48 protein-coding genes (1 of these 48 running past the window's edge) are annotated in these 57,671 nt (G+C 53.2%); 28 read left to right on the top strand and 20 right to left on the bottom strand.

All coding sequences use genetic code 11. The features are described 5' to 3' along the window. Together QKW35_RS15575 and QKW35_RS15570 are read right to left on the bottom strand one after the other, a co-directional pair. A protein-coding gene (locus tag QKW35_RS15575) for a putative bifunctional diguanylate cyclase/phosphodiesterase (RefSeq protein ID WP_282354527.1) crosses the window boundary here: on the bottom strand, window positions 1-907 show its beginning. 1,298 nt of this gene lie to the left of the window's left edge; only the first 907 of its 2,205 coding nucleotides appear in the window; its start codon is at window positions 905-907; the stop codon falls past the left edge of the window. A 231-nt stretch (window positions 908-1,138) separates the two neighbouring features. Continuing rightward, window positions 1,139-1,621: a MarR family winged helix-turn-helix transcriptional regulator gene (locus QKW35_RS15570; protein WP_282354526.1), complete on the bottom strand. Its 483-nt coding sequence runs from the start codon at window positions 1,619-1,621 to the stop codon at window positions 1,139-1,141. Between the two features lie 283 nt (window positions 1,622-1,904). On the opposite strand from QKW35_RS15570, the gene ectA reads away from it, so the two are divergent. From ectA to QKW35_RS15540, 6 genes are all read left to right on the top strand, one after another. After that, window positions 1,905-2,396 carry a diaminobutyrate acetyltransferase gene (gene ectA / locus QKW35_RS15565; protein ID WP_282354525.1) on the top strand — a complete coding sequence of 164 codons (492 nt, stop codon included), beginning with the start codon at window positions 1,905-1,907 and terminating at the stop codon, window positions 2,394-2,396. A gap of 35 nt (window positions 2,397-2,431) precedes the next feature. Next, window positions 2,432-3,739 carry a diaminobutyrate--2-oxoglutarate transaminase gene (gene ectB / locus QKW35_RS15560; RefSeq protein ID WP_282354522.1) on the top strand — a complete coding sequence of 436 codons (1,308 nt, stop codon included), beginning with the start codon at window positions 2,432-2,434 and terminating at the stop codon, window positions 3,737-3,739. A 63-nt stretch (window positions 3,740-3,802) separates the two neighbouring features. Next, window positions 3,803-4,207 (top strand): ectoine synthase, encoded by a 405-nt coding sequence (locus QKW35_RS15555; RefSeq protein WP_282354520.1) that lies wholly within the window; start codon window positions 3,803-3,805, stop codon window positions 4,205-4,207. Window positions 4,208-4,231: 24 nt separating this feature from the next. Continuing rightward, a complete protein-coding gene (gene thpD / locus QKW35_RS15550; RefSeq protein ID WP_282354519.1) occupies window positions 4,232-5,146 on the top strand; it encodes an ectoine hydroxylase in 915 nt (304 codons plus the stop codon). Window positions 5,147-5,228: 82 nt separating this feature from the next. After that, a complete protein-coding gene (locus tag QKW35_RS15545) occupies window positions 5,229-6,665 on the top strand; it encodes an aspartate kinase (RefSeq protein WP_282354518.1) in 1,437 nt (478 codons plus the stop codon). Window positions 6,666-6,832: 167 nt separating this feature from the next. Further along, window positions 6,833-7,228 (top strand): DUF2391 family protein, encoded by a 396-nt coding sequence (locus QKW35_RS15540; protein ID WP_282354516.1) that lies wholly within the window; start codon window positions 6,833-6,835, stop codon window positions 7,226-7,228. A gap of 3 nt (window positions 7,229-7,231) precedes the next feature. Here the strand turns inward: QKW35_RS15540 and QKW35_RS15535 are convergent, their stop codons facing one another. The 3 genes from QKW35_RS15535 to QKW35_RS15525 are packed head-to-tail and all read right to left on the bottom strand — an operon-like array spanning window position 7,232 to window position 11,006. Continuing rightward, entirely contained in the window at window positions 7,232-7,948 is a 717-nt protein-coding gene (locus tag QKW35_RS15535) for a 3'-5' exonuclease (protein ID WP_282354514.1), read from the bottom strand. 2 nt (window positions 7,949-7,950) lie between these two features. Beyond that, on the bottom strand, window positions 7,951-9,837 hold the full coding sequence (locus QKW35_RS15530; RefSeq protein WP_282354512.1) for a DUF294 nucleotidyltransferase-like domain-containing protein: 1,887 nt from the start codon (window positions 9,835-9,837) through the stop codon (window positions 7,951-7,953). A gap of 41 nt (window positions 9,838-9,878) precedes the next feature. Next, a complete protein-coding gene (locus QKW35_RS15525; protein ID WP_282354510.1) occupies window positions 9,879-11,006 on the bottom strand; it encodes an FAD-binding oxidoreductase in 1,128 nt (375 codons plus the stop codon). A 300-nt stretch (window positions 11,007-11,306) separates the two neighbouring features. Between QKW35_RS15525 and QKW35_RS15520 the strand changes: the two genes are divergently transcribed. The 3 genes from QKW35_RS15520 (at window position 11,307) to katG (ending at window position 16,780) form a co-directional block, all read left to right on the top strand. Continuing rightward, window positions 11,307-12,578 (top strand): aromatic ring-hydroxylating oxygenase subunit alpha, encoded by a 1,272-nt coding sequence (locus QKW35_RS15520; protein WP_282354508.1) that lies wholly within the window; start codon window positions 11,307-11,309, stop codon window positions 12,576-12,578. 673 nt (window positions 12,579-13,251) lie between these two features. Further along, window positions 13,252-14,211, top strand: coding sequence for a permease (locus QKW35_RS15515; RefSeq protein WP_282354506.1), 960 nt, complete (start codon window positions 13,252-13,254; stop codon window positions 14,209-14,211). Between the two features lie 358 nt (window positions 14,212-14,569). Further along, window positions 14,570-16,780 (top strand): catalase/peroxidase HPI, encoded by a 2,211-nt coding sequence (gene katG, locus QKW35_RS15510; protein WP_282354505.1) that lies wholly within the window; start codon window positions 14,570-14,572, stop codon window positions 16,778-16,780. Window positions 16,781-16,883: 103 nt separating this feature from the next. Here katG and QKW35_RS15505 read toward each other — a convergent pair whose 3' ends face one another. Together QKW35_RS15505 and QKW35_RS15500 are read right to left on the bottom strand one after the other, a co-directional pair. Beyond that, on the bottom strand, window positions 16,884-18,089 hold the full coding sequence (locus QKW35_RS15505; protein ID WP_282354503.1) for an HPP family protein: 1,206 nt from the start codon (window positions 18,087-18,089) through the stop codon (window positions 16,884-16,886). A gap of 449 nt (window positions 18,090-18,538) precedes the next feature. Then, window positions 18,539-19,507 carry a GlxA family transcriptional regulator gene (locus tag QKW35_RS15500; protein WP_282354501.1) on the bottom strand — a complete coding sequence of 323 codons (969 nt, stop codon included), beginning with the start codon at window positions 19,505-19,507 and terminating at the stop codon, window positions 18,539-18,541. Window positions 19,508-19,943: 436 nt separating this feature from the next. Here QKW35_RS15500 and QKW35_RS15495 point away from each other — a divergent pair, with 436 nt between their 5' ends. The 12 genes from QKW35_RS15495 (at window position 19,944) to QKW35_RS15440 (ending at window position 33,133) form a co-directional block, all read left to right on the top strand. Then, window positions 19,944-21,182 (top strand): aromatic ring-hydroxylating oxygenase subunit alpha, encoded by a 1,239-nt coding sequence (locus QKW35_RS15495; RefSeq protein WP_282354499.1) that lies wholly within the window; start codon window positions 19,944-19,946, stop codon window positions 21,180-21,182. 190 nt (window positions 21,183-21,372) lie between these two features. Beyond that, the gene (locus QKW35_RS15490; RefSeq protein ID WP_282354497.1) at window positions 21,373-22,947 is read left to right on the top strand and encodes a BCCT family transporter; all 1,575 of its coding nucleotides are present in this window, start codon (window positions 21,373-21,375) and stop codon (window positions 22,945-22,947) included. A gap of 56 nt (window positions 22,948-23,003) precedes the next feature. Then, on the top strand, window positions 23,004-24,257 hold the full coding sequence (locus QKW35_RS15485) for a M24 family metallopeptidase (protein ID WP_282354496.1): 1,254 nt from the start codon (window positions 23,004-23,006) through the stop codon (window positions 24,255-24,257). A 113-nt stretch (window positions 24,258-24,370) separates the two neighbouring features. Further along, on the top strand, window positions 24,371-24,985 hold the full coding sequence (locus tag QKW35_RS15480; protein ID WP_282354495.1) for a TetR family transcriptional regulator C-terminal domain-containing protein: 615 nt from the start codon (window positions 24,371-24,373) through the stop codon (window positions 24,983-24,985). Window positions 24,986-25,165: 180 nt separating this feature from the next. Further along, window positions 25,166-26,482 carry an NAD(P)/FAD-dependent oxidoreductase gene (locus tag QKW35_RS15475; protein WP_282354494.1) on the top strand — a complete coding sequence of 439 codons (1,317 nt, stop codon included), beginning with the start codon at window positions 25,166-25,168 and terminating at the stop codon, window positions 26,480-26,482. Window positions 26,483-26,549: 67 nt separating this feature from the next. Next, window positions 26,550-27,560, top strand: coding sequence for a TRAP transporter substrate-binding protein DctP (dctP, locus tag QKW35_RS15470; RefSeq protein WP_282354492.1), 1,011 nt, complete (start codon window positions 26,550-26,552; stop codon window positions 27,558-27,560). Window positions 27,561-27,742: 182 nt separating this feature from the next. Then, window positions 27,743-28,246, top strand: coding sequence for a TRAP transporter small permease (locus QKW35_RS15465; RefSeq protein WP_282354491.1), 504 nt, complete (start codon window positions 27,743-27,745; stop codon window positions 28,244-28,246). Beyond that, window positions 28,243-29,541 carry a TRAP transporter large permease gene (locus QKW35_RS15460; RefSeq protein ID WP_282354490.1) on the top strand — a complete coding sequence of 433 codons (1,299 nt, stop codon included), beginning with the start codon at window positions 28,243-28,245 and terminating at the stop codon, window positions 29,539-29,541. Before QKW35_RS15465 ends, QKW35_RS15460 begins: the two co-directional genes overlap by 4 nt. Window positions 29,542-29,565: 24 nt before the next feature. Then, window positions 29,566-30,747 carry a mandelate racemase/muconate lactonizing enzyme family protein gene (locus tag QKW35_RS15455; protein ID WP_282354488.1) on the top strand — a complete coding sequence of 394 codons (1,182 nt, stop codon included), beginning with the start codon at window positions 29,566-29,568 and terminating at the stop codon, window positions 30,745-30,747. Between the two features lie 94 nt (window positions 30,748-30,841). Continuing rightward, on the top strand, window positions 30,842-31,189 hold the full coding sequence (locus QKW35_RS15450) for a RidA family protein (RefSeq protein ID WP_282354487.1): 348 nt from the start codon (window positions 30,842-30,844) through the stop codon (window positions 31,187-31,189). Between the two features lie 145 nt (window positions 31,190-31,334). Then, entirely contained in the window at window positions 31,335-32,258 is a 924-nt protein-coding gene (locus tag QKW35_RS15445; protein ID WP_282354486.1) for a LysR substrate-binding domain-containing protein, read from the top strand. Window positions 32,259-32,359: 101 nt separating this feature from the next. After that, window positions 32,360-33,133 carry an NAD(P)-binding domain-containing protein gene (locus QKW35_RS15440; protein ID WP_282354485.1) on the top strand — a complete coding sequence of 258 codons (774 nt, stop codon included), beginning with the start codon at window positions 32,360-32,362 and terminating at the stop codon, window positions 33,131-33,133. A 9-nt stretch (window positions 33,134-33,142) separates the two neighbouring features. Here QKW35_RS15440 and QKW35_RS15435 read toward each other — a convergent pair whose 3' ends face one another. After that, window positions 33,143-33,985 (bottom strand): LysR family transcriptional regulator, encoded by an 843-nt coding sequence (locus tag QKW35_RS15435; protein WP_282354482.1) that lies wholly within the window; start codon window positions 33,983-33,985, stop codon window positions 33,143-33,145. Between the two features lie 273 nt (window positions 33,986-34,258). On the opposite strand from QKW35_RS15435, the gene QKW35_RS15430 reads away from it, so the two are divergent. The 3 genes from QKW35_RS15430 to QKW35_RS15420 all read left to right on the top strand — a co-directional run bounded on the left by QKW35_RS15430 (window position 34,259) and on the right by QKW35_RS15420 (window position 37,713). After that, entirely contained in the window at window positions 34,259-35,131 is an 873-nt protein-coding gene (locus QKW35_RS15430) for a DMT family transporter (protein ID WP_282354479.1), read from the top strand. 161 nt (window positions 35,132-35,292) lie between these two features. Beyond that, window positions 35,293-36,612, top strand: coding sequence for a sensor domain-containing diguanylate cyclase (locus QKW35_RS15425; RefSeq protein WP_282354476.1), 1,320 nt, complete (start codon window positions 35,293-35,295; stop codon window positions 36,610-36,612). 99 nt (window positions 36,613-36,711) lie between these two features. After that, entirely contained in the window at window positions 36,712-37,713 is a 1,002-nt protein-coding gene (locus tag QKW35_RS15420; protein WP_282354474.1) for an adenosine deaminase, read from the top strand. A gap of 190 nt (window positions 37,714-37,903) precedes the next feature. On the opposite strand, the gene QKW35_RS15415 is transcribed toward QKW35_RS15420, so the two are convergent. Beyond that, window positions 37,904-39,940, bottom strand: coding sequence for an NADH:flavin oxidoreductase (locus tag QKW35_RS15415; RefSeq protein WP_282354473.1), 2,037 nt, complete (start codon window positions 39,938-39,940; stop codon window positions 37,904-37,906). Window positions 39,941-40,134: 194 nt separating this feature from the next. Here QKW35_RS15415 and QKW35_RS15410 point away from each other — a divergent pair, with 194 nt between their 5' ends. The 4 genes from QKW35_RS15410 to speB all read left to right on the top strand — a co-directional run bounded on the left by QKW35_RS15410 (window position 40,135) and on the right by speB (window position 44,182). Then, complete coding sequence (locus tag QKW35_RS15410) at window positions 40,135-40,776, top strand: TetR/AcrR family transcriptional regulator (RefSeq protein ID WP_282354470.1); 642 nt, start codon at window positions 40,135-40,137, stop codon at window positions 40,774-40,776. 251 nt (window positions 40,777-41,027) lie between these two features. Continuing rightward, on the top strand, window positions 41,028-42,035 hold the full coding sequence (locus QKW35_RS15405) for a TRAP transporter substrate-binding protein (protein WP_282354469.1): 1,008 nt from the start codon (window positions 41,028-41,030) through the stop codon (window positions 42,033-42,035). 101 nt (window positions 42,036-42,136) lie between these two features. Beyond that, window positions 42,137-43,078 carry a LysR family transcriptional regulator gene (locus QKW35_RS15400; protein ID WP_282354467.1) on the top strand — a complete coding sequence of 314 codons (942 nt, stop codon included), beginning with the start codon at window positions 42,137-42,139 and terminating at the stop codon, window positions 43,076-43,078. A 126-nt stretch (window positions 43,079-43,204) separates the two neighbouring features. Continuing rightward, on the top strand, window positions 43,205-44,182 hold the full coding sequence (gene speB, locus QKW35_RS15395; RefSeq protein WP_282354466.1) for an agmatinase: 978 nt from the start codon (window positions 43,205-43,207) through the stop codon (window positions 44,180-44,182). Between the two features lie 83 nt (window positions 44,183-44,265). Here the strand turns inward: speB and QKW35_RS15390 are convergent, their stop codons facing one another. The 11 genes from QKW35_RS15390 to QKW35_RS15340 form a co-directional block, all read right to left on the bottom strand. Next, the gene (locus QKW35_RS15390; protein WP_282354465.1) at window positions 44,266-45,840 is read right to left on the bottom strand and encodes a BCCT family transporter; all 1,575 of its coding nucleotides are present in this window, start codon (window positions 45,838-45,840) and stop codon (window positions 44,266-44,268) included. Window positions 45,841-46,775: 935 nt separating this feature from the next. Further along, entirely contained in the window at window positions 46,776-47,018 is a 243-nt protein-coding gene (locus QKW35_RS15385) for a hypothetical protein (RefSeq protein ID WP_282354462.1), read from the bottom strand. 74 nt (window positions 47,019-47,092) lie between these two features. Beyond that, window positions 47,093-47,878 (bottom strand): electron transfer flavoprotein subunit beta, encoded by a 786-nt coding sequence (gene etfB, locus QKW35_RS15380; RefSeq protein WP_282354461.1) that lies wholly within the window; start codon window positions 47,876-47,878, stop codon window positions 47,093-47,095. After that, the gene (etfA, locus tag QKW35_RS15375) at window positions 47,868-49,118 is read right to left on the bottom strand and encodes an electron transfer flavoprotein subunit alpha (RefSeq protein WP_282354459.1); all 1,251 of its coding nucleotides are present in this window, start codon (window positions 49,116-49,118) and stop codon (window positions 47,868-47,870) included. Before etfA ends, etfB begins: the two co-directional genes overlap by 11 nt. Continuing rightward, window positions 49,118-51,043, bottom strand: a complete 1,926-nt coding sequence (locus QKW35_RS15370; RefSeq protein ID WP_282354457.1) for a (Fe-S)-binding protein — start codon at window positions 51,041-51,043, stop codon at window positions 49,118-49,120. Before QKW35_RS15370 ends, etfA begins: the two co-directional genes overlap by 1 nt. A 183-nt stretch (window positions 51,044-51,226) precedes the next feature. After that, on the bottom strand, window positions 51,227-53,290 hold the full coding sequence (gene dgcA, locus QKW35_RS15365; RefSeq protein WP_282354455.1) for a dimethylglycine demethylation protein DgcA: 2,064 nt from the start codon (window positions 53,288-53,290) through the stop codon (window positions 51,227-51,229). A gap of 237 nt (window positions 53,291-53,527) precedes the next feature. Next, entirely contained in the window at window positions 53,528-54,058 is a 531-nt protein-coding gene (locus tag QKW35_RS15360) for a 4-vinyl reductase (RefSeq protein ID WP_282354454.1), read from the bottom strand. 161 nt (window positions 54,059-54,219) lie between these two features. Continuing rightward, window positions 54,220-55,197: a dipeptidase gene (locus tag QKW35_RS15355; RefSeq protein ID WP_282354452.1), complete on the bottom strand. Its 978-nt coding sequence runs from the start codon at window positions 55,195-55,197 to the stop codon at window positions 54,220-54,222. Window positions 55,198-55,753: 556 nt separating this feature from the next. Then, on the bottom strand, window positions 55,754-56,152 hold the full coding sequence (locus tag QKW35_RS15350) for a carboxymuconolactone decarboxylase family protein (RefSeq protein ID WP_282354451.1): 399 nt from the start codon (window positions 56,150-56,152) through the stop codon (window positions 55,754-55,756). Window positions 56,153-56,593: 441 nt separating this feature from the next. Beyond that, window positions 56,594-57,457, bottom strand: a complete 864-nt coding sequence (gene purU / locus QKW35_RS15345; RefSeq protein ID WP_282354450.1) for a formyltetrahydrofolate deformylase — start codon at window positions 57,455-57,457, stop codon at window positions 56,594-56,596. A gap of 101 nt (window positions 57,458-57,558) precedes the next feature. Further along, window positions 57,559-57,671, bottom strand: a 113-nt coding sequence (locus QKW35_RS15340; RefSeq protein ID WP_282354549.1) for a sarcosine oxidase subunit gamma family protein, incomplete at its 5' end; no start/stop codon positions are given.

Here is a 57,671-nt window from a genome sequence, read left to right as displayed (position 1 = left end):
CCTGATAGGCAATAAGCGCCTGAGCCTCTTTCTCCGACGTGATATCGCGATGAATCGCCACGTAACTTTTTACCCGGCCGTGCTCATCGGGAATCCTGCTGATGCAGGTAAACACCGGATAAAGCTCACCCTCTTTATTGCGGTTCCAAAATTCTCCCTGCCAGTAGCCTTTATATGCCAGATCATTCCAGAGTCCTTTGTAGAACAAACGATCCTGCTGGCCCGAGCTCAGAACGCGGGGATCCTGCCCCTCCAGTTCAGACAATGTATAACCAGACATCGCCTCAAGCGAAGCATTGACGTAAACGATCTCGTTATCCGCATTGGTAACGATAATGCCGTCTTTTGAATAGTCATAGACCTGCTGCGCAATCTGAAGCCGGTCATTAGTCGCCTGCAACCCCTGAATCTCATTCTTCAGCATGCGCTCATACTTTATACGCTCTAGCTCGCGCGATGCGCGATTTGCGAACGACATAAAGTAACGGGTGATCGACTCAACTTGATCGCGAGGAATTGGCTTACAGAATAACGCAGAGAGTATACCGATCACTTCGCCCCGCTCATCACTTAGCGTAATGCCGATATATCCTTCGACAGACAGGTCTTTAAGAAACTGATCGGCAGGGTATTGCTCTGCGACGTTATAGAGGATGCAGGATTCTCCACTACAGCGAAGATCCTCACATGGTGTACCTTTCAGATGGTATTTGATGGCGGGATGGAGTGTGCCATTCCCCCAAAGCGACACGGTTTCGGCCGTGCTACTGTCGAGAATACGCGCCACGAAGGTGTAATCAGCATCGATAAGCTGGCTAAGCTTTTTCATCAGCACATTAAAGTAACCCTCGCCACAGAGTTCACTTAGCTCGTCTGCACTGACAACTACGCTCTCATTTATAGACACGCTCTAGTCCTAACTTTCCTAGCACTGGACACAACATCGAGATGCTACAAAACCCATATAGAGCGCATTCAGAACCGCCCCAATGTCCACTTCGGTCACCGGACCGATATTCTGAATACTAAACCCGATCCAGCTTGAATTACCACAAGTTTCTTAAGCCGCATTGAGGCGACTAAAACCCGAAAGTAAAGCATCAGGCACCCCAAATCTCCCTTGAACGGCAAGGCCCATTTATGACTCTTGAGGCCTGTCCAGTTGACCGATATCCAGCAGCGGCGCTGCATCCAAATGCTGCGCGTTCAGCATGTACGAGACACGTTCGAGACTGGCAACCACCATCGACTGCTCCCAAGGCTGCATATCCTCGAAATTGCGGACGAAGATCTCCTGCCGGGTGGCCGGAGCCCCTTTCATCAGCTCTACACCCGACTCAGTTAACGACACCCAAACACGGCGCTTATCTTCCTTGCCACGCTCACGCACAACCAGCTCCTTTTTCTCAAGCCGATCGAGAATACTGGTTACCGTTGCCTGCGTCAGCGCAATCTCTTTTGCAAGCTCGCCCGGTGTTACCTGCCCCAACTCACGCAGCGTTTGCATCACCACTAACTGCGGCAACGTCAGCCCCGTCAGTCGACTGATCTCCTTATCCTGCATATCAGTGGAACGAATAATCTGGCGCATCAGCATCAGCGCTTTCTGACTGTTTTCCATAGTATTTCTAAGCATTCAATCTACGTTGCTCGCTTTATACCGCAAAGGAGAGCCTGGACCAAGCCTATAAAACCCAGCCCGAATAAATTAATTTCGAAATGCGAAGGATACAGAACTTAGAACAACTAAACAAATCTCAATACCGCATCGCACAAACAATACGCACAAACCCCTAGAACCATTCTAATTCAGCCCTTGATACCCAAATAATTATATGTTTTAGAATATAAATACATTTCGAATTTCTAACTATTCGAACACCAAAACTTTAGATATTAAAAACATGGATATTGAAATTCGCCGCCCAAGCACAACGGACGGCCATCACGTAAATCAGCTCGTAACGAGCATCCCCCAACTGGATGACAACTCCACTTACTGTAACCTCCTGCAGTGCAGTCACTTTGCAGATACCTCGGCCATTGCGGTGACCGACGAAGAGGTCCTCGGTTTCATAAGTGGCTACGCCAAACCTGACCAACCCGATACTTTGTTTGTATGGCAGGTCGCTGTCAGTAGTGCGGCACGTGGTCAGGGCCTTGCCAGCAAGCTACTGAAAGATATCTTGCAGCGCACACGCCCCACTCCGTTTCGCTATATCGAAACCACCATCACCGCAGACAATGAAGCGTCCTGGGCGCTGTTCCGCAGTATCGCCCGCACATATGACGCTCCGCTAAATCGAAGCTTGATGTTCGATCGCGCGCAGCACTTCAATGACGAGCACGACTCAGAACTGCTTGCTCGTATCGGCCCACTGCACAAGACCCAATAACCTTTTCAGCGCCCACAATCCAACAGGTAATCAACATGAAAATTTTCGACGAGATCGAATCTGAAGTTCAGTGCTATGCACGCGCGTTTCCCCGCATCTTTAACAAAGCCAAAGGCGAATTTCTGTACGATGAAGAGGGCAACCAGTACCTGGATTTTCTTGCCGGTGCAGGCACCCTGAACTACGGTCACAACAACCCGATCTTCAAAGCAAAACTGCTGGATTACATCCACCAGGATGGCATCACTCACGGCCTGGATCTGCACACCAAGGCCAAAGGCGAATTTCTGGAAGCCTTCAATGAAAAGATCCTGAAACCGCGTGAGTTAGACTACGTGATGCAGTTTACCGGCCCAACCGGCACCAATGCCGTTGAAGCCGCGATGAAGCTGGCACGCAACATCACCGGTCGCGAAAATATCATCTCTTTCACTAATGGCTTCCACGGTGTGAGCCTGGGCTCACTGGCCGCCACCGGCAACTCCCACCACCGTGGCGCTGCAGGTGTAAGCCTGAGCGGCACCAGCCGCATGCCGTACGAGGGCTACCTCGGTGACGATATCGATACCACCGTCTACCTGGATAAGGTTCTGTGCGACTCCTCCAGCGGCATCGACAAACCGGCAGCCGTAATCGTTGAAACCGTACAGGGTGAAGGCGGCATCAACGCCTGTAGCTTTGAGTGGTTGCGTGCGCTGGACGCGGTTTGCAAAAAGCATGAAGTACTGCTGATTGTTGACGACATCCAGGCGGGCTGTGGCCGCACGGGCACCTACTTCAGCTTTGAAAAGGCTGGCATCAAACCGGACATCGTTACTCTATCTAAATCCCTGGGTGGTTACGGCCTGCCGTTTGCGGTCGTATTGTTTAAACCAGAGCTAGACCAGTGGAAACCGGGCGAGCACAACGGCACCTTCCGCGGAAACAACTTCGCCTTTGTCACCGCCAAAGCCGCTATCGATCACTACTGGTCGGATAACAGCTTTGCAAACGACGTCCAGCGCAAAGGCGCATACGTCTCCCAGCGCCTGGAAGAGATCGTTGAGAAATACGGCGAAGGCAACTTCACCACCCGCGGCCGCGGCATGTTCCAGGGTATTAACTGCGTAAACGGCGAGATCGCTGGAAAGATCACCAAGCAGGCATTCAAAAAAGGCCTGATCATCGAAACCAGTGGCGCCGATGACCACGTAGTGAAATTCCTCTGCCCACTGGTGATCAGCGACGAAAACCTGAAGAAAGGGATCGATATCGTTGAGGAAGCAATCCGCGAAGTCTGCTTGAAAGAGGACAGCATTCCGGAACGTAAGCTGTACTTCTCACCGGAACAGATCGCCAGCTAAATCCACCTTCTGCCCGCCCGTGCCATGCGCGGGCAAACCCAATACACAGAGACAGAACCGATCATGATCGTACGCAACCTGAAAACCGCCGAACAATCCGACCGCCGCATTGTATCCCCGGATGGCAACTGGGAAAGCGCCCGCATGCTGCTCAAAGATGACAACATGGGATTCTCTTTCCATATCACCACCATCTACAAAGATGCAGACTTCCAGATGCACTACCAGAATCACCTGGAATCCGTGTACTGCGTATCCGGCAAGGGTGAAGTAGAAACTCTGGCTGACGGCAAAAAATATCCGATCGAACCCGGCACCCTGTACATCCTCGACAAGCACGACAAACACATTCTGCGCGCCTTTGAAGAGATGCAGATGGCCTGTGTATTCAACCCACCGCTGAACGGAAAAGAAGTTCATAACGCCGAAGGGGCGTACGAACTGGAAGCAGAAACAATCTCAGCCTAAGCACTTCCAAGAGAGGGAAATCTGATGCCACATTACTCCCAACGCGAAAACGACGCCTACCCATCCCGCAGTGAACTGCCTGCACAGATGATCGAGCGCCAGGACCCGGTCGTTTATGCGCCGGACCGGTACGCGGGCCCACTGACCGAAAGCCAGATCCGAAGCTATGACGAAAACGGTTTTTTGATCGTTGAGAACCTGTTCAGCGAACAGGAACTGACCGAGCTGCAACAGGAACTCGCCCGCCTGAAAGACAACGCCTCCCAGGACCACCCGCAGGAGACTATCTCAGAGCTGGATAGCGGCGAAATGCGCTCTGTATTCCAGGTCCACCAACTGAGTCGGATCTATAAAAAACTGGCCGCGGATCAGCGCCTGGCTGGCATTGCACGCTTTCTCCTGAACGATGAGGTATACATTCACCAGTCTCGCGTGAATTACAAACCGGGCTTTCGCGGCAAGGAATTCTACTGGCACTCAGATTTCGAAACCTGGCACACCGAAGACGGTATGCCACGTATGCGGGCGCTCAGCATGTCGATCACCCTGACGGACAACTACGAGCAGAACGGCCCATTGATGCTGATTCCTGGTTCACACCGTCAGTATCTGGTCTGCGAAGGGGACACGCCGGAAAACCACCACGAACACTCCCTGAAAAAACAGGAGTACGGCGTACCATCCGACAACATGCTGTCGCAACTGGTTGAGCAGAGCGAGATCGTGACCGGCACCTGCAAAGCGGGCAGCGTGATTATCTTTGATTGCAACGTGATGCACGGCTCCAACGGCAACATCACACCGCATCCACGCTCCAACGTGTTTTTCGTGTACAACGCAATCAGCAACCGGGTCGAAGCACCGTTTGGCAGCCAGCCACCACGCCCGGAACACATCTGTACGCGCCAAACGATTGACCCCCTTCCTTCCGGTGACTGACGACACGTCTAAAGCACCGCGAAACGCCGGCGCCGCCCAAGGCGCCGGCAACTGAATCTAATTAAACCGACAAACTCTTACTATGCATACCGTAGAAAAAATTGGCGGCACCTCCATGTCCGATTATAGCTCGGTCAGGGACAACATCATCTTCAAACCCCAGCACAACGAGTCGCTGTATCACCGTATTTTCGTTGTGTCCGCTTACGGCGGTATCACCGACAAACTCCTGGAACACAAAAAGAGCGGCCAACCCGGCATCTACGGCCTGTTCGCCAGCAGCATTGAAGACAACAGCTGGATCGATGCATTTGATGCTCTGAAAACGGAACTTGCAGCAATCAACAGCACGCTGTTTGGCAGCACACCGCTTCTGGACGAAGCCAATGCATTTATCTTCGAACGCCTGAATGAAGCCCACAACTGCCTATCTGACCTGCACAGCCTGTGTAACCACGGCCACTTTGGCCTGGAAGCCCACCTTGCAACAGTCCGTGAGATGCTGGCCAGTATCGGCGAAGCACACAGCGCCTGGAATATGGCCAAGCTACTGCAGCGCGATGGCGTAAACGCAGTCTTTCTCGACCTGACCGGCTGGAACACCAACCAACACATCACGTTGGATCAACGCATCTCTAATGCACTCGAAAAGATCGACTTGAGCACCCAGCTGCCGATCGCAACCGGTTATGCCCACAGCGAAAGCGGCCTGATGTCCACATTTGATCGCGGCTACAGCGAGATGACTTTCAGCCGCATGACCGTTATCAGCCAGGCAAAGGAAGCAATCATCCACAAAGAGTTTCACCTGAGCAGCGCCGACCCGCGCCTCGTGGGCGAGAACAATGCCGTGCCGATCGGCCGCACCAACTACGATGTAGCCGACCAGCTTGCCAATCTGGGTATGGAAGCGATCCACCCCAAAGCCGCCAAAGGCCTGCGCCAGCACGAAGTACCGCTGCGCGTGAAAAACACCTTTGAACCGGAACACACCGGCACCTTGATCACGGGAGATTACGTGAGTGATACCCCTTGTGTAGAGATCATTGCCGGGCGCAAAGGTGTGTACGCTCTTGAGCTGTTTGACCAGGACATGGCGGGCAACATCGCAAACTACGACCGAGAGATCCTCGCAACCATAAAGCGCTTCAAAGCACAGATCGTTGCCAAGGATATGAATGCCAACACGGTGACCCACTATCTGGCTACCAACCTAAAAACGGTGAAACGCATCCGTGCGGCCCTGGAAGAATTGTATCCTGAAGCAGAGTTGAATCAGAAGAAACTCGCCCTGGTTTCCGCCATCGGCAGCGATATGCAAATCCCGGGCATCCTATCCGATGCGGTTGCTTCCGTTGCGGCCAGTGGCATCAGCGTCCTGGCCATTCACCAATCTATGCGCCAGGTTGATATGCAGCTGGCGATTGAAGAGTCTGATTACGACCAGGCCGTGCAAAGCCTGCACAAAGCCCTGGTAGAGGTTCACGATCATGGCCGTGCTATCTGCCTGGCTTCCTGATTGCACAGTCAATTCAAAGGAGGGCAACGGGGCTGGCGATCCCCCGCCCTCAGACGGAATTGACCTGACCCGACTGGGACCTCTATTCCGGCCCGGCCACCTCTGCCAGGTAGAATGGACATTTGGCAACTACGCTGAATACCCAAGGCAGAAAAATCGGAATCAGGATGAAGATCAGTTTTAATCTGGAAGACGCCAGCCAGGTGATGATCGGTGCATTTGCACTGGCTGTACCAATATCGTTTTCAGAAGAAGCCTGGAAACTGGGTGAAACACTGCCACTAACAAATCTATTGTTACTGTTTCTGTTGTCGGTGTTTTTCCTGGGCTTTTTCGCTTACGAGAGTGTTTTCCAGGGCAATATCCGCTACCGTATCCCCGTCTTTCTCTTCCGTATCGGCATCGCCTATCTGATTGCAGGCATTGTTGTCGCCCTCGTTCTACTGGCGCTCAACAAATTTCCGCTCCTATCTGACCCGCTCACAGCACTGAAAAGACTGATCGTTATCAGCATGCCCGCATCAATGGGCGCCATTATCGTCGACAGCTTCGACAAAGAGTAATCGTCAGATCCAGAGTTCTTTGATCGGCGTGTCATCGCTATAGCGATGACGGATCTGGGCCTGCAATAACTCGGCCGTAGCAATTGCATCAACCAAGGCATCATGGGATGCATAGTGCGGCAGACCATAACGAGCGCGACTATCCGCAAGACGAATTGAAGTCGGTTTTCGCCCCATCAACTTGCTGCAGAATACCGTAAAGCGTTTACGATACAGGGCCGCTTCCAGCTCCATGGTATCGACAATCGGGAACTGAACCCCCTCCCCGATCCGTCGCTGCACATTCGCATCCAGAAACTCACGCTCAATGTAACGGTAATGCGCCACAACGACCCGACCGGACAGCGCTTCCAACAGCGGCCCCAGCACTGCATTCAAGTCTGGCGCATCATCTACATCAGAGTGAGTTATGCCATGAATCACCACCGACTGCTCATGCAACTCCTGCCGGGGTTTCAATAGCCAATGCTTGGCTTCACGCACACGGATACGCTGCAGATCAAACGGCACCAAACCAATGCTGACAATCTCGTCTACATCAGCATTCAAACCGGTCGTTTCGAAGTCCAGTGCCACAAAGGGCACCTCTGATAATGGGGTATCTGCGGCCGGACAACCCGCAGCGTAAAAAAGCTGCAAGCGCTCGTCCTCACAGATTAGCGACTGCTCTCTAAAGAGCGCAGACCAATCGGAAACAGCCAGGGTATTCAAATCCGCCATCACTACTTCCGCGTAAATGGATAACGGAATTTCAGGAAGCGCTGGGCATTGCTCAGCACCATAAAGGCTTCTTTAAGATTGCGGCGCTCGAAGTCAGAGATGTTGTCCGGCTCGATGTTATTGTCCGGCTCATTACCTGCTTCCAGCTCCAAGGCCTGGTGGCGAATTCGCACCATGGAGATAAACTCCAGCGCATCACGCAGGTCTGTACCTCGATCCGCCGGCAAAATGCCAGCCTTGATAATGTCATCCAGACGCTCGAAAGAGTTGCGTGCGGTCGACCCCACTGCTAACGCGTGGACGCGCACCAAATCAGCCAGCGGCGCCGTTCCGCGGCGCTTTAGATTAATGGATTTACGGTGCTTGCCATCCTGTTCCATCACAAAGCCCTTAAAGAAACCTAGCGGCGGTGTGCGATTAAGCGCATTACGCGCAAGGCAGGCAAGGAACCGGGGTGACTGACCGCAACGACGAACAACAAAGGCGTTGAGCTGTTCTGCCCACTCGGTTTTGCCGTATACACCGTCAAGGTCAAAGAAGATGGAACTGTTGAGCAATGCTTCCGGATCAGGATTATCGATCCATTCGGAGAAACATTCTTCCCACTCGCGGCGCGTTTTACGCCAGCGAGGATTGGTGGCCATAATCAGGCCAGTACAGTAGGTGTAACCACACGCATCAAGGCCGTCACTGACAAACTTGGCAAGCCCTTCAAAGTATTCACCGTGTTGTTCCCGATCGTAGCTGTTATCCAGAATCAGCGCGTTGTCCTGGTCGGTTACCACCAACTGTTCGTCACGTGCCATGGAGCCCAGCGCCAGAAAACAGTACGGCACCGGCGGTTTGCCCAGCTGTTCTTCTGCAAGCTCCAACAACCGCTGCTTAAATGCACGCCCAATCACCGACATCGCGCTGCCGATCATGTGGGAGTTAGCATCTTCATGCACCATGCGCACAAAACAGGATTTCACTTCGGTCGCGACCCGCGCCAGCTCTTCAACACTGCTCTGACGTAAAATCGTCCCACCCATATACAGGCTGTTCTGGGATTCGTAACGTACAATGTCGGACGTGGCGAGCACCCCGATAGGACGGCGATTCTCCAGAATAGGCAGGTGATGAAGATTAAAGCGAAGCATCGTGAGCAACGCTTCAAAGGCGTAGGCATCGTCATCCAGTGTCACTGGATTGCGGGTCATTACATCGGTTACTGAACCGTCCAGATCAGCACCGGTTGCAACAACGCGCGTACGCAGATCACGATCAGTCAGAATACCGGCCAGGGCCCGCCGAATATCCCCTGAGTCCTCAACATCAGCTACCTCCTCCATAATCAACAGGGAGGATACCGACTCCTGGGTCATTTTCTGAGCTGCCTGACGAATGGTCGATCCAGCATCAATGGTTACCGGCTCGCGGGAGATGAGCTTGGTAACCTTGGAGCCCAGCAGATCGTTGCTGTCTTTTTTGCTGGAAACCGCGTGACTCAGCCCGCCGTTATCGTCCATCTCTACGAAATAGGCGAACTCGTCAAACTGATCACACAGCTCGGTAAAGACCGTTTCAGGGATGAAGTAGATCAGGGAATCCTCCATGGTGCGCGCAGGCAGGCGCACCCGGTTTCCCATCAACATCCCCAGTTGCCCAAACAGATCCCCTTCACTCAGCCGGTTGTAGAGCTTGCCGTTACGACGGTATATTTCCACCGAACCGCTGCGGACCACACACAGGTCATGAATCTCATCACCAAAGCAATACACATCGGTATCTGCCCGGTAATAGGAGATCTCAATCTGCGTTGCGACATAGTTAACCGTTTGCTCTGGCAACCGACTAAAGGGCGGATACTGCCGAAGAAATCCGGCAATCTCGATCTGTTCTGCTTCCATTCCACCTCACATAAAAGACAGCGGGGCTGCTTTCCTAAAGATTAGTACTCTACGACGACATCGGTCTTCGGCACACTACAGCAAGACAGCACGTAACCCGCTTCGACATCGTCATCAGTGATACCGCCGTTGTGTTCCATGGTGGCTTCACCCTCTTTCACCAACACCTTACAGGTACCGCAGATACCCATACCGCAGGCTTTCGGGATATTCAGATCCAGCTTAGCTGCCGCCGCATGCAGGGTTTCGCCCGGTGCCACCTGAACGCTCTTGCCGTTATTGGTGAATTCTACACGCACCATATCAGCCTGGGTAATTGCATCCGCTTCCGCCTGAGCAGTTTCAGCCTGCTCCAGTGCATCTTCAACTACGCCACTTGGTGCTTCACCGAAGGACTCTTCGTGGTAGCGGGACATATCGAAGCCTTTGCTTTCCAGCAGCTTCTTCACAGCGTTCATATATGGCGTTGGGCCACAGCAGAACACCTCACGCTCCATAAAGTCTGGTGCCATCATCTCCAACTTCGCCGCATCCAGGTAACCACGGTAACCGTGCCACGCCTGACCGTTTTCGATGCGCTCACAGATCAGGTTCAGGCTGAAGTTGTTGATTCGCGACGCCATGTGATCCAGCTCACGTGCGTAAACGATGTCACGCGGCGTACGTGCACTGTGCACAAACACCATATCTACGTCGCCATTGGTGTCGAACCACCAGCGCGCCATCGACATTACCGGGGTAATACCTACACCACCAGACAGCAACAATACTTTCTCTGCCGGGAAGTCGATGCAGTTGAACTGGCCCACTGGTCCGTGTACAGCCAACTCGCTACCTTCGACCATGTTGTCGTGCAGCCAGTTAGATACCAGACCACCCGGTGCACGCTTAACAGTAATCGAGAAGCTGTAAGGCACAGATGGTGAGCTGGAGATCGTGTACGAACGCATCACCTGCTTACCTTCGATCTCAAGTTCCAGCGTTACAAACTGGCCCGGCTTGAAGAAGTACATCACCGGCTGCTCAGACATAAAGCAGAAGGTACGTACATCCCAGGTTTCTTCGATTACTTTTACACAGCGAACATTGTGGCGACCATTTACCCAAGTCTGTGTGTTAACTGGCGCAAAACTGTCATTGTTGACAACCACTGGAACTGAATTGGTCATAGTTATTCTCTCATTCGGGGTGGATCATTCACCTTTTCAGCCATTGTCCTTCCAGAACTTTCGACCTAGTTAACCACCAACGACAAGAAGTTGCTCATTGCGACCATTCCCTATAACCATGCAGTCTGGAGGTCGATTTATGTACACCAGCATGTCGCGAATGGTCATTCTCAAGGTCCTTTCTTGAGCGAGCATAGCTCCATCAACAAAAACAACACAGGTCGTAGGGGAATAACCCCAAAGACCATGGATAGATCTAACAAATAGCACCGCGGTGCTTTTGGTGAGGACCAACAGACAATGAACCAGAACGATCTGCTCAACACCCGTAACGCGACCATCGAAGATGCGCGCGAAGAGATGGCAAAGATGCTTGAAGAGCGTCCGGCTAACTACTCTCTGCCAGCGCCGCTGTACAACGATCCACAGATGTTCCGCATCGACATGGAAGAAGTCTTCCAGAAAGAGTGGCTGTTCGTAGGTATGACCAGTGAAGTGCCAAACAAAGGCGACTACTTCACCGTTGAGATCGGCCAGAACCCGGTCCTGGTTGTACGTGACGCAGACGGCGGCGTTCAGGCGTTCCACAACACCTGTCGCCACCGTGGTTCCCGCATCTGTACTGAACACCGCGGCAAAGTAGCGAATCTGGTATGCCCATACCACCAGTGGACCTACGACCTGAAAGGCAACCTGCTGTTCGCAGGCACCGAGATGGGCGATGCCTTCGACATGAAGAAGCACGGTCTGAAGAAAGCACACACCAAGACCGCGGGCGGTTTCATCTTCGTCAGCCTGGGCAAAAACGAGCCAGAAGGCGATTTCGACGAGTTCCTGGCGACCCTGGAAGAGTACATGGAACCGTACGATGTGGAGAACACCAAACTGGCGGTGGAATCCAACATGTACGAGAAAGCCAACTGGAAACTCGTTATCGAGAACAACCGTGAGTGCTACCACTGTGCCGGTAACCACCCGGAACTGCTGAACACGCTGCTGGAATGGGACGACACCAACGATCCACGTGCGTCTGACGAGTTCAAAGAGCACTGCGCGGCACAGGCTGCAGAATGGGATGCGGAAGGCATTCCTCACGAACACCGCAGCTACGGCCCGGGCCTGCGTAACCGTATCGTTCGTATGCCACTGAAAAAAGGCACCAAGGTAATGACCCTGGACGGCGAAGCCGGTTGTAAGAAAATGCTCGGCCGCATCAAGAACCCAAGTCTGGGCTCCATGCGTATCCTGCACCTGCCGAACTCCTGGAACCACATGCAGTCTGACCACTTCATCGTGTTCCGTGTACTGCCGATCTCCGCTCAGGAATCGATCGTAACCACCAAGTGGTTCGTACACAAAGACGCGGTTGAAGGTGTTGATTACGATCCAGCACGTCTGCGTGAGGTTTGGGATGCAACCAACGATCAGGACCGTATCCTGGGTGAAGAGAACCAGCTGGGTATCAACTCCATCGGCTACGAGCCAGGTCCATACTCCGAGACCTTCGAGTTCGGTATCGTCAACTTCATGGAGTGGTACTCTGAAACCGTTCAGAAAAACCTGAAGGGTTAAGGAACCTGCGAGCAAGTCCAAAACGACTCTGGCTTTAAGGGCGATTCGAGATCAAGGCAGCGATTACAGGCATGCTGGTTGCCTGGCGAAAATCGCTAACACAGATATCGGATTGCCCTTAAAGCCCCGTAGGGCGGACGCTAAAACAGCCTGCTGCTTTGTCAGGCAGCTTGGAAAGGACCAGTCATTCCGCTGCGCTACCTTTCGCGCATTAGGCTGTTTTATCGACCGCAGAGAAAGTCTTGGACTTATTCGAAGGTTCCATGATTCCGCCTGGCCGCAGCACACTCCCACACAGCTGCGGCACTCTTTGCTGACACGGACAGACAAAACTGACTCCAGAGCGTGCCTTTTATCAGGCCTTGGGGCGTAGCCGGTCAATCGGCTGACTCAACGGCTACCACCTGAGCTTTGACCCGGTGTCTCTCCAAATCAGCACGGAGCATGGCAAGCCAGCGACATTTCGCTGGCTTTTTTGTGCCCGCCCACCCGCTGACTACAATCGTTATTTCTAACTTTATAGAAATTTATTGACCTCCTACCTGAGCTTATGCAAACATACTTCCATACATATGGAATTATGAATATATAAATCCATCTGCGACCGTTTCCTGGTCGCTCTTTTTTAACCAAATATTTCCATATTTATGGAATTAAAGAGAGAGATTCACCTATGAGCCCACAAACCCAGCAGATGCTGATCGACAGCGCCGAGATGTTCGTTCAGCTATTTCTCGAACTGACCGTGCTGTTCCTGGTGATCAGTTTCGCGGTAGGCCTGATCAACCAGAAGCTGCCTGCAGAAAAGATCCAACGCTTGCTGGGTGCCCGTAAAGGCCGCGGCTACCTGATGGCCGCAGGGCTAGGCGCAGTTACCCCGTTTTGTAGCTGCTCCACCATCCCGATGCTGATCGGCTTGCTGAAGGCACGCGCAGGTTTCGGACCAACCATGACCTTCCTGTTCACGTCGCCCCTGCTCAATCCGATTGTGATCGCCCTCTTCATTCCGGTTCTGGGTTTGAACGTCACCCTCTGGTATGCAGGACTCGCACTGACCGCCTCCATCATCGCAGGCGTCTTGCTGCAGCATTTTGGCTTTGAACGCTATCTCAAACAGGAGATGCTGACCAACAAACCATCCGGCTGCAGCACTGGCTGTAGTGCTGAAAGCGACAGCAGCGAATCCACCTCCTGCTGCGGCACCCCGGAACCTAAAGAGCCAACGATCTGGGCAAAAGCCTGGGAAGAGAGCTGGTCTCTGTTCCGCTCCATGCTGCCGTACATGGTGGTTGCAATGCTGATCGGCGCGTTCGTACATGGCTTTGTACCGGCGGATTTTTTCGCTGAAGTAGCCAGCGCAGATAACCCTGCGGCCGTACCAGCCGCTGCCCTAATTGGTATTCCGCTGTATATCCGTGTAACTGCCCTGCTGCCACTGGTTGGCTCATTTGCAGCAAAAGGTGTGAGTATGGGCGCGATTATCGCCCTGGTGATCGGCAGTGGCGGCGCCAGCCTGCCGGAAGTGATTATGTTGAAGCGCCTGTTCTACTGGCCGCTACTGATAGCATTCCTGGCCGTAATCTTCAGCATGGCGGTGATTGGAGGATTTAGCTTTAACCACTTGATCCTCTGAAGGTAACATCAAAGATAAGCAGGCCATTCAGCCAACGCGTTGCGTCTAAGAAGCGAAAGCCAAGAGACAGAATGCCTGCTTATCACCACACAACTCCCACCTATAGATCCCCGCTATTGCCCCTATGGATTTTCTTAATTTAGTGCAACGTACGGACGTCACCTAATTTTAAAAGTACGAAGACTCGGTGGGAGCATAGGATCGTGCACCGTAAAAGGGCTCGCACCAAACTTGGCCAAGCCCCACAATTGCCGCTACGCAGTAGAGCTGATCAAATCGTTTTCTCAGGTCAAAGCAGCCGCACCACCCAATCACTCTCATCGGGTATACACCTCACTTACCATTACGAGGTTTTACCATGAAAAAACGACCTTTATGCCTGCTCACTGCGTTTGCCATAGCCGCTTCACTTGGCTTGCAGACCACTCCTGCCTGGTCCGGCGGTATGGGAACCACCAACGAATTCTGGTGGCCGGACAAGCTAAACCTGGATCAATTACGCGCCCACGCCCCTGCCTCAAATCCCTATGGGGAGGACTTCGATTACGCCAAGGCGTTTAGCAGTGTTGATATGGCTGCACTCAAGAAAGATATTGAGACAACACTGACCACCTCACAGGACTGGTGGCCAGCAGACTGGGGACATTATGGCGGGTTGATGATTCGTCTGGCATGGCACAGCGCCGGTACCTATCGCGTGCATGATGGCCGAGGTGGTGCCGATGGCGGCCAGATCCGACTGGAACCACAAAACAGCTGGCCCGACAACGCCAACCTCGATAAAGCACGCCGTATCCTATGGCCGGTCAAACAGAAATACGGAAGCAGTGTCTCCTGGAGTGACCTGATGATCCTGGCCGGAAACGTAGCGCTGGAGTCCATGGGTTTTGAAACACTCGGTTTTTCCGGTGGCCGCGCCGATGACTGGGAATCGGATCGGGTTTATTGGGGCACAGAGAAAAAATGGCTCGATCACAAAGAGCGTTACAAGGACGGCGAACTGGAAGCCCCCTTGGCTGCCGTACAAATGGGCCTGATCTATGTTAATCCAGAGGGCCCTGGTGGCAACAACGACCCCCTCGATGCCGCTAAGGATATGCGCCTCTCTTTTGGCCGCATGGCCATGAATGACGAGGAAATCGTAGCACTGGTAGCCGGCGGCCACACACTGGGTAAAGCTCACGGTGCCCATAAAGGTAACTGCATTGGCTCTGAACCTACTGCTGCTCCACTTGAAGACCAGGGATTAGGTTGGAAGAACAAATGCGGCAAGGGTAATGCCGAAGACACCATGACCAGTGGTCTGGAAGGTGCATGGACATCGACCCCAACCGCCTGGTCCATTCTCTATCTGGATAATCTGTTTAGCTTCGACTGGAAACAAACCAAGAGTCCTGCTGGTGCAACCCAGTGGATCCCCACCGACGAAACCGCAGCAACAATGGTGCCCGATGCACATATAGAGGGTAAGCGTCACGCTCCGATCATGTTCACTACGGATCTTGCGTTGAAGATGGATCCGGGCTTCCGCAAAATCTCCGAACGTTTCCTGAAGAACCCCAAAGCGTTTGACCAAGCCTTTGCCCGTGCCTGGTTCAAATTAACCCATCGCGATTTGGGACCACGCTCCCGCTACGTGGGTAGCGAAGTACCACAAGACGTTTTTATCTGGCAGGATCCGGTGCCTGCGGTAGATCACGCGCTGGTTGATGCCAGTGACATTGACAAACTGAAAACCCAGATCCTTGAGTCCGGCCTGACCGTACCCGACTTGGTAAGAACAGCCTGGGCATCCGCTTCGAGCTTCCGTGGCTCGGATATGCGCGGTGGTGCAAACGGTGCGCGCCTGCGCCTGGCACCGCAGAAGGACTGGGCAGTGAACGACCCAGCAGAACTGGAAAGAGCACTGCAGACACTGACAGGCATTCAGAAGACGTTCAATGACAAGTCTGGCGGCAAAAAAGTCTCACTGGCCGATGTAATCGTCCTTGGTGGCGCCGCAGCTATTGAGAAAGCAGCGAAAGATGCCGGGCACGCTGTGGCAGTGCCCTTCACACCGGGTCGTACCGACGCCTCCGCAGAGCAAACCGATGTAGAATCCTTTGCTTACCTGGAGCCAACAGCAGACGCTTTCCGCAACTACTACCGTACCAGCTATGGCACACCAGCCGAAATGTTGGTTGATAAAGCTGATTTGCTAAACCTTACAGCGCCAGAAATGACTGCGCTGCTAGGCGGCATGCGCGCCCTCAATGCCAACAGCGGCGGCTCAAAACATGGCGTACTGACCAGTAATCCCGGCACCTTAAGTAATGACTTTTTCGTCAACCTCCTGGATATGTCCACCACATGGCGGAAGTCACAGCAGGATGGGGTTTACGAGGGTGTTGATCGTGCATCCGGTAAAGTCAAATACACGGCAACCCCCGTCGACCTGATATTTGGTTCCAATTCCGAGCTACGAGCGATCGCTGAAGCTTACGCGTCAAGCGATGGCAACGAGAAGTTCGTTGAGGACTTTGTCAAAGCCTGGAGCAAGGTGATGATGCTGGACCGCTTTGAACTTTAATCCCCACTCCCCCCGAAAAGACGGTGACCTTACACCGCCTTTTTCGGGACTAAGTAGCCCTAAGTACGACAGTTTTCTCACCTGCCAGGAAAGGGATCTCTATCTATGCGGATTCTCTTAAAGTCGTCTCATCAACAACAGGGCCTTTGGCACTGGCATAGAGCGCCGCTAACAGATCTGATGGGGTCATCATACCAACCAGACGCTGTTTCTGGTCGACCACAGGGATATGGTGCAACTCACTTTCACACAGCATCGGCATCATCTGCATCAACGGCTGATCCTGATCGACAGTCAGCACGTGGGGAGTCATGATACTCGCAACGTTTTCCGATCGAGCGGTAAAGAACGGTAACCGACGAACCAGGTTCGCCACTCGCGTTTGTCCTTGCCAAGACGCATTCATTCCCGACGGCTGCAAACCCAGCGGCTTGAGAAAATCTATCAATGTAACGATACCGACCACATGACGGGCTTCATCAACTACCGGTAACGCTTTTATTCGGTGCTTCTGAAGTAACCCCCAGGCATGTTGCTGGCTGGTTTCCGGTGCGACAGTGACCAAATCCTTTGACATCAACTCTCGACAGAGCACCCTACTCAGCTGGCGTTGGTGGGCATTTGCCTCGGCCAGTCGATAGACCTTGTTCAGGTCGTCTTCCGACACATCCAGATAACCATCAAATTGCTGTAGAGCCTCGGCTATATCCACCTGACCGACACCAAGCCGTTCCTGTGGCCGCGGATCACGCAATCGGTGCGGATTTTCCCGATATTCTTTTGGCCAATAGGGGTACTTACGCCCAAGCAGGAACCGATTGAGCAACAACGTCAGCCCCAGCAACACCACCACGTTCAGTAGCACCGGAGTAATAAGTAATCGGTAACCCAACTCATGCACATCGTTGCCGCTCAGGATCGGCACCAGGGCGGTTGCGCAGCCAGGTGGATGCAGACAGTGCAAACGCAGCATGATGAGAAGCGCCAACGCAACCGCGACGGAACAGGCTAGCCAGACGGGCTCAACCCACAATGCGCAGCTCACACCGATCGTCGCCGATAGCAAATGGCTACCGACAAATGGCCATGGTTGCGCCAACGGACTGTTATAGGCTGCAAACAGGATAACGGCAGATGCCCCCATGGAGGCCAGTAAAAGCGGTGCAGACTCCCCCTGCTGGCTGTACCGGCTAGCGATCATTAGCAGTGATATGGCGAGGAACGCTGCCACTACCGAACGCAGCTGTTCGGCAAGACTCACTGTGGAAGGTTCCGGAACGAAGTAGCTGAAGAGTTTGCGGAGTTTCATTGAAGCCTATAAACCGGTTGTCTGTAGTCGATAAGAGCGACCTTCCGGACGATGCCTGCTCACGCAGAATGCGGATAACTCTACTCGTCACCGAGATTTTTTGATGTAGATCAAGAAAGTGCACCACATTAGCACATTTAATGCAATTCATATACATCATATTGCTGCGCATCAATAATGTTTCTCAATTGCATCCAAGGTAACTAAAAGACTCGCCCCCGTATGATCAAGCAACACCGAAAAGAATCCTGAAGACACTCACTAGACCGCCCATAGCAACCTACAACCGGATAAAATCACACCCCAATTTGGCCTAAAAACGCTGTACGAAGCGCATAAAAAAGCCAGCTATGGAACATAGCTGGCTTGTATTGAAAACCGCCAACATATTTCAGGACGGCTCATAGCTTTGCCTTTCAACCCGGTTTTCGTTTATCGCCTCTAACCCTCTAACAAGCCGTCATCAACAACTGCCTATCCTTTTTAGGCGACACCCCAAAATACGCTTTATATGCACGCGAGAAATGCGTTGGGGCGACAAAACCACATGAAAACGCTACATCCAGCACCGGATTGGTGGTATTCAGAATGCGGTTACGTGCCCGCTTCAGCCTCAGTTGCAGATAGAACTGACTGGGAGACTGATTCAAGTGTCGCTTAAACAACCGCTCCAACTGACGTTTTGATACGCCGCTGTGTGTGGCAACTTCATCGATGCTCAACACCTCGTCGATATTGGCTTCCATCAACTCGATCGCATCGATCAGGCTTTGCCCCAATCCACTGTAACGTCGGTGCACCATATTGCGTTGCTGTACGGTACCGGATCGTGGTCTGTCCAGTGCCATGCGCACACACAGCTCTTCGTAGATCGACGGCGTAAACCGCTCGATCAGTTCAAACAGCATATCCGCCGTGGAGACACCACCGGCACAGGAGAAGACACCACCACTGTTGCTGAAGATATTGGTGTTAAATGAAACATCTGGATACAGGTCTACCAGGTATTTCAGATGCCCTACAAAACAGCTCACCGAACGCCCCTTCAGCATGCCAGCCTGCGCCAGAACATGTACGCCGGATTCAACCGCTATCAGACAACATCCCCGGCGTTGTTGGCGGCGCAAACAGATCTCTGCTTCAATCGAACAGCCCACCGACAGGTTCGCCCCGCCAATCACTGCCACCACATCAAACTCTGCCTGGTCCGAAAGTTGCGCTAACGGCATCACATCCAACATCCCGGGTACACCCCAGACACTGTCGGACACCATTGTAACCTGATACTTATCCCCCCCCAGTATCCGGTTTGCTTCCTGCAGCATCTCCAACATCATCGTTAGCGACAACCGCGAATACCCATCACACAGCAAAAAACAAAAGCTATAACGATCAGCTACCCGTTTTACGGTCTCCATCGTCACACCTACCTCTAATACATTTGTTATTCAGCACCTGGCGCACTCACTCACCAACCACTGAACAATCGTTCGGACTTTGTTGTTTTAATCGGCTTGAAGCAGTGAGTTTGACGCCCTCAAACGAGACAAAAACCAAACAAACTGAACATTCGTTCACCTCCAATCAACTATCACACACGCCTTTTTTGATTTCAATCACATAAACTTACCGTTAATGCACGAAAAATGACCATGAACGACAAAATCTCAACCAAAGCTACCAGCCCATATTCCCTTCCAAGGCGGTAAATGCAAAATACGGCCTGAACACACGTTCAGACACCTCTTACACGCAGATGACTGAACATGTGTTCACACACTAATGACGAGCCGAACGATACATACGTGAAGCCAAAGCCCCTAAACCAAGAATAAAAGTACCCAGAGGCTAGATATGAACGACGTTGTTAAATCCTCAGTAGCAAGCTACCAATCTGGTTTCAGCCTGCCGCAGAAACTCTATACCTCACGTGAAGCATTCGACTTCGACATGCAACACGTCTTTAAGAAACACTGGATTCACGTCGGTACAGTGGCGGATGTGAAGAGAAAGGGTGACTACCGTGTCATCCAGATTGACAACAACTCCATCATCATTGTACGCGGGCAGGATGATGAAGTACGCGCCTTCTACAACTCCTGTCGCCACCGTGGTGCCAAGGTCTGCGTAGAAGACAAAGGCCATGTACCAAAGCTGGTGTGCCCGTATCACCAGTGGGTATACGAGCTGGATGGTAGCCTGATCCACTCCTCCCGTATGGGTGAAGGTTTCAACTGCGATGCCAGCGGCCTGAAACCGGTCGCACTGGAATCGATTGGCGGTCTGCTGTTTATGAACCTGTCCGAAAACCCGGATATGGCAGCGCTGGAACAGATGCGCTCTGAACTGGAGCCGTTTGCAGCCTTCTATCAGCTGGACAAGTTGAAAGTTGCCCATGAAGCGGACCTGATCGAAAACGCCAACTGGAAACTGGTCGTCGAGAACAACCGTGAGTGTTACCACTGCGGCGCTAACCATCCCGAACTGCTGCGCGTATGGCCACCATACGGCGTTGGTTTTGGCTGGCCTGACGATCCCAAGGAAAAACAGGCAGCCGAAGAAAAACTGAACGCACTCTACGACGCCAAGATTCCAGAGTGGCAGAACATGGGCATGCCATACGAGATCGTCGAAATGGACGAAAACCGTTGGTACCGTGCCGCACGTATGCTGCTGACCCAGGGCGCGGTAAGCCAGACAATGGATGGCCAACCTGCGGTTAAGAAATTACTTCCTCCATTCAGCGAACCGGATAACAGCAGTCTTTCCATGTGGACTCACCCGAATGCCTGGCTGCACTTCACCTGCGACCACATACTCAGCACCAGCGTACTGCCTCTATCGGAAGATAAAACCCTGGTACGTACACGTTGGATGGTGCGCGAAGACGCGGTAGAGGGCGAAGACTACGACCTCAGCAACCTGACTCACACCTGGATTCAAACCAACGATCAGGACCGCATGCTGGCGGAAATCACGCACGCTGGCTGTCTCACGGACGGTTACATCCCAGGCCCTTACTCGGAAGACTCCGAAAGCCTGCTGCAGCACTTCACCGACTGGTATGTCGATCAGATTAAACAACAGCTGTAACCCAAAACAGATGAGTGCCGGTCTGCCCTTTCAGGGTGAAAGCTGGGCAGACCGGTTTGAAATCCGGCCATGCAAGGGAGAGATCAAAACCAGCAAACCATAGGCAAGCCGCCGTCTGTCTAAACAACCGGCGTACCCAGCACAACATATCTACTCCGTAACCAATAAAAACAAGATCCATGGAGACGTTATGAATACTGATTATCAGATCAACGTTAACACCTCCGATTCGGGGTTCTATAAGGGCCTGAATCCAATTATTACCATCACCAGTAAGGTCGTCATTGCAGCGCTGGTTATTATGGCGATTGTCTTTCCGGACAAAGCTGCCGAACTGCTCGGTTCTATTAACTCAGTACTGCTCGCAACCTTTAACTCCTACTACATTTTCTCCGTCAGTCTATTCCTGATCTTTTGTATCGGTATGGCTGTCAGCCCGATCGGCAAAGTACGCCTCGGCAGCGAAAACGATCGCCCGGAATTCTCCAACTTTTCATGGTTCGCCATGATGTTTGGCGCAGGTATGGGCATCGGCCTGATGTTCTATTCCATCGGTGAACCGATGTATCACTTTGCGGGCAATCCGGAAGTGATCGCCGGTACGGTTGCCGCTAACTCACCGAGCACCGTGGAGTCAGCAATTCGCTTCTCCTTTCTGCACTGGGGCCTGCACGCCTGGGGAATCTACGTCGCCGTTGGCTTAGCAATGGCGTACTTCGCCTACAAATACAACATGCCACTGACTATCCGCACCACGCTGGCACCATTGTTTGGTGACCGCCTGAACGGTGCACTAGGCAATGTGGTCGATATCGTTGCAGTTGTGGCAACTGTACTGGGTGTATCGACCACAGTTGGTACCGGCGTATTGCAGCTGGTTTCCGGTGTAGAAAGCCTTACGGGTGCAACATGGCTGTTAGACGGTGACGGCACACCTACAGGTACTGCAATGCTGGTCGCACTTGGTGCGGTAATGGGTCTCTCTACCCTATCTGCCGTGACCGGTGTGGGCAAAGGCGTGAAATGGCTTAGCAATATCAACCTGACCCTGTCGTTCATCCTACTGTTTGTGTTTATCGCATTTGGCTCCATCACCTTTGCAACAAACACCTACTTCCACGGCCTGCTCGACTACGTGGTAAACCTGCCAGCCCTGAGCTTCACCGTATGGGATCAGGAAAGTGCTCTCGGTAAATGGCAGAGTGGCTGGACCATCTACTATTGGGCATGGTGGATCGCATTCGCACCGTTCGTAGGGCTGTTCCTGGCACGCATCTCCAAAGGTCGGACTGTGCGTCAGTTCGTATTGGGTGCAATGATCATCCCTACCCTGATGTGCTTTGTATGGTTCGCCCTGCTCGGCGGCACTGCACTGGATCTGGAACTGAACGGTAACGCCAACGGCGCAATCAGCGGCGTATCCATCGAATCCCAGATGTTTGTGACCCTTCAACAACTGCTAAGCCCTGAACTGGCACAGATCATGTCCGCGATGGTGGTAGTCCTGATCCTCACGTACCTCATCACCTCTGCCGACTCCGGCGTATTGGTTCTGAACACCATTATGGCTGGTGGCGACAGCAACCCCGGCACTAACCACCGTGTGATCTGGGGCGCTCTGCTGACCATTGTGGTTGGCTCATTGATGTTCGCCGGCGGCCTCGGCGCGATTCAGAAAGCGATGATCATCGGCGCCCTGCCATTCTCGCTGATCATGGTTCTAATGTGTGTTTCCACCATCAGGGATGCCCTCAAGGGTTATTGAGTGCCTTTGGCCGGTGGGGCGCGCCCCTCACCGGCCCTTTTTTCGGAATGAAAACAATGAATGTACTGACAGATAAAAAAACCTATCTCAACGACGTTTCCCGCGACGCACCACTGGTAAACCCGGTGAGCGACGAGACCCTGCACCGCACTCAGCACTACCGTCTGGAACGTGTGCGTCAGCAACTACGCGAAAATGATTACGCCGCGATTCTGCTCTACGATCCAGTCAACATCCGTTATGCAACCGACTCGTCCAACATGCAGATCTGGACCGCACATAACGCGTCCCGTTACGCCATGATCTTTGCCAACGGTCCGGTGCTGCTTTGGGAGTTCCACAACTGCGAACACCTGGCCTCACATCTGGATACCATCGACGAGATCCGCCTGGCAGTGAACTGGGCATACTTTGGTGCCGGCCCTCGTGTATCAGAAAAGGCCGAGCAGTGGGCCTGCGAAATCGCAGACCTTATGCACCAGCACGGTGGCGGTAACAAACGTCTCGCCGTCGACAAGATGGAACCGGAAGGCGTGTTCTGTCTGCAACAGAAAGGGTTCTCTCTGCATCAGGGCCAGCCGGTGATGGAGATGGCTCGCGCACTGAAATCTGACGACGAGTTGGAGTTAATGCGCTGGACCATCAACGTGTGCGAACACGCCATGGAACGGATGTATCAGGAACAGCGTGCCGGCATGACCGAAAATGAACTCTGGGCGTATCTGCACTATGAAAACATTCGCAACGGCGGTGAGTGGATCGAAACCCGCCTGCTGGCCTCCGGTGAGCGCACCAACCCATGGATGCAGGAGAGCAGCAACAAGGTGATGCAAGAAGGCGAAATGCTGGGCTTTGACACTGACATGATCGGCCCGTACGGTTACTGCGCCGATATCTCCCGCACCTGGACCGTCGGACACGCTCGCCCGACCGACGAGCAACGCCGCCTATACGCCACTGCGTATGAACAGGTGCACTACAACATGGATATGATAAAACCAGGCATGACTTTCAAGGAATTCACCGAGAAGGCCTGGCCGATTCCTGAACACTTCCACAAAAACCGTTACTGTTGCGTAATTCACGGCATCGGTATGGCCGACGAATACCCGGCAGTCGCCCACCAGGGCAACGACTGGGCCAGCGCCGGTTATGACGGTGTCTTCCACGAGAACATGACCGTCTGCGTGGAAAGCTACATAGGCGAAGAAGGCGGCAAAGAAGGCGTGAAAGTAGAGGAGCAGGTCCTGATCACCAAAGATGGCTGCGCTCCCCTGTCTACCTTCCGCTGGGAAACCGAGTGGTTGTAAACAACACCTAAACCGCGGTCGCGACGGGATCAGGCATCGGCCCGTTTGCGACCGCACAGCCACAATCTATTCATCTATTGCCACTTACCCTTTATGATTGAAGACGTTACATCATGAATGGAAACAGGCCGGACCCGAATATGCCAAATCGCTACGATGGATTACAGCTGAAAATACTCGAATCTACGCTGGAGATCGTGGGCGAATTGGGCCTGGAAAACCTCACAATTCGAAAAGTCAGCAACCACGCTGACGTCTCTGTGGGTATCGTCCACCACCACTTCTATAACAAAGCCAACCTGGTATACAAGACCTACGATCACCTGATCCGCATTGCGCGCGAACAGATGACCGAGATGCGTACCGAAACTCCAGACCCGGTCGAACGCCTCAAGCACACCGCCGAACTCTGCTTTACTCCCGAGCTGACCACTAAAGGGGCCGCCAACGTATGGCCCCAGATGTGGAGTAACTCGGTATACGACGTGCGTGTGAAACGCCTCTGTACAATCTTCTCCCGCCGACTGGTCAGCAACCTGATGTATGACTTCGTTGCAGCAGGTAATCGTCGCGACCTCGCCCGTGTGTACGCTACTCAAACCTGTGCGCTGATCCACGGCCTCTGGGTAGAGCAGAGTATCCTGGGCACCATCAGCGTTAAGGAAGCGATGGGTATGATCAACAGTAATATTGAGAGTTTTACTGGCCAGATCTGGTTGCCCCGTTAACCTAACTTCAGCCCCTCCCGCACAGGCATTTAACGCACGTAAACAATCTCATATAACCCATTATTTCTATTGCCATTCCTTTTCATCATTCCACCAAGGAATGTCGAGATGCCGCATATTCGTTTGTGAGAAAACCGGGCACTAAATAGCATTTGACGACCGATTGTACGGAGCTATCAAATGCGAAATATAAAAAGAATACCTGCCATCGATGGTCAGTTAGGCTGGTATGAAACCGTCCCTTTCCAACGTCCGATGCCGGTTCAGAACGCCGAAAAAGACGAACACTTTGACGTCATCGTGGCAGGCAGTGGTTTCTCCGGTCTGGCGACGGCCGGACGTCTCGCAGAACTTCAACCCGATGCAAAGATCGCACTGGTCGACGCCCTTGAGATTGGACAGGGTACTGCTGGCCGAAACGCTGGTTTTATCATTGACCTGCCCCACAACCTGGATGCGGATGAGCCAAATCCGGAACACGATGCCAAGATCCGTGATCTGAACTGCTTCGCCATCGAGCGCCTGAAACGTATTCAGGAGCAACAAGGCATGAATGTACGCTGGCACGCAGCTGGCAAATACCTTGCAGCCCATGAAGAGAAACACTTCAGCAACCTGACGGCGTTCACCACCACGCTGGATGCGATGGGCGAAAAGTACGCAGTTTTAGAGGGTAGTGACCTGGCTAAAAAGCTGGGCACCCCGTACTACAAACGTGCCGTATACACCCCAGGCAATATTCTGATGAACCCGGCTGCACTGGCAATTACCGTTGCCAGCGCCCTACCGAAAAATGTCACCCTGCTGGAAAACACGCCTATCCGTTCCGTCGATCTGGAGAGCAAAACCCTCCAGACCGATAAAGCGAAACTTACAGCAGACACATTGGTACTGGCCACCAACGCGTTTACAGAAGAGTTCGGTGGTTGCCGTAACAAACTGGCGCCTGTATTCACCTACGCCAGCATGACTCGTCCGCTCACCAGCAGCGAAATGGCTCAGTTCGACGGTGTTGAGCCGTGGGGCCTGACCTCCGCGCACCCTGCGGGCACCACCGTGCGTCTGACGTCGGACAACCGCCTGTTTATCCGCAACACCCTGGATTTCCTGCCGGAACTGTCCAGCACAGAAGCACTGATCGGCAAGGCGCGCGAAAAACACCGCCGTTCCTACCTGGCCCGCTTCCCGCAGCTGAAGGACGTACCGTTCGAGTTCAGCTGGGGCGGAATGCTCTGCATGACCATGAACCACGAATCCGTATTCAAGCAACATGCGCCAGGTGTTTACGTGGTGGCTGCGATGAACGGCGTAGGCGTCGCCAAAGGCACCTACCTGGGTAACTACATGGCCGAATACATCTCAGGCGTTAAAAGTGCCGAGCTGGAATTCATCCTGAGTAATTCCAACCCAAGCTGGGTTCCACCCGACCCACTGCGCAGTGTTGGCGCACGTATCCGCCTCTCATTTGAAGAGCGATTGGCAAAAGGCGAGGTGTAAACCTCCCCGCCCGTTACAACGAAAGACGTCTTAAACATTAACGACAACAATAATCGAGGACTCACTGATGGCACTAACTATAAAAAAACTCCTGAAACCGGTGGTAACCGGTCTACTGGCCACCAGCCTGTTGGCATCCCAGTTGGCTTCTGCTGAAACCCTGAAACTTGCGACTGAAGCAGGCTCAAAAGACTCCCCTGCCGGTGAAGCACTGCGCAAGTGGGGTGATCTGATCGAAAAGAACTCTAACGGCGAGATTGACGTAAAGGTGTTCTACCAGAACGAACTGGGCGGCCAGCAGGAGATGTTTGACCTGTTGATGGCGGGTGATCTGGACATCATGCTCAACTGGCCAATGACCTCCTACGATAAGCGTATGGGTGTAGTGTACGCACCGTACATGACTCTGTCCTGGGAAGAAGCAGTCAAAGCGTACAGCCCAGGCGGTTGGGTAAACAACATGCTGGGTAGCATCTACGCCGATGCAGGCCTAAAGTTCTTCGGTCCTTGGCCTGAAGGGTTCAACGGTGTTGCAACCCGCGGCAAGTACTCTGTCAACATGGCAGACTCAGAAGGTCTGAAAGTACGCACCCTGCCTGCATTCCCATTCCCTCAAACTGTACAGGCACTGGGTTACCAGACTGCAGGTATCGATTGGGGCGAAGTCTACACCTCCCTGCAGACCGGTGTGGTTGATGGCGAGGCGGGCAACGTAATCTTCTGGGATTACGAGTACTTTCGTGATGCCCTGGACTACTACGTACGTACCAAGCATATGTTCATGACGGCGATCCTGACCATGAACCTCGACTCCTACGAATCCCTGTCTGAAGAGCATCAGAAGATCATCTCAGACGCAGCAACTGTGATCATGAATGACCAGTTCAAAGCCGCCAAAGCGACCGATGAGCTCTACGTTTCCAAATGGAAGGCAGCGGGCAAACAGTACTTCGAACCGACCGAAGAACAACTCAATGCGATGGCAAAATCTGCTCGCGAAAAAGTATGGCCTCTGATGGCTGATGAATTTGGCACCAAGATCATGGCTACCATCGAGAAAAACGCCAAGCCTCTTTAATCGCTTTTCCTGTTTTTAAGCGAATCCGCTGTTGCTCAGCCATAGCAACAGCGTTCTTAGGAGGGCTTCGATGGCTCTCGTACGCCCTCCATTTTTCTATGCAGTTAACTTCCCTCTCGTTGTAGAACCTGCCCGCTTACCGGCCAGGTCTATGACGATAGGCTCAATTGGAATGCTCAGTTATGTTGCGTTTCTTTTCTAATCTTGACCATTTCAGCAACCGTGCACTCAAAGCACTGGCGGTTGTCAGCAGTATCGCCGTGGTTGTATTGATGCTGTTTCTGGTTGTGGCCCGTTACATTCTCGGCTGGTCGGTCGTTGGTGTGATGGAACTCGTGATTATTGCGGGTATGTGGCTTTACATGTCCGGCGCCATGATCGCCAGTCATCAGAACGAACACCTTGTCGTCGACTTCCTTTACCAGCAACTCCAGTCCGACCGTGCCCGTGCAATCCACCAGATGCTCATCGGCTTGGGTACAGCTGTGATCTGCATATTCTTTATGGTCTGGTCCTGGAAGATGCTGGCCTGGGGCATGAAACGCCCACAAACCACACCGGGGCTATCAATCCCACTCTGGCTGCCACAAGCCTCAATCATGCTAGCGTCCGTCACCTGCTTTGCCTACGCAGTTCGCGACACCCTGCGCAGTATATCTCAACTCAAATCAGGTAAAGATTCATGATTGCTCTCACTGCCGTCGCTATTCTGATCGTGCTAATGGCGGTTGGAATGCCCGTCGCCTGGTCCTTTGCCGGAGTGCTGGCTTTTCTCTCAATAGCCTACGATGCCAACCTGAACACTTTGATGCTACAGGGCTTCCGCTCCCTTAACTCGGTCATCCTGATCGCCCTGCCGCTGTTCGTAATCACCGGCTACCTGATGCAGAGCGGTGGTATAGCCAAGCGCTTGGTGGAATTCATTGAAGTGCTGGTAGGTCGCCGTCGTGGAGGCATGGGTGCGTCGATGGTACTGGCCTCCGGTATCTTTGGAGCCATCGCGGGTACTGCAACCGCCGCGGTTGCTTCCATCGGCACCATCATGATCAAACCGCTGGAAGAACGGGGTTATCCGCGCGGATACTCCGCTGCAATGCTCGGGATCTCATCCCTGCTGGGCATCCTGATTCCGCCATCGATCACCATGATTCTGTTTGCGGTCGTGACTCGTCAGTCAGTCGCAGCCTGCTTTGCCGCCACCATCGGGCCAGCACTGTTACTGATTATTGGCTTGATCCTGACCAATCGCTTCTGCGCAGGTGGTTTATTCAAGGAGGTCATTAACCAGGCTAACGACGATATCTACAACAAGATCAGCAAGCCCAAAGCCGCTATAAAAGCGTTTCCGGCTCTGAGCCTACCACTGATCATTCTTGGCGGTATCTATGGCGGCATATTCACACCTACTGAAGCGGCCGCCGTGGCGGTATTTGCCGCAGTATTGATCGGATTCTTCATCTACCGCGATCTGACGCCTTCCCGTCTGGTGAGCGGATTGATCGGTGCGGCAGAAACCACCGGCTCGATCATTCTGATTCTGCTGTTCTCGTTCATGATCAGCCGTATTCTGGCCACCGAACGTATTCCGCAGGATCTGACTGAAGCGGTGGGTGCGATTGTCAGCGATCCATTAGCCGTGCTTATTACCATCAACATCTTCCTGATCATCGTTGGCGCGCTTATGGATGACGTTTCGGTCACTGTCATTATTGCCCCGCTGTTTATGCCACTGATGGTAGATGCTGGCGTGCATCCGGTGCATTACGCCTCCATCGTCGCGTGCTCGGTGGTGATCGGTGCCAACAGCCCACCCGTCGCCCCGATCCTCTATATGGCCTGCCGAATAGGCCGCGTATCTATCCATAACGCGGTAATGCCTGCGCTGATGTTTATCGCGGTCGTGGGAATGCCCGTGATGATGATCACCACATTTGTACCGGAACTATCCCTGTTTATTCCACGCTGGCTGGGCTTTATCTGATCCGCCTGGCTTTAGGAGTGAGTTATGAAAATTACTGCAATCAAAGCAACCCCAATTAACATTCCACTGGAAGCACCCTTCTGGTGGACTGGTGGTTACTACCCTGGCACCTCCAAAACCATCATTGAGGTGGAAACTGATGAGGGCATCATCGGCTTGGGTGAAGCTCCATCCGTCGATGTAGTGCACGCTATCGAGGCAATGGGCCAACGACTGATCGGTCTGGATCCACTGGATATTGCAGCCTGCGAAGCGGTATGCGTTCCACCGTGGCAGATTGTGCAAAACACCGATGATTCCTCGGTGGTAAAAGCCTTTGGCGCCATTGAGATCGCGCTTTGGGATATTCGCGGTAAACACTGGGACCAGCCGCTGTACAAGTTGCTGGGCGGTGCTGTCCGAAAAGAGATTCCATTTACCGAGTACTTTGCGTTCCGTCCTGAAGTAAACGGTAAAGGCGGCGAAATGAGCCCTGAGGCGGTGGCCGATTACTGTCTGCGCATGAAGGAGGAACACGGTTCCACCTATTTTGAAGGCAAGCTGATCCTGGGCGATCCTCAAAAAGAGATTGCGACAGTGAAAAAGCTGCGTGAAACCCTGGGTGAAGATGCCATGATCCGCCTGGATTCCAACATGCAGTGGTCACTTTCCACAGCGCGTTATGTGCTGGGTGCAATCGAAGAGTACAACATCCGCAACTACGAAGATCCGGTAGCAACCTTCGAAGAAATGGCCCAACTGCGTCAGCACAGCACCATTCCATTCTCTACCCATGTACCTGATATCCGACGTGCCGTAGCACTGGGTGCACCCGACAACGTCGTGACAAACTTCGCAGTTCTGGGCGGTATCAGCCACGCAATTCGCTTTATCGGTGCTTGTGAAGCGATGGGCGTGGGTTTCTGGTGTTACAGCGGCGATGCGGGCATCTGTACCGCAGCGTACTTGCATATGACCGCTGCCATGCCTTGGATTCATGAGCCGAGCCAGTCCTTGTTCCGCTGGCAGATCTGCGACGTGATCGAAGGCGGTCCGTTCAAGCAAAAAAACAACGTGGTGCTGGTGCCGGAAGGCCCGGGCCTCGGTGTCACCCTGGATCGGGAAGCGTTGGCCTACTGGCACCGCCACTTTGTTGAAAACGGCCCACTGGACCATTTCTACAACCCGGCAGCACCCGGAAAATTTAACCGCCTGCCGCTTAACTAAGTCACTTAAATAAGCCGCTTACATTTGACATTTAAGTAACCCAACACACCGGGCCTTGATTAAGGCCCGGGTCAAAAACACTAAAGGAAGTTCCATGCCTATCATCCGTTCCGAAAGCAACGATTACATGAGCCAGGCCGTCGTCTACAACGGCGTAGTTACCACCAGTGGCCAAGTAGCCAACGACTACAGTTCAACACTGGAAGAACAAACGTTGCAAGCATTGGAAAACGTTAAGAAGCAGCTTCTTGCCGTGGGTTCCAGCCCGGAAAAGATGCTGACCACCACCGTATACATGAACGACATCCGCGGTTTCGATACTATGAATAAAGTCTGGAAAGCGTGGTTTGAAGGCCATCCGAAACCTACCCGTGCCACGCTAGAAACTCGCCTGGCTGTGCCTGGTATGCTGATCGAGATCGTCGCTACGGCTTCGGTATAATCCCCTTCCTGTTTGCACCTTTAATCAGGAATTTGTGTCAGGCCTTGTGGCTTTTCTTTTGGCTACAGGGCCTGACACTTTTTTCATTTCCAAACGCTGTATCCCACGCCATACTTGGGAAAACGGAATTGAACTGGCTGTACCGATGAAACCACTCTACCGACGCCTCCCCCCACTCCAGGCCCTTGCCTTTTTCGAAGCCGCGGCACGCCACAACAGCTTTACCAAAGCCGCCGAAGAGTTGTGCGTCAGTCAGAGCGCGGTCAGCAAACAGATCAAGCATCTGGAGGAATTTCTAAGCACCGAGCTGTTCCTCCGTGGCCCGCAAGGTTTGGAGATCAGCGAAGACGGCAAAGAGCTCTATCTGGAAGCCCAAGCCGCCTTGGAGAAACTCTCTGCGGTCAGCTCCCGGATCCAGAACACCAACCGTACCCATGAACTGACCATCGTGGCGACGGTAGCCGTTGCCCACTACTGGTTGTTCCCTCGGGTGGCTTTGTTTAAGACCCAGTTTTCCGACATCAACATCAACATCTACTCCAGCGATCAGATCGATGAAACGATGTGCCTGCAGCACGATCTGGGCATCTTGTATGGCGATGGTGACTGGGACGCTCCACTGAACTCCCATTACCTCTTCGATGAGAAGATCTACGCGGTTTGCGGCCCAACCTATCCGTTCGAGACCTGTCAGGAACCGGAGCAGCTACTCGGCCAGGAGTTGATTCACTTGGGACCGTCTAAATGGCGCTGGACCTGCTGGTCTGACTGGTTCAAAGGATTTGGGATCGATTACGAGATTCCGAGCGGCTCTATGTTGTTTAACAACCTGCCTCTCGTGTTGCAGGCGGCAGGCAACAATATGGGGATCGCTCTGGGTTGGGAATTTGCCGTGCAGGATCAGCTTGCCAACGGCACCCTTCGCCTGGCTTGCGAAAAACCGCTGGTCCCAAATCATGCAGACTATCTGGTCTACAACAACCAACGCCCACTAAACCCGGCGGCTGAATGTTTTCGTGACTGGCTTCTGGCTGAAGCCGCCGGTGAGATTGATTTAGCGGTAACGTAATCTGCCAGGCTTCCCAAGCAAAACCTCTGCCGCCTTGAGACAACCTCTGTAAGTATCGGTACGCTACGATAAATATCCGCTCACACAACAAGGCATAACTGATGGAACCAGCAACTCTCGGAATTCTCGGCGTTGGCCACCTGGCCAGCTATACCGTAAAAGGACTTCGCCACAGCGGCGACACCCGTACCATTATCCTCTCGCCACGCGGTGCGAGGGTCGCCAAAAAACTTGCTGATATCTGTAACTGCGAGATCGCGACCGATAACCAAGCAGTGATCGATCAGAGTGACCTTGTCCTGCTAGCAGTGCGCCCGGATGCACTGTCCGATCTGATAAATGGCCTGACATTCAAACCGAGTCAGACCGTGATTTCCGCACTCGCCGGTGTCACTATCGAGCAACTGCGAAGTCATCCAGAGCTGCGGCAGTGCGAATTGGTTCGCGTTATGCCTTCCACCAGTGCCGAGGTGTGTTCCGGCCCAATCCCACTTTATCCTGCAAACCCAGTGGTAGAAGCGCTGTTTGTCCAACTGGGCACCGCAGTCCCCCTCGAGTCGGAAGAGCTGTTTGACGTCGCCCTCAGTCACGCCTGCCTGCACGGCTGGAGCTACTTCCTGATCCAGCAACTGATCGACTGGAGCTGCGCACAGGGTATGGATGAAGCCACCGCTCGCAAAATGGTCGCACACTCCATCAGCAGCGCTGTCGATTTTGCTGAAGCCAAACCCGAACAGCGCTACGGCGAAATCGGTCGTTCGATTGCCACTGAGGGCACATTCACGTTGCAAGGCATCGAAGCGATTAAAGCCAATGGCGGCCTGGATAGCTGGCAGTCTGCAATGGAATTGATTGCGCAGAAAGCTAAAGGCTAAAGTCGGTCGTCAGGAGATCTTAGCTGGAAACATCTCGATCAGCTGCTGTATCCCCTCTTCCAGAGGATTGTCTTTACGGTAGATCATGGAGACGTGCACATACTCGTCTCCGTGCGAGACCTTCTCCATCAGCAAGTCTTTCTCATATCGACTGCCGATCACCATGTTCTCACTGATCACCGTATAGCCCAAGCCACCCGCGATACAGCCCAGCACACCATCGGCGCTGCTCATCACCAGCTTTTGATCATCACTGCGCCCCGCCTGCTGCTGCCAGGCTTCCGCGCATTTGCGGTAGGCACAGCCCTCTTCCCGCACACAGAGCACCTGTTCATATTCACCATCCTGCGGCGTCACGACCACCAGCGACTCATCCACGATGGGCACGGAGCGAATCGATTCGTGTGGCGTCACGTTGCCCACCACCGCACAATCCACTTTATTGTTTTGCACCGCAATCACCAACTCAGCACTGGTGGCGGTATGGATCTTGGGCCGGATCTGCGGATAGGCCTGCTTCAGCGCTTTCAGGGCCCGTGGCAGGTGAACCGCAGCAAAAGTTTCTGGCGTACCCACGCGCAGGTCATAACTGCCTTTACTCAAGCGGATCGCCGAGGCGGCTTGCTGCTCAAGCTGCAGAATCTCCTGGGCATAGCGATAGAGCAGCTGCCCGGTCGGGGTGAGCTCCAGCTTGCGCCCGGTGATACCAAACAGCTTCGCATCCAACTCCTCTTCCAGCTTCTGGATACGGCTAGTGATATTAGATTGCACCGTATGCAGCTTTTCGGAAGCGCCTTTGATACCACCTTCATCAACAACCGCTTTAAAGGTTTTCAGTCCGACTATTTCCATACCGTTCGCTTTTTATGAACTATATTCCTTGAAAGATTCATAAATCACGGTAGCAAAAGCATCAGCAAGAAGCGATCAGCTCAACGTCTAAGACCCATTATCCACGCTGTACCCCGGAAAAATAATCGGCCTGTATCTGTTTCGGAGCACTGATCAATATTAATCTGAGCAGGTCTTAACTGCCGTAAGCACCGGTGGCAGCACACAGGTCCCCCCCCCTGTCACCGTCGTCAGAAGATGGATGATTTACGCTTAACTCACAGGAGAACACCGTTGGACAACACTCGAGGCAGCCTCTTTATGATCCTTGCCATGGCCGCATTTGCCGTGGAGGATATGTTTATCAAAGCCGCCTCGGCGAACATGCCAACCGGTTTGGTACTTGCACTGTTTGGCTTAGGCGGCACGCTGCTTTTTATGCTGCTCACCAAACAACGGGGCGAGCAGATCATCCATCCTGCACTGCTCTCCAAGCCAATCTTGCTGCGCTCGTTGTCTGAAATCACCGGCCGTTTGTTTTATACCCTCGCGATCACGCTCACACCGCTTTCGAGTGCTTCGGCCATTCTGCAGGCTACACCACTCGTTGTGGTAATGGGTGCCGCACTGCTATTCGGGGAAAAAGTCGGCATTAAGCGTTGGTTGGCGATTCTGGTGGGTTTTGTGGGCGTGTTGATGATTATCCGACCTGGCCTGGAAGGTTTTACGCCCGCATCCATCTTCGCGGTAATCGGTACTCTGGGATTTGCCGGGCGCGACCTGGCAACGCGCGCAGCACCGCCGGTGTTATCGAATATGCAGCTGGGCGTGTACGGGTTCTTTGTGTTAATGCCGACCGGTTTTGCCCTGCTACTCTACTCAGGTGAAGCGATCTCATTCGATCCAGGCGCATCCATGCAGATTCTCGGCTCAATCATCTTTGGTGTAATCGCCTACAATGCGTTAACCATCGCCATGCGTGCCGGTGATGTATCGGTGGTCACACCGTTCCGCTACACCCGTCTTATCTTTGCATTGATTCTGGGTATTTTTGTTTTCGGTGAACGTCCTGACTTGATGACGTTATTGGGTGGCACTCTAATTGTCATCTCCGGCGGCTACACCTTAATCAAGAACCGCCGAGCTCCGCGAGCTAAAGCAGCATAATGCTCCCATTTCTAGGGGTACAAAATCGCCGCTAGTGCCCTGGCCAGCATAATTATTTCTACCTAAGTGTTTTCATGTACCAAAGCGGCATGTTCAGTCTGGTTATTGACTGTTTACTCGAATAAAATTGAAGGTTCACATCCGATGATGTAGTAGCCACGATGTCCGCAAAGAACCTTACCCAACTGCCTGCTCTGGAAGCTCTGTTCGATCACCTGGCGGATGCCGTATACCTGATTGATCCGGTAACCTCCAATATTGTTTGGGGTAACACCCAGGCTTGGAAAAGCCTGGGGATGAGCAAAGAGGACATCCTCCACCATAGCGTACTCAGCCTGCAAAAAGACGTTCATGGTGCACCGCACTGGGAAGTGATCGCCCACGAGATTTTCAAATCTGACTGTTTCCGCTTCCTTGGTCGTCACCTGCATAAAAACGGCCATGAGGTTGAAGTGGAGGTTAACACCACTCACTTTAGCTGGGATGGTCATCCCTACTTCCTATCCGTCGCACGAGACATCACTAACCGCGTGCTACAACAGCCACAAACCACGACTGATAATGCGGCAGAAATGTTTGCGCTGAAGGAAGCCAGCGACGGCACCTGGGACTGGAATATCAAAGAAGGCACAGTTAACTTCAGCCCCCAGATGAAACGCCTCCTTGGATACGGCCCGGATGAAATGCCGGGTGTTCTGGATACTTGGAAAGACAATGTCCATCCGGAAGACGCACCGCTGGTGATGGCCAACCTGCAGGCCCACCTCAATGGCCAACGCGCCCGTTACGATGCCACCTACCGCCTGAAAAACCGCAATGGCCACTACATTTGGGTGCAGGATCGAGGTCGCATTTGTGAGCGTGATGAGCAAGGCGTGCCTGTCCGCGCAGTGGGCATGGTGAATGACATCACCGACCAAAAACATACCGAGCAGAACCTGCAGAAACTGGCGTCGTACGACCCGCTTACCAATCTGCTGAACCGACGTGAAGGGATGACACAGCTGCAAGCGCAAATGAACATGGCACAGCGCCAGGATACCCCGCTGGGCATCGCGTTTCTGGACGTGGATCACTTCAAGAAAATCAACGATATTCACGGCCACCAGGTTGGCGACCATACCCTCAAAAAGCTTGGTAAGGTTCTGAAGAAAACCGTTCGCACATCTGACGTTATTTGTCGCTGGGGCGGCGAGGAGTTTTTGCTGTTTGCCAACAACAGCACCCTCAACGATATGATCACACTCGGTGAGAAGATCCGTACCGAGATCCAGAAAGCTTTCATCAGTGATATCTGCCCGATCACCATCAGCGTGGGCATTACTGTCGCTAGTGGCCAAGAGAACATCTCTGAAGTTCTGGTACGTGCCGATTCGGCGATGTATCGCGCAAAAGAGAATGGTCGAAACCGTGTCGAATATACACGCCCGGATGTCCTGCCCAGCTCAGTCGAGCTCAATTGCGGCGCGACTCAGGACTAACACCTAAATTCTAAATCCCCTCTTTTCTTTCAATGTGTTACGCGTTACAAACACGCACGTCTACACTTAGTACTAACTCCCATTGATAGAGACCTTCCTATGGAAAACTTCCTAAACGCAATGCCAAAGGCCGAACTGCACCTGCACCTCGAAGGTACGCTTGAGCCGGAGCTGATGTTTAAGCTGGCAGACCGTAACGGGATTGAACTGCCCTACGACTCCGTAGAGCAACTGAAAGCCGCCTACGATTTTGGCAACCTGCAGGACTTCCTCGACCTTTACTATCAGGGCGCCAATGTCCTTCAGACAGAACAGGACTTCTACGACCTGACCTGGGCCTACATCGAGCACTGCCGCGCCCAGCACGTGATCCATGTCGAACCGTTCTTCGATCCGCAGACCCATACCGACCGTGGCATCCCATTCGAAACCGTAATCAACGGCATCAGCCGTGCGCTGGACGACGCCAAAGCCCGGTTTGGTATCACCTACGGCCTGATCATGTGCTTCCTGCGCCACCTGAGTGAAGCAGCGGCATTTGAGACCCTTAAACAGGCTGAGCCGCATCTGGACAAGATCATCGGTATCGGCCTCGACAGCTCCGAGAAAGGTCACCCTCCCGCCAAGTTCGAGCGTGTGTTTGCCAAAGCAAGGGAATGGGGACTGCTGCTGGTTGCTCACGCCGGTGAAGAAGGCCCGGCCCAGAACGTGATCGACGCTCTGGACCTGCTACATATCAACCGTATCGACCACGGCGTACGTGCCTCCGATGATCCGGAACTGATCAAACGACTGATCGAAGACAAGATCGCCCTTACCGTCTGCCCGCTGTCTAACACCCGCCTGAAAGTGTTCAGCGACATGAGCAAGCACAACATCCTGGATATGCTGGATTCCGGTGTGAAAGTGACGGTGAATTCCGACGATCCGGCTTACTTTGGCGGTTACATGACGGAGAACTTTATGGCCCTCTACCGCTCACTCAACATGAGCAAAGAGCAAGCTCTGGAACTGGCACGCAACAGCTTCGAATACAGTTTCGCGAGCCGTGAACGTAAGGATGAGATGCTGGCGTTGCTGTCACAGTATCAGATGACTTAAGCCAGCCAGCCCCGTTCTGGCAACGCTCAAAGAAACGGCGGGGGTTAGCGCGTTTCATCGCAGGTCGTGAGTACCTGGAACTCAAACACGGATGCACTAACCCTCATTCTTTATCTGAGCGATGACGCCTTGCACACAGACATGCTCTGCAATACGGGGCTAACCAGAATGCCCAACCCCGCACCAACCGTCAGATATCCTTCAGCAACCGCAGCGCATCGTAAATCGCAGCGTGCGTATTACGCGTGGATACCGCATCGCCGATACGGAACAACTGGAATTGTCCTTCTGGATTACGCACGACGGATTGCGGCTGCCCCAGAATCAGCTGTTCATGAGACATCTCACCCAGATTTGACGAGCTAGGTTTAAGTTCGAAGTACAGATCATCCAGCGGGATAACGCCGTGATTGATCACAACCTGATCGTACTCATGCACTTTGGCAACTCCGCCATAATCACTGCCGATCGTGGCCCTGAGAATCCCCCCTTCTTTTTCCAGCGCTTCCAGGCGGTAACTAACCGTAAAGACCGTATCCAGCGACTGCAACGTACGCATATAAGGTACAAGATTCATTGCCATCACTTCAGGCGCGAAAGAACGATCGGGCGTCATCACTTCCACATGGGCACCGGTTTTGGCAATGATTTCCGCAGCTTGCAGCCCCGCATGATCACCAGCGTCATCGAATATGAGGACGTTTTTGCCCGGTTTCACATCGCCTGAAATGATGTCCCAGGCAGAGATCACATATTCGTTACCTTTTTCCAGCACCTCCGTATGCGGGAGACCGCCGGTTGCAATGATGACCACGTCAGGGTTTTCTGCTTCAACGTCTCCAGCCTCTGCCCACGTATTAAACCTGAAACGGACGCCAAGCCGCTCGCACTGCGCCATACGCCAGTCGATGATAGAGATCATCTCCCTGCGGCGTTCGCTTTGCGACGTCAGGAGCACCTGTCCACCCGGATCACTCGCCACCTCAAAGACAACCACATCGTGACCACGTTCACCTGCAACCCGCGCCGCTTCGAGACCACCAGGCCCCGCACCCACAATCACAACCTTCTTGCTGACATCCGCCTTGGGGATTTCGTGGGGCATGGTTTCTTCGCGACCGGTGGCCGCATTATGGATACAGAATGCCGCACCGCCCTGATAGATCCTGTCTAGGCAATAGTTTGCGCCTACGCAAGGGCGTATCTCTTCTTCACGCTTGTCGATGATTTTGCGCACAATATGCGGATCGGTCATATGCGCGCGGGTCATTCCGACCAGATCCACTTTGCCGGACGCTACAGCATGTCGCGCAGTTGCAACATCCGGAATTTTGGCCGCATGAAAGACCGGCAAATCGGTTGCACTGCGAATTTCACCTGCAAAGTCGAGGTGCGGACTGTTTGCCATGCCCTGAATCGGAATAACGTCCGTCAATCCGGCATCTGTGTCGATATGACCGCGCACTACATTCAGGAAATCGACCATGCCGCTTTCCTGCAACCTGCGCGATATCTCCAAACCATCCTCTTTTTCTAATCCGCCCGCGAGCATCTCATCGCCGGTGTAGCGCACACCGATAATAAAGTCCGGCCCAACCCGCTTCCGCATCTCCGTCAACACATCAAATGTAAAGCGCATCCGGTTGTCCAACGAGCCACCATACGGACCGTCCAGCTCATTTGTTAACGGCGACCAGAACTGATCCATAAGATGGCCATAAGCCTGCAGTTCGATCCCGTCCATGCCACCCGCCTTCATCCGCTCAGCGGCGTCAGCATAGTCTTTAATAATGCGCTCGATATCCCAGTCTTCCAGTTTCTTCGGGAACGCTCGGTGAGCGGCTTCCCGGTGATGGGAGGGCGAGACCACCGGCAACCAGTTATCCTTGTCCCAACGGGTGCGGCGGCCTAAATGGGTGAGCTGAATCATGATCGCTGCACCCTGCTCGTGCACCGCATCGGTGAGGTCTTTCATCCATGGCACAACTTCGTCTTTGTAAACCAGCAAGTTGTTGAACACAGGGGGACTATCCTTGGATACGGCGGCAGAACCGGCGGTCATCGTCATCGCAACACCACCTTTCGCCCTTTCCACATGATAGGCACGGTAACGCCCCTTGGGCATGCCATCTTCCGGGTAAGCCGGCTCATGAGACGTCATGATGATACGGTTACGAAGTGTGAGGTGCTTGAGTGTATAAGGTTGCAATAACGGATCATTCGACACAGTTGAACTCCTCTCCACGTTGGGATGTTGGCACCGGTAAATAAATTGAAAGCTAGCGCCGTTATCAACGATCCTAAAAATAAATGTACACACCTGTCAATTACAATGACCATAATGAACATTAAGGTTCTAAAATTATTTTTATCCATGCCGTTTCTGTACAATTTACTGACTCTTTCAGATAAAAGGTCACTATGAAGAAGCAACGAGCAAACGACAGCGGATGGCGCGGGTCTCCCGAAGTATGGTTTCAAGCAGCAATTGAGATTTTGCTCGAATCTGGCGTAGACGCAGTAAAGATCTCAACGCTGGCTAAGCGGCTGAACATCTCACGAACGAGTTTCTATTGGTTCTTCGCCGACAGGGAGGAGCTGTTAAGCGCTTTGGTCGACGCATGGAAAGATAAAAATACCGGCAGCATCATCACGCAATCTGAAGCCTATGCAGACTCACTGGCCGAAGCGACGCTAAACGTCTTTGACTGTTGGCTGGATGACACATTGTTCGATTCCCGATTTGAATTCGCGATTCGCAGCTGGTCATTGCAATCCAGAGAGATACAAAGTGAAGTGAAACAGGCTGACGCTATTCGCCTGGAATCGCTAAGCCGGATGTTCAGTCGCTTTGGCTTTAGTGATCTGCAAGCGGATGTCCACGCCCGAACGATCTATCTTGTTCAAATCGGGTACATTTCGATGCAAACCAAAGAGTCACTCGCCGATCGCATGATCAGGATTCCCGACTATGTAAAAACATTCACCGGCGAGTATCCGAAACAGAATGAACTCGAACGTTTCTACTACCGTCACGGTTATAAAAACAATGCTTCATCGTGATCTACCCAACGGGACCTGCGGAAAGCCTTAATGGGCCAGATCCTCTATCAAACTGGTGGCAATTCAAAGTGTCTAACGAATTGGTGAGGATTTAGCCAATCGGCCAACTGTTTCCAAAACAAGCAACTAAACAACCGAATGTTTGCATTTATTCACTGAAAGGATTGGCGCAGGATGATCTCAGACTTGTCATATAGGGCGACGACTCCGCTACAGGTCTTGGAGATAAACACAACCACTCTGAGGTAGATATGAAGTATAAAAATAATAATGCCAAAGCCTTATCCCTTGCCGCTGCACTGCTCTTCAGCAGCTCCAGCTTCGCTGCTACAACCTGGAAAATTGCTGGTGGTGATTCCGAAGGCAGCTCGCAACATGCCTTTGGCCTGAAGTTTGTGGAGCATCTGGAAGCCAAGACCGACGGCAAATACACCGGCCAGTTGTTCATGAACAGTCAGTTGGGCAGTGAGCAGGATACTGTTGTTGAAGCCGGACTCGGTACGCTGGATTTTTCCATTCTTGCCATTAACAACGTCACCCCGTTCTCCCCTACCGTAGGTATCTTTACCCTACCGTACGTTATTCAGAGCCTTGAAGAAGCCGAACTGCTAACCCAAGGGGAAGTGGGTGAAGAACTCGTTGAAAATACGGTTCGGGATGCGGGCGTCCGTATTGTTGGCTGGGCCTACACCGGATTTAGAGTACTGACGAACTCCAAGCAACCAGTCAGAACGCTGGAGGATCTGCAGCAGATTATCGTGCGAGTACCTAAAAACGAGATCATGATTGACACCTATAAAGCTTGGGGTGGCAATCCCACACCGATGGCGTGGTCCGAAACATTTACGGCACTACAGCAGGGTGTGGTGGATGGCCAGGATAACCCTTATGTGACCGTCGATGCGATGAAATTCGATACGGTTCAGAAGTACGTTACCAACATCCGCTATATATTCTCTATCGAACCGTTGATCATGAGTGAGGCCCTGTTTCAGGAACAGAAACCTGAAGTACAGCAAGCAATCATCGAAGCGGGTAAAGCGGCAACCAAGTACAGCGCGGAGTTCCTGACCGCCAACGAAACGCGTATCAAGCAGCAGCTGGTTAAAAAAGGTATGGTGATCAGCGATCCGGCCAACGACGAAAAAGAGTGGATCGAAAAAGCCACAACAGCGGTCTGGCCAAAACACTATGACAGCATCGGCGGCAAGGACAAGCTGAACCGCATCCTGCGCCTACTGGGCCGCAACGAGATCTAAACGTTCGACCGAGCAACTCCCAAATTGCCCTGCCGACTGTGTCCGCAGGGCTTTTTTCGGTTACTCTGAAGAAAATCTTTATTACAGCCCTGCTTCTGCCCATGAAAAGAACAAGCCTCTCCGGACAAGTTGCCGACATCGACCTGAAACTGCTGCGCATCTTTAAAACCGTGGTGGAGTGCGGAGGTTTTTCCGCCGCCGAGGTCGAGCTTAACATCGGCCGCTCTGCGATCAGTCGCCAGATGTCCGATCTGGAAACCCGTCTGGATATGCACCTGTGCCAACGGGGCCGTTCAGGATTTCAGCTCACCGATCACGGCCGCCTGGTCTATGAAGCGACACAAGAGTTACTGGTTGATCTGGAGAAGTTTCGGGCCAATGTAAATGCAGTGCACAGCCGTCTGATCGGTGAGCTAACGCTGGGGCTCACGGATAACATGCTCACCGACCCAAACTCTCCTGTGGTCAACGTTCTGGGCGCGTTTCACCAGCAGGAGCCTGAGGTCAAAATCAACCTTCAGGTGGCGGCACCCAACGAGGTTGAGCGCGCCGTCATCGAGGGGCGTTTCAATATGGGCATCGTACCGCAGCACCATGAGCTGCCCGGTTTGACCTACTATGATCTCTACCAAGAAACATCCCTCTTCTACTGCGGACACAACCATCCGTTGTATGACGTTCCCAACGATCAGCTCGACATCAACAGCATCAAGCAGCATGACTTTATCGCACCAGGTTACACCCACTCGATGATGCTAAAGGAACAGTTCCCGCAATTGAAGGCCAGTGCCACCTCCTATCAGGTAGAAGGCATCGCTACCCTCATCCTCAGCGGACAGTACGTCGGCTTTCTGCCCAAGCATTACGCCGCCCTCTGGAATGATAAACAACTGATGCGTGCGTTGTTACCCGACACCCTGAATTACCAGGTGCCGTTTAAAATCATTGTGCAACGGGACTCTCGGCCGAACATACTACGCGAGGCCCTGCTGACCGCTTTCAAAAACACCGATAAAACCAGTCTTGCGAAAACCGCTACGTAACCGACATAGAATCACTCCAATCAGCTTAGTTACCATTTCCGGAAACTTTAGCTGCCGGAATTGCCATTTATCGCACCCTCCTCAACTCATACAGTGAACCTTTACACTTCGAGTTGAGGAATCAAAATGCTTGAACAAACCGAGCTCAGCTTCAGCCCTCTGGCATCTGAAACCGTTCCCCGCTACGCCGGCATTGCAACCTTTATGCGTCTGCCCCACTACACCATTGCTGAAGGAAAGCAGGCCGATATCGGGCTATATGGCTTGCCTTGGGATGGCGGTACAACCAACCGTGCCGGCGCCCGCCACGGTCCTCGACAGATACGCGACGCTTCCGCACTGATGCGCAAGGTTCACCCGGTGCTAAACCTCAGCCCGTTTAAGCTGGCAAAATGCGCCGACTTTGGTGATGCGCCGGTTAATCCACTCCAGATCGAAGAAACGCTGGATATGATTGAGGGCTTTGTTTCCGAGATGGTTGAGCACGATATCGTGCCCCTGGGCGCGGGTGGTGATCACCTTGTCAGTCTGCCGGTATTAAGAGCACTCGCCAAAAAGCACGGTCCACTCGGCATGGTTCATTTTGATGCCCATACCGACACTTGGGATCGCTACTTTGGCAACTGCAAATACACCCATGGCACACCTTTCCGCCGCGCCATCGAAGAAGGTATTCTTGATCCCAAACGTGTCGTTCAGATCGGTATCCGAGGTGGCCTTTACAGCGAAAGTGATGATGACTGGGGACTTGCCCAGGGCATCCGTGTAATGCGGATAGAAGAATTCACTGAGCTTGGCGTTAGCAGGGCACTGGAAGTCGCACGTGAAGTGGTGGGTGATCAGGCGACCTACATCAGTTTTGATGTGGACTGTCTCGATCCGGTGTTTGCACCCGGCACCGGCACCCCGGAGATTGGCGGTCTCACCACCGTTGAAGCCCAATTGATGGTACGGGGTTTACGCGGATTGAACCTGATTGGCGCTGATCTGGTTGAGGTATCCCCACCCTTTGACCCCAGTGGCGCTACGGCCCTGGTTGGCGCAACCCTCATGTGGGAGATGCTGTGTTTGCTAGCTGAGAAAGTCAGCAAGGAAGTGAAATAGCCCGTTCTTTAGGCTGTGCAGACACAAAAAAGCCGATGAGTTTCCCCATCGGCTTTTTCTTTCGTGCTTGTTAGCTACAACCCTTAAACCTCAGTTTTCAGGCCTTTGTAGATGCTGACACACATCAGCAGCAGGATTGCAGTGAACGGCAGGCCAGTGGTGATCGCACCTGCCTGCAGCGCAGTCAGCGCCTCAGAGCCGCCACCGTACAACAGTACACCTGCGATAACACCCTGCAGAACCGCCCAGAAGATACGCTGTGGAACTGGCGCATTTACTTTACCGCCTGCGGTGATGGAGTCGATTACCAGGGAACCGGAGTCGGATGAGGTGATGAAGAATACCAGTACCAACACGATGGCCAGAGCAGAAGTAATCTCAGCCATTGGCAGGTTTTCCAGCATCTTGAACATCGCCAGAGATACATCGCCCAGACCGTTAGTCAGCTGACCAACGTTGTTCTGGATCTGATCCAGTGCCTGCGCACCGAAAGCAGCCATCCATACAGCGGATACCAGAGTCGGGATCAGCAGTACAGCGATCATGAACTCACGTACAGTACGGCCTTTGGATACGCGCGCGATGAACATACCTACAAATGGAGACCAAGAGACCCACCACGCCCAGTAGAACACGGTCCAGCCTTTGTAGAACTTCTCGTCTTCACGGCCCATCCAGTTACTCAGTGGAATAATATCTTCTGCGTATGCACCGACAGTATCGAACAGGTTGCCGAAGAAACCTGCAACGGAACCCGCCAGAATCACGAACAGCATCAGCACAGCCGCCAGGGTCATGTTGATGTTACTCAGGATCTTAACGCCACCATCCAGACCACGAACTACGGAGAAGATCGCGATTGCAGATACCGCTACAATGATGCCTACCTGCGTGGAGATGTTATTTTCGATGCCGAACAGGAAGTTCAGACCACCACCCGCCTGGGATGCACCCAGACCCAGCGAAGTCGCCAGACCAAAGATAGTCGCCAGTACAGCTACGATATCGATGATGTGACCCGGCAGACCCCATACGCGCTCACCCAGAAGAGGGTAGAAAGCAGAACGAATGGTCAGCGGCAGGCCCTTATTGTAGGTAAAGAAGCCCAGTGCCAGTGCAACAACACCGTAGATCGCCCATGGGTGCAGGCCCCAGTGGAACATGGTTGCGCCCATCGCAGCAGACGCGCCGTCCGGCGTTTTTGCTTCAGCATTCAGTGGAGTACCCCACCAATCGGTGTAGTAAGCAACCGGCTCGGCCACACTCCAGAACATCAGGCCGATACCCATACCTGCAGCAAACAGCATGGAGAACCAGGACATACGGCTAAACTCAGGCTTAGCAGAAGCGCCACCCAAGCGAACCTTACCTACAGGCAGGAAAATCAAAGCAAGACAGAAGAGAACGAAGACGTTACCGCCGATCATGAACAGCCAATCGAAAGTCTCGATAGACCAGGTACGTGCACCAACAAGCATCTCTTTTGCATCAGCAGGGAAAAGCAATGCTAGTACGATGAAGGAAAGGATGGCCAGAGCACTGGTAGTGAAGACCGGGTTATGGACATCCATACCCATGATCTGCACGTTATCCTGACCCGCCTTATAGTCGGAGGTATACTCCTGCGACTTAGGGCGATCTGTTGCCATTTGGTTCATAGAACTACTCCGTATTTTTATTAGAATGTCTATCCCCGCTGAGCGGTACTGCCGGGGAACCGAAACCGGCTTGGCAGTGCATGACGGCGATAGGTAGTGTCGAGTTTTTGTTTACGAACTCGCTGATCAAATGCGTAGAACCGTAAGCGTTTTTGCTGCAAATCTGGCTTGGCGAACATTCATATCTCTGCACGACAAATTGCCCTTGGCAGATTGGCAACGCATGCACTGAGATAGAGATATTGCGACTCCCCCATGGGACCGGCTCTTACAGCCCCTGTGAGCAAATCCGATTAGGGTTCCTGATCAGACCACTCCATATTACGGGGAGTCGAATTTCTGAATGTGACTTTTAGCGACACATATAGATGAAAGCTGCCCGTTATCGACATGCTTAAAAAATGCTTCAAAATGCGCCAAATATGCATATAAATGCACAAATAAGCAGCATTTATACGAAGCAAAAGATGTAGTATTTTTTGGGGTGATTTGGGTGTTCGAGGGATGGTGTGTATGTAGCAGCCCGCTCTGAGGGCGGCATATTCCGAACTTCGAAAGGTCGCGGTCGGAGCCCGCTGCTACAAGGTCCGAGCCCTGAATTTACCATCGGAGGTGATTTGTACGATGTAGCAGCCCGCTCCGAGGGCGACATATTCCGTGCATCGAAAGGTCGCGGTCGGAGACCGCTGCTACAGGGTGCAGGCTCCGGATTAAGCTTTCGAAGAAAATTTCGCCATTGTAGGGCAGCTTTCAAGCTGCCGGTCGGCTGAAGCCGACCCTACAGAGGGATATGAATCAAATCATCCCACCAAATCAATCCAAGCCAGCCAACCCAGACCACAAACAATAAAGGCCAGCAGCAGAATACCGATCCACTGTTTTACGATGTGTTTATCCATCTGTACTGGCCTCCTGTTTGCTATACGTTCTTGGTATTACTGAAGCGCTACGGACAACTCTTCAATCACGGCTTTCACATCTGGAAGCACGGTGATCTCGCCACTTTCCAGAGTTTCAAAAAGCGCCTTAAGTGCCGCTTTACCCTCTTCATTATCCGCCAGCCATGCAAGCACGGCGCCTTTGCTCTCGTCGAGCACGTTATCCGGTGTAATGGCCACACCCAGCGCGATCAGTTTTTCGTTGAAGTCTCGTTCATCAACCAGGTCTACGATCATCATAATGTTTGTTTCCCCCGAAACTAAAAAACCCGAGGCCACGTAGGCAACCTCAGGTTTTTGATCTTACACGTACTTTAGATCACCTTCTCTTCTAGCAGAAGGTTGAAGATCTCTTGCGCCTGCTCTTTGGCTGGCACACCTTTCAATACCTTGCCCGCTTCGCCCTGAGGCTTAGCGGTCGCAGCCTTGAATCGCTCTGCTGCGGTCTTGGCTTTGACCACTTTCAAGCGCTTCGGCCGTGGCTTGGCTTTGGCTTCGGACCAGTTACTGCGAACTGCATCCTCTTCCTTCACCGCAGCCAGCGGTTCGATCTGGGCACGGATACCCGGACCGTATGCACTCTGGCGTGCTTCCGGTGCCGCGTTATCAACGCTTGCCACAAACGGCAGCGCCACTTTAAGTGCACGACGCTGACCACGTGGCAGCGCCAGCATGACTTCCGCGACACCGTCTTCTACAGAGACGATATCCGCAATACGCGCCACCACCGGCCAGTTCAGCTTCTCCGCCAGCAAATATGGCACCATACCAGAGGACTCACCGCTTTCTGCCCGTACACCGGTCAGAACAATGTCTGGACGCAGCTGCTGCAGGTAGTCGGCCAGAGCCGGTACCGCGTCGTCCTGCGTATCCAGGTTCAGCACCTGCATGGAAGAAAGGCCCATCCCCGCGTAGGTACGTAGCGCCTGCTCTTGCGGGTCACCGGCATGCAGAACGGTGAGATTGTCACCGCCCAGGTTCATACCCAGCTCTACTGCGCGACCATCCTGCTCGGCACGGCGTACACGACCGGACTGCGGGTGCTGGCCGATGGAGACCAGGGAGACGATATCCAATGACTGCTTAATGTTAGGCTGCATTCTGTTCGCCCTCCTCACCCTTGTTCGCACGGTGTTCCTGCGCCAGCTTCAGCAGCTCGCCCAGTATCTCTTCACTGTCACCAATAGCGCTCAGTGCAGCACGTTTCACCATGTCACAGCCAGCATCGGTGTTGATGGCGACAACTTTGTCACACTGACCGATACCCTGCATGTGCTGGATCGCACCGGAGATACCCACCGCAAGATAAACACGCGCGGTTACCCAGGTACCGGTTGCACCCACCTGACGGAAACGCGGCATAAAGCCATCATCCACCGCCACACGACTCGCACCTTCGGTAGCACCCAGTGCCGCCGCAGTCTCGTGGAACTGATCCCAGTTGTGAATACCGTTACCCGCAGAGAGGATAAACTCGGCTTCGGCTAGTGGGATAGCATTCGGATCCACAGCAACCTGGCCCTGATCCTGCAGCTGAACGATAGCACGCGGCACAGAATCCAGCTCGATCGCTTTCACCTCATGACGGGTTTCATCGATCGCATCCGCGCACTCTTCCAGCAGCATCAGGATACGTGGTGTTTCACGCGTGATATCCAGGCTCTGGGATGCGCCACGGCTTACGGTAGTCTCATGGGTGACCTGCCACGCCTGAACAGCCGGGCGTTCGCCCAGACGTGCTGCCAGACGGGAACCCAGATCGGTTCCGCCGTTCACGCTATCCGGGAACAACCAGTGTTTCGGCTGCAGGCTGGTTTCCACCTGAACCAGTGCCGCCAGGCGCTGTTCAGGGCTGAAGCCTTCGTACTCTTCACCTTCCAGGTGGATCAGACGATCCACGCCGGCGGTGTCGTAGTTTTCTTCTTTGCTTTCACCAAAGCAGACGGCGACGACAGCGCCCTTGCCTTCAATGTCTTTCGCCATCTTATGCGCCTGACCCAGGATATCTTTGTCCTGGCTGGTGAGACGACCGCCCACCAGATCCGGTACCACGACAATGTAGAAATCCGGATTTTCAACGCTGTGCAGCGGCAACTGAACTTCCTGCGGACCACTGCTGCGGCGTCCCATACCGGATGCCGCACCGTTGCCTTTCAGACGGTCGATACGCTTGATACCGTTTGGACCGATAAAGCCAACTTTGTGTGGGTTCTTACGCAGCAGGCCAGACGGGCCACGTACTTCCGCGTCATCACCCACCGCAATCGTGCCATGCAGCGGGTGCAGTCGGTTACGGGCGATCCATTCAGCGCGTGGATCGCGACGAATTACATCACTCATCAGTGCACCTCCTCGATCAGCTGATCAGCCAGAATCTCGGCAATGTCTTTCACTTCCGGACGCGGCTCAACCACACCTTCCAGCATCGCAGTACACTGCTGACAGCCTACCGCTACCAGCTCGGCACCCGTGGTGTTCACGTCTTCCATACGCATGTCAGCGATACGACGTTCACCCGGAATATCGGTGATTGGTGCGCCACCACCACCGCCACAGCAGCGGGAGCGGAAACCGGAACGTTCCATCTCGGCGATCTCGATGCCCAGGGAGCGCAGCAGCTCACGTGGTGCTTCGTATTCGCCGTTGTAACGGCCCAGGTAACATGGGTCGTGATAGGTGACTGTGCCACCTTTGAACGGCTCCAGGTTCAGGCTACCGGCCTGTACCAGACGGTTCAGGTAGGTGGTGTGGTGCAGTACTTCGACACCGTCCAGCGCGTCGCTACCGAAGTCACCGTACTCGTTACGCAGGCAGTGGTATGCGTGCGGGTCGGTGGTCACGATGGTTTTAAACTCGTACTGGGACAGAATCTCCAGGTTACGCTTCGCCAGGCTCTGGAACGCGGCATCGTCACCCAAACGGCGCGCCACATCACCGCTATCCAGCTCTTCGTCACCCAGGATCGCAACATCGACATGTGCTGCTTTCATCAGTTTCACGAAGGAGCGCAGGATACGCTGACTACGCATGTCGAACGCACCGTCAGATACCCAGAACAGCACATCCGCTTTCTTCACATCGCGCATCAGCGGCAGGTTCTGGTCCGCTGCCCAGTTGGCACGGTTCGCCGGAGCATAACCGTTCGGGTTATCGGTCGCGATGATGTTATCCAGCACTTCAGCACCCTTGTTCGGGGTGCTGCCCTTCTCCATGGTCAGGAAGCGGCGCATATCAACGATCGCATCCACGTGCTCGATCATCATCGGGCACTCTTCCACACAGGCACGGCACGTTGTACAGGACCACAGGGTTTCAGGATCAACCAGACCCTGGGTGATGATCTGATCGGGACCACCTTTAGCGTAGCCCACTTCCTTACCCGGGTATGGGCTACCGGCGTACTTGGCATCAGTACCGCCGGCCAGACCGACCACCATATCCTGGATCAGCTTTTTCGGGTTCAGCGGCTGACCCGCAGCAAACGCCGGACACATCGCTTCACAACGACCACACTGTACGCAGGCATCAAAGCCCAGCAACTGGTTCCATTTGAAGTCTTTTGGCTTGGATACACCCAGAATTTCTGGCTTGCCATCGTTCGCAGTCAGATCAACCGGTTTCAGGCCGGTGGAACGACCACCGCCAAAACGTTCCTGACGACGGTGGAACGCCAGGTGCAGCGCACCCGCAAAGGCGTGCTTCATCGGACCACCCCAGGTCATACCGAACATCATCTCGGCCAGACCCATTGCTATCACTACGCTCAGGATAATCGTCAGTACCCAACCGCCAGTGCCTTCCGGCAGGATGCCAGCCACAGGCAGGGTCAGGATGATAAACGCAGAGGAGAACGCCAGCAGACTTTTCGGCAGACGCATCCAAGGGCCTTTGGAGATACGGCTTGGTGGATCCATGCGGCGCTTGAACACAAACAGTGCCCCCACAAACATCAGCACCAACGCCGCCAACAGCGCCCAAGCCAGAATCTGGTTATCTACACCGAACAGGTGTACCGCCAGAATCAACACTACGGAGAGAACAAAACCACCACCGGTTGCGGCGTGGGTTTTGGACATGTACTTGTCGCGCTCAACTACATCGTGCAGATCGTGCAGGTAGCGCTTTGGCATTGCCATCAGACCGGCGATCAGATCAACCTTGTCAGGTTGACCCGCACGCCACAGGCTAACGCGGCGTACAGCACCGATCACTGCCAGAGACAGTGCGACGGCGATCAAAACAGAAGGTAACCAGTCGAGAACCATTTTTCACCCTCACAGAACTGGTGTACGGGCAGTGGACCTGCCCTGTTATTTTCAGCTAATTGGGACGTTACGAACGGCGATAGAGCAAGGCGAAAGTCGGTGAGCGGCGCGGAGCGTATATAAAATACGTGAGCACCGCGAACCGACTTTTAACGCTGCTATATCGAGCGCAGTAGGCCCAACTTAGAGGTCTTTGCAGAGACGCAGTGCGTCGTACATCGCCGCATGCACGTTACGCTGGGATACACAGTCACCCAGACGCCACAGGATCATGCCGTCGCCAGACTCGGAGAGTACAGGCTGCGGTTTGATGTCGAACAACGCTTCATTGTCGATCTGACCCTTATTGCGGGATTCCTCTTTCAGTGCGTAGTACAGCTCTTCGTTTGGACGGGTACCGTTCTCAACGACTACCTGATCTACCACGCGCTCCTCTTTCTGGCCGGTGTACTCGTTCTCCAGTACAGCTACCAGGTTGTCGCCTTCGCGGTATACCTTCTCCAACAGGAAGTCAGAGGTCATGATCACCTCTTTCTCGTACAGAGAGCGGTAGTAAGTTGGGAATGTAGTACCACCGATACCTACACCCGGTTTGATGTCGTCGGTTACCAGCTCTACCAGGGAACCTTTGGATGCTGCGTAGTCGGCCGCAGACATACCGGAGAACTCACAGATGGTGTCGTAGATCAGGATGTTCTTACCTGGCTCCACTTTACCGCTCAGGATATCCCAACTGGAGATAACCAGACCTTCTTCTGCGCCCCACTCTGGGTTCTGATCGATGTATGGACGACCACCGGTTGCCAGTACACATACGTCTGGTTTCAGTTCGCGAACCAGATCAACGTCGGCTGCAGTGCCTAAACGGATATCTACACCCAGACGTTCCAGCTCCATGACCAGCCAACGGGTCACACCTGCAATCTGGTCACGCTGCGGCGCTTTAGATGCCAGCGTGATCTGACCACCCAGCTCTTCACCTTTTTCGATCAGGGTTACGTTGTGGCCACGCTCAGCTGCAACGCGTGCTGCTTCCAAACCACCAGGGCCACCGCCGACAACAACCACTTTACGGATTGGGCCGTCGGTCTTTTCGATGATGTGTGGCAGACCCATGTACTCACGGGAGGTCGCCGCATTCTGGATACACAGAACATCCAACCCCTGGTACTGACGGTCGATACAGTAGTTCGCACCGACACACTGACGGATCTGATCAACCTGATCCATCTTGATCTTCGCGATCAGGTGCGGGTCAGCGATGTGCGCACGGGTCATACCGACGAAGTCCACGTAACCGGCTTCGATGATACGTTTCGCCTGGTTAGGGTCTTTGATGTTCTGTGCGTGAATAACTGGCACGTCTACCACTTCCTTGATGCCGGCTGCCAGGTGCAGGAACGGCTCTGGTGGGTAGCTCATGTTCGGGATTACGTTCGCCAGCGTGTTGTGGGTGTCACAACCGGAACCTACAACGCCGAAGTAATCAATCTGACCGGTAGCGTTGTAGTACGCAGCAATCTCTTTCATATCGTCGTGGTTCAGACCGTCCGGGTGGAACTCGTCACCGGTGATACGCAGACCAACGACAAAATCAGGACCCACTTCTTCGCGAACTGCTTTCAGCACTTCCATACCGAAACGCATACGGTTTTCGAAGGTACCGCCCCATTTGTCGGTACGTTTGTTTACACGTGGAGACCAGAACTGGTCGATCATGTGCTGGTGTACTGCAGACAGCTCAACACCGTCCAGGCCACCCTCTTTCGCACGACGAGCCGCCTGAGCGAAGTCGCCGATTACGCGCCAGATCTCTTCCTCTTCGATGGTCTTACAGGTTGCGCGGTGAACCGGCTCACGGATACCGGATGGAGACATCAGGTTCGGCCAGTTTTCACCGTCCCAACGGGAACGACGGCCCATGTGGGTAATCTGGATCATGATCTTGCCGCCGTGTTTGTGTACAGCGTCGGCCAGATTCTGGAAGTGAGGGATAATCCGATCAGTGGAGAGGTTTACAGAACTCCACCAGCTTTGCGGACTGTCGATGGAAACCACACTGGAACCGCCACAGATACACAGGCCACAACCACCCTTGGCCTTTTCTTCGTAGTACTTCACATAGCGATCAGTGGTCATACCGCCGTCGGTCGCGTAAACCTCGGCGTGAGCGGTGCTGACAATACGGTTACGGATGGTCAGCTTGTTAATCTTGAGCGGCTCAAACAGCACATCAAACTGGGACATAATCGGACCCCACCTTATATTTTCTTTATTTGGCTGGAGCCGTTTACAGCTACTGCACTCGCCCTGGCAGTGTTATAAATTTTCGTGAAATGCTCATTTACTACAGTAAACTCCGCTTCCCCGAAAATTTATGCCTCGCTAGGCCTTCGTTCGCTACGCTGTAATTCGACTCCTAGTGCCAGATTTTGTTTTTATTTTGCAGGCCCGAAGACCTGCTTTGCTCTTGTCGTTTGCGTCTTACAGTGGGGTTACTTCGAAGTAACCTACGTCGCAGCCTTCTTCAGCTGCACACTGGGTCTGTTCCGCTTTAGTGCGAACGTCGTAACCCAGGCTTTCTGCGATCTGGTCCATTGCACCTGCAAACCAGCCAGTGAACATGTAATCCACTTTGCGGTTTACCTGGCCGTACTGGTAAACGAACGCAGAGTTTTCCAGACGTACTTTTGCAGTACCTTTTTCCAGATCCAGCTCTTCAGTGATGAAGAAGCCCCAGCCACGCTGGGACAAACGCTTCATGTAGTGCTCCCAGACGTCTGCGCCGCTGATGCCGTGCTCAGCTGCTTCCTTTTCACACCAGTAGTGCGCAGATTTGTAACCGGCCTTGTACAGGATCTCAGCGTACTTCTCGGCGCCGATCTCGTCTTCGATCGCCATGTGGTTGTTCACGAAGAAGTGACGTGGAACGTACAACATTGGCAGTGCGTCGGTAGTCCATACGCCGGTTTCGTCATCTACGTTGATTGGCATTTCTGGAGCGTGTACACCCATTTTTAAAACCTCAAATTCAATTCTGTTGTCGGGCGTAATCGGTTTTGATTCGATGTGAGACCTGATTACGCGGATAAGGAGCGACGGGGCAAAAGTCGACGGGGAGCCCAATCACCCGGCAACCTATGCCCCGTCACATACTCTGTAACGGGGCTGCTTAATTACTCGCCCCAAACCTCTTTCAGCAGGTTCACCCAGTTTTCACCCATGATCTTGCGAACCTGAGTTTCAGAGAAACCAGCTTTCAGCAGCGCTTCAGTCAGGTTCGGGAACTCACCAACTGTACGGATGCCTTTAGGGTTGATAATTTCGCCGAAGCGAGTCAGACGACGGGCGTAGCCCTTGTCGTGAGTCAGGTATTCGAAGAAGTCCTGGCCGTGCCCCTGAGTAAAGTCGGTACCGATACCGATCGCGTCTTCACCCACGATGTTGTAGATGTACTGAATCGCTTCCACGTAGTCTTCTACGGTCGCGTTCACACCTGCACGCAGGAACGGAGTAAACATGGTCACACCGACGAAACCGCCGTTATCAGCGATGTACTTCAGTTCTTCGTCAGTACGGTTACGTGGGTGTTCTTTCAGGCCAGCAGGCAGACAGTGGGAGTACGCCACTGGCTTGTTGGATGCGTCGATAACTTCTTTCGCAGTGTTAGGACCAACGTGAGACAGGTCACACAAAACACCAACGCGGTTCATCTCAGCTACGATCTCGTGACCGAAACCAGACAAACCACCGTCGCGCTCGTAGCAGCCAGTACCCACCAGGTTCTGGGTGTTGTAACACATCTGAGTGATACCCACGCCCAGGTCTTTAAAGATCTGTACGTTGCCGATCTGATCTTCGTACGCATGCGCATTCTGGAAGCCCATCATCACACCGGTCACACCCGCTTCTTTCGCGCGGTAGATGTCACGGGTGGTGCGTACTTTCATCAGCAGATCGCTGTTCGCTTCGATCAGTTGGTTCATCTCTACAATGTTCTTAACCGTACCTTCGAAGTTTTCCCAGAAGGACACAGTGCAGTTCGCTGCGGTCAGCCCGCCCTTGCTCATGTCTTCAAACAGTTCGCGATTCCACTTCGCGCAGATCAGGCCATCGATAACGATGGAATCATTGTGCAGATCGGCTGCGTTCATTGTTGTTATCCTTTTTCTATACCTAACTGACTTAAACCGGATGTGCTTCTCGCCCTCTAACGGCAGATGGGCAAGAAAGCGGGAAAGATGGCTAACTTTCCAAACTTCATTCAGTGTAATTTTTCGGAAAAAACGGTAAGGGGCTGGAAACGACTCGCTGATTACTAAAACCGACCAACCAAAGGGTCATCAACCGTATATTGCGGCCTGCAGCGGAATTTTGAGGAAAAATCAGGGCGTCGCATTTGTGATTTACGACGCTGGGAGGTAGGGAAGTGCCTTGTAGCCGCCCGCGCCGAGGGCGGCATATCGACGGTTGCGTCATGCGATGATGTCGCGAACGGAGTTCGCTGCTACGGGAATGGCACGAGTTTGTAGCAGCGGGCTTCGACCGCGACAAAGAGGTATGTCAGAACTACCAAGATGCCGCCCTCGGAGCGGGCTGCTACGAAAGCGCCCAACCTTTTGTAGCAGCGAACTCTGTTCGCGACACTTTGGCAGTTAATTCACACGATGTGGTCGCGCTCAGAGAGCGCTGCTACACAACCAAGTACTATCACTCGGATTTCATCATGGCATCCAACTCCGCTTTAAATGCCTCAAAGTCATACCCCATGCCATTCAACACCGTACTCCAGTCCCTTACATGACCGGCAACAGCTACAGCTTCACGAATTTCGGCATCAGTCGCGCCCGCCGCCCGGGCGAATTGTGTATGTGCATAAACGCAATAACGGCACGGGATCTGCGCCGCAACGCCCAATGCAATCAATTCCCGTGTCTTCGCAGGTAAAGCAGCATCTTTACCCATCAGCACACCGTCCGCCTGCAATTTGGAACTCAGTGCATGCTCCGGATAGGTATTCTTGTAAAAACCTGGTGGTTCAGCTGCGGAAACGCATAAAGAAAAGGCCGAGATGACGGCGAGTGAAGCGATCTTATAGAAGGTGTTCATTGAATCACTCCTCTGGTTACCGTTGGTTTACCAACGAAGAGAAACGGCATCACCTATAAGTTTAGTTCTTCGGTGTCGTGGCACAGCCATATTTGTCGCCAAGGACATCATCGCGTGCCCAGCGCCGGAAAGCGCTAAGCTCGAGCACTCAGAGCCCTGCAGAAAGCACTCCCGGATACGAATGAGGCAAAGTAAGGTACGGTATCTAGACTTGGCTCAAGCTGTATCTGGAGAGGCAATACCGAAAAGGCTAGCCAGTAACGCTGTCGCCGATACCGATCAAGCGAAAGAAAAGAGCGAGGCTGGCCCGAGTTTGGGGGGATACTGTACGAACGAGACAAGTACAGTTGGCCAGCCTCAAAGGGTCGCGCTTATCAGAACGCAAACAAGGTCAAATCAGGGCCTGTTGTCTTAACAGGCCCTTATCACTGAGTCGGAATCTTAGTCCGTGAACACAACCGTGCGCTGTCCGTTCAGGAACACGCGCTTGTTGATGTGGTAACGCACTGCGTTGAACAGGGTGATACGCTCGATATCCTGTCCTTTCGCCACCAGGTCTTCCGGATAGTGCGCGTGATCAACCTGCTGGATGCCCTGCGCAATGATCGGGCCTTCATCCAGGTCGTTGTTCACGTAGTGCGCGGTCGCACCGACCATCTTCACACCCTTCTCCCATGCCTGGTGGTAAGGACGTGCGCCCTTGAAACCCGGCAGCAGAGAGTGGTGGATGTTGATCGCTTTACCATCCAGGTATTCACACAGTTCCGGTGACAGTACCTGCATGTAACGCGCCAGCAGAACCAGCTCGATGTCGTACTGCTCCAGCAGTTTAACGATTTCCGCTTCCTGCTGTGGTTTGGTATCTGGCGTGATCGGCAGGTGGTAGTACGGGATACCGTGCCACTCGGCCAGATGCTCCAGGTCCGGATGGTTGGAGATGATCACCGGTACTTCGATATCCAGCTGACCGGTACGGTGGCGGTACAATAGGTCGTTCAGACAGTGATCGTATTTGGACACCAGAATCGCCACGCGCGGGCGGTGATCCGGAGCAGTCAGTTCCCACTCCATCTGGAATTCATCAGCACGTGGCGCGAACTCTTCTGCAAACTTCTCGGCAGAGAAGTCTTCAGACTCTGGGCGGAACTCGATACGGATAAAGAAGCGGCATGCTTCACGGTCGTCGAACGAGTGAATCTCATCAACGTAGTTACCGGCTTCTGCCATGTAGCGGGTTACCACATCGACGGTACCCAGCGTACTTGGACAGCTCGCGGTAAAGATCCAATTGGTCTTCGATTTCATAGCAACCTCTCGAAAAATAGGGGCCACACCTACAACGGTGCCGCCCCTTGATCCTGAAAACCTAGTTCTGAAAAACTGGTTCTGAAAAAAGCTTTCTCAGATCAGGCGTCTACAACCAGACCAAACTCGCGGCTGGCATCCTGAATCCACAGCCAGATGTAGTCGGCAAAGCTGCGACGTACAACCAGTTCGAATTCAGTGTCGCCTTTACGAC

Origin of the sequence: Pontibacterium granulatum (genome assembly GCF_029961155.1) — a bacterium.
Lineage (GTDB): Bacteria > Pseudomonadota > Gammaproteobacteria > Pseudomonadales > Balneatricaceae > Pontibacterium > Pontibacterium granulatum.
Note: the sequence above shows the minus strand (reverse complement) of the source record. Positions and strands in the feature narration are given on the sequence as shown.

Excerpts from the sequence above, each read along its gene's own strand:
- QKW35_RS15570 (WP_282354526.1), bottom strand. The coding sequence starts at position 1,621 with ATGGAAAACAGTCAGAAAGCGCTGATGCTGATGCGCCAGATTATTCGT.
- ectA (WP_282354525.1), top strand. The coding sequence starts at position 1,905 with ATGGATATTGAAATTCGCCGCCCAAGCACAACGGACGGCCATCACGTA.
- ectB (WP_282354522.1), top strand. The coding sequence starts at position 2,432 with ATGAAAATTTTCGACGAGATCGAATCTGAAGTTCAGTGCTATGCACGC.
- QKW35_RS15555 (WP_282354520.1), top strand. The coding sequence starts at position 3,803 with ATGATCGTACGCAACCTGAAAACCGCCGAACAATCCGACCGCCGCATT.
- thpD (WP_282354519.1), top strand. The coding sequence starts at position 4,232 with ATGCCACATTACTCCCAACGCGAAAACGACGCCTACCCATCCCGCAGT.
- QKW35_RS15545 (WP_282354518.1), top strand. The coding sequence starts at position 5,229 with ATGCATACCGTAGAAAAAATTGGCGGCACCTCCATGTCCGATTATAGC.
- QKW35_RS15540 (WP_282354516.1), top strand. The coding sequence starts at position 6,833 with ATGAAGATCAGTTTTAATCTGGAAGACGCCAGCCAGGTGATGATCGGT.
- QKW35_RS15535 (WP_282354514.1), bottom strand. The coding sequence starts at position 7,948 with ATGGCGGATTTGAATACCCTGGCTGTTTCCGATTGGTCTGCGCTCTTT.
- QKW35_RS15530 (WP_282354512.1), bottom strand. The coding sequence starts at position 9,837 with ATGGAAGCAGAACAGATCGAGATTGCCGGATTTCTTCGGCAGTATCCG.
- QKW35_RS15525 (WP_282354510.1), bottom strand. The coding sequence starts at position 11,006 with ATGACCAATTCAGTTCCAGTGGTTGTCAACAATGACAGTTTTGCGCCA.
- QKW35_RS15520 (WP_282354508.1), top strand. The coding sequence starts at position 11,307 with ATGAACCAGAACGATCTGCTCAACACCCGTAACGCGACCATCGAAGAT.
- QKW35_RS15515 (WP_282354506.1), top strand. The coding sequence starts at position 13,252 with ATGAGCCCACAAACCCAGCAGATGCTGATCGACAGCGCCGAGATGTTC.
- katG (WP_282354505.1), top strand. The coding sequence starts at position 14,570 with ATGAAAAAACGACCTTTATGCCTGCTCACTGCGTTTGCCATAGCCGCT.
- QKW35_RS15505 (WP_282354503.1), bottom strand. The coding sequence starts at position 18,089 with ATGAAACTCCGCAAACTCTTCAGCTACTTCGTTCCGGAACCTTCCACA.
- QKW35_RS15500 (WP_282354501.1), bottom strand. The coding sequence starts at position 19,507 with ATGGAGACCGTAAAACGGGTAGCTGATCGTTATAGCTTTTGTTTTTTG.
- QKW35_RS15495 (WP_282354499.1), top strand. The coding sequence starts at position 19,944 with ATGAACGACGTTGTTAAATCCTCAGTAGCAAGCTACCAATCTGGTTTC.
- QKW35_RS15490 (WP_282354497.1), top strand. The coding sequence starts at position 21,373 with ATGAATACTGATTATCAGATCAACGTTAACACCTCCGATTCGGGGTTC.
- QKW35_RS15485 (WP_282354496.1), top strand. The coding sequence starts at position 23,004 with ATGAATGTACTGACAGATAAAAAAACCTATCTCAACGACGTTTCCCGC.
- QKW35_RS15480 (WP_282354495.1), top strand. The coding sequence starts at position 24,371 with ATGAATGGAAACAGGCCGGACCCGAATATGCCAAATCGCTACGATGGA.
- QKW35_RS15475 (WP_282354494.1), top strand. The coding sequence starts at position 25,166 with ATGCGAAATATAAAAAGAATACCTGCCATCGATGGTCAGTTAGGCTGG.
- dctP (WP_282354492.1), top strand. The coding sequence starts at position 26,550 with ATGGCACTAACTATAAAAAAACTCCTGAAACCGGTGGTAACCGGTCTA.
- QKW35_RS15465 (WP_282354491.1), top strand. The coding sequence starts at position 27,743 with ATGTTGCGTTTCTTTTCTAATCTTGACCATTTCAGCAACCGTGCACTC.
- QKW35_RS15460 (WP_282354490.1), top strand. The coding sequence starts at position 28,243 with ATGATTGCTCTCACTGCCGTCGCTATTCTGATCGTGCTAATGGCGGTT.
- QKW35_RS15455 (WP_282354488.1), top strand. The coding sequence starts at position 29,566 with ATGAAAATTACTGCAATCAAAGCAACCCCAATTAACATTCCACTGGAA.
- QKW35_RS15450 (WP_282354487.1), top strand. The coding sequence starts at position 30,842 with ATGCCTATCATCCGTTCCGAAAGCAACGATTACATGAGCCAGGCCGTC.
- QKW35_RS15445 (WP_282354486.1), top strand. The coding sequence starts at position 31,335 with ATGAAACCACTCTACCGACGCCTCCCCCCACTCCAGGCCCTTGCCTTT.
- QKW35_RS15440 (WP_282354485.1), top strand. The coding sequence starts at position 32,360 with ATGGAACCAGCAACTCTCGGAATTCTCGGCGTTGGCCACCTGGCCAGC.
- QKW35_RS15435 (WP_282354482.1), bottom strand. The coding sequence starts at position 33,985 with ATGGAAATAGTCGGACTGAAAACCTTTAAAGCGGTTGTTGATGAAGGT.
- QKW35_RS15425 (WP_282354476.1), top strand. The coding sequence starts at position 35,293 with ATGTCCGCAAAGAACCTTACCCAACTGCCTGCTCTGGAAGCTCTGTTC.
- QKW35_RS15420 (WP_282354474.1), top strand. The coding sequence starts at position 36,712 with ATGGAAAACTTCCTAAACGCAATGCCAAAGGCCGAACTGCACCTGCAC.
- QKW35_RS15410 (WP_282354470.1), top strand. The coding sequence starts at position 40,135 with ATGAAGAAGCAACGAGCAAACGACAGCGGATGGCGCGGGTCTCCCGAA.
- QKW35_RS15405 (WP_282354469.1), top strand. The coding sequence starts at position 41,028 with ATGAAGTATAAAAATAATAATGCCAAAGCCTTATCCCTTGCCGCTGCA.
- QKW35_RS15400 (WP_282354467.1), top strand. The coding sequence starts at position 42,137 with ATGAAAAGAACAAGCCTCTCCGGACAAGTTGCCGACATCGACCTGAAA.
- speB (WP_282354466.1), top strand. The coding sequence starts at position 43,205 with ATGCTTGAACAAACCGAGCTCAGCTTCAGCCCTCTGGCATCTGAAACC.
- QKW35_RS15390 (WP_282354465.1), bottom strand. The coding sequence starts at position 45,840 with ATGAACCAAATGGCAACAGATCGCCCTAAGTCGCAGGAGTATACCTCC.
- QKW35_RS15385 (WP_282354462.1), bottom strand. The coding sequence starts at position 47,018 with ATGATGATCGTAGACCTGGTTGATGAACGAGACTTCAACGAAAAACTG.
- etfB (WP_282354461.1), bottom strand. The coding sequence starts at position 47,878 with ATGCAGCCTAACATTAAGCAGTCATTGGATATCGTCTCCCTGGTCTCC.
- etfA (WP_282354459.1), bottom strand. The coding sequence starts at position 49,118 with ATGAGTGATGTAATTCGTCGCGATCCACGCGCTGAATGGATCGCCCGT.
- QKW35_RS15370 (WP_282354457.1), bottom strand. The coding sequence starts at position 51,043 with ATGGTTCTCGACTGGTTACCTTCTGTTTTGATCGCCGTCGCACTGTCT.
- dgcA (WP_282354455.1), bottom strand. The coding sequence starts at position 53,290 with ATGTCCCAGTTTGATGTGCTGTTTGAGCCGCTCAAGATTAACAAGCTG.
- QKW35_RS15360 (WP_282354454.1), bottom strand. The coding sequence starts at position 54,058 with ATGGGTGTACACGCTCCAGAAATGCCAATCAACGTAGATGACGAAACC.
- QKW35_RS15355 (WP_282354452.1), bottom strand. The coding sequence starts at position 55,197 with ATGAACGCAGCCGATCTGCACAATGATTCCATCGTTATCGATGGCCTG.
- QKW35_RS15350 (WP_282354451.1), bottom strand. The coding sequence starts at position 56,152 with ATGAACACCTTCTATAAGATCGCTTCACTCGCCGTCATCTCGGCCTTT.
- purU (WP_282354450.1), bottom strand. The coding sequence starts at position 57,457 with ATGAAATCGAAGACCAATTGGATCTTTACCGCGAGCTGTCCAAGTACG.